The sequence below is a fragment of the Alphaproteobacteria bacterium genome, assembly GCA_041396705.1.
Classification (GTDB): domain Bacteria; phylum Pseudomonadota; class Alphaproteobacteria; order CALKHQ01; family CALKHQ01; genus CALKHQ01.
The window spans coordinates 57672-113686 of the sequence record JAWKYB010000003.1; the positions used below are offsets into that span (position 1 = coordinate 57672).

Below are 56015 nucleotides of genomic sequence, written 5' to 3' on the forward strand. Positions count from 1 at the left end.
TCCAGGGCCGCCAGCGCGTTGCGGCGCCACGCGTATGGCGCGGTCGTCTGGCAGAAGCCGCGCCAACTGCCCGGCGTGCCGAGCATGCCGTGCACGACGTTGGACAGCACCGACCGCCGCCGGACCAGCCCGTGGTGCTGGAACACGAAGCCGGTCTGCCGGCGCAGGCGCGCACGCTGGGCGGATGTCGGCGTCGCGCCGAACCGTTCGCCCAGGGTCTCGACCGTGCCGCGGGAGATCGGCACCAGGCCGATCAGACATTTCAGCAGCGTCGACTTGCCGGACCCGTTCGGCCCGATCAGGGCGACACGTTCGCCTGCGCCGATGGTCAGGCAGACATCGCGCAGCACCGGCGCGACGCGCCCATAGGCCTTGTCGAGGTTTGCGGTGCTGACGATCGCGCGGTCCGTGGCGGTCGGGCCCGGTGCGGGCGGTTCCGCCGGCGTGGACAGGCGCACCTGCCTGCCCACGCCCGGGGGCGCGTTCAGTTGCCGACGAACGCGTCGAAGGTGTCGACGCCGATGGTGCGATACATCGCGCGGACATATTCGTAGTCGGCGTCGTCGATCGCGGTCAGGAAGAAGCCGCCCCGGTACTTGCCGTTGTCCTCGCCGGTCAGCACCGCCTGCATCAGGTCGGCGCCTTCGTTGACGAAGGCGTCGCGCACCGTGGCGACGATCGCCGCGTCCAGATCCGCCCGCGCGACCAGGATGTCGTTGGGCAGGTCGCGGCCGCGGGCGACCACGGTGAACGCCTGGTCGGGGAAGGCCTCGCGGATCGCGGCCAGGTGGGTGAAGTTCATGCCCACAGCGGCGACGTCGCCACGGATCATCGCCTCGACCGCGACGTTGCGGGCGATGATCTGGGCCTCGTAGTCGACGCCGTACATCAGGCCCAGGTCCGCCAGCGCCTGCGCCGGCCCGAGATGCTGCGAGGTGGAGCCGACGGAGCCGAAGGTGACGATCTGGCCGCGCAAGTCGGCGACATCCTTGATCGGGCCATCGGCCATCACCACCACCTGGGCGAAATAGTCGGGCCGCTGCCAGCCGGCCACGATCTGCGCGTCGGTCAGCTGGCGGATGACGACATATTCGGCCGGGCCGGTCAGCACCAGATCGGCCTGGCCCGCGACCATCGCCTCGACCGCTGCCGTGCGCGAGTTGACGGGGTAGAGCTCGATGTCGAGGCCGGTCGCCTTTTCCAGGGCCAGTTCGAACGCGCCGAACTCCTGCTGCAGGACCTCCAGCCCCTCGATGTCGGTCACGGCGAAACTGACCGGCTCGGCCAGGGCCGGGGCGGCGAGCGCCGCCGTTGCGGCGGCGGCGAGAATGGCGCGGAACATGATGCTTCCCCTCTTCTGCGGCTTGTGTATACAGGAACCGTTGCGACCGCCCCTGCATAGCGGGATTCGGTGACAGCGGCGTGACGTTCCCCCAGGGACGGACGGCAGGAGCGGAAGGTGAACTGGATCCTCTCGGGAGGCCGGGTCCTGCGCGGAGACGCGCTGGAGCGCAGCGACCTCCATCTTTGCGACGGGCTGGTGGCCGAGCGGCCGGCCGCGGATGCGCGCCGGTTCGATGCCGGCGGCATGCTGGTCCTGCCTGGCATCGTCGACATCCATGGCGACGGTTTCGAGCGCCAGATCATGCCGCGGCCCAAGGTCAGCTTCGACCTGGAGCTGGCGCTGGCCGAGACCGACCGGCAGCTGGTCGCCAACGGGATCACCACCGCCTTTCATGGCCTGACCGTGTCATGGGAGCCCGGCCTGCGGTGCCTGGACAACGCCCGGACCTTCGTGCCGACGCTGGAGCGGATGCGGCCGGGGCTTGCCTGCGACACTCGCCTGCACCTGCGCTGGGAAACCTTCGCCCTCGATGCGATGGCCGATGTCGAAGGCTGGCTCGACCGCGAACCGGCCCCGATCCTGGCCTTCAACGACCACACAACCAGCAGCGCGCAGAATGGCCGCCTGGCCAGCAAGCTCGGGCATTGGGCCGCGCGCGCCGGCGTCGGCGAGGCGGAGTATGTGGCGCTGGTCGACCGGGTCTGGAGCCGGCGCGACGAGGTACCGGCCGCCATCGAGCGGCTGGCAGGCGTGGCGCGCGATCATGGCGCGATCCTGCTGGCCCACGACGAGGCGACTCCCGACGACAGGCAGCGCTTCCGCGCGCTCGGCGCCCATGCCTCGGAGTTCCCGGTGACGGTCGAGACCGCGCGGGCGGCGCGAGCGGCCGGCGAGGACGTCATTCTCGGCGCGCCCAACGTGGTGCGCGGCGGCAGCCATACCGGTGCCTTGGATGCGACCGCGGCGGTGGCCGACGACCTGTGCTCGGTGCTCGCCTCCGACTACTACTATCCGACGCTGGCCGCCGCGGCGTTCAAGCTGGCCGCCGCCGGGCAGCTGCCGTTCCACGCCGCCTGGGCGCTGGTCTCGGCCAACCCGGCGCGGGCGGCGGGCCTGCCAGATCGCGGCGCGCTGTCGGCGGGCATGCGCGGCGATGTCATCGTGGTCGACGACGGCGGGGCGCAGCCGCGCGTGGTCGCCAGCTTCGTCGCCGGCCGCAAGGTCTATGAGGCCGGCTAGCGTGGATGGACCGGATCTGCTGGCGCGGCTGGCGCTCGCGGGCGGCCCCGCCTTCCGCCCGCGCGGCGAGCGGGCACTGTGGCTGCAGATCTACGACCTGTTGCGCCGGGAACTGACCAGCGGCCGGCTGCGCCCAGGATGCCAGCTGCCGGGCGAGAACCAGCTTGCCGAGGCCTTCGGCGTCACCCGGGTGACGCTGCGCCGGGCATTGCGGCGCTTGCAGCAGGAGGGCGTGCTGGTCGCGCGCAAGGGTGTCGGCGTGTTCCTGCGCAAGCCGCCGAGCGTCTATGTGGTCGCCAGCGACCGCCGTTTCGGCGACGCCCTGGTCGGCGATCACGGCACCGTCGACACGCGGACACTCGGCCTGCGCCGCCGCAAGGCCGGCCGCACGGCCGGCGAACGGCTGTGCCTGCCGGTGGGGGCGCCGACCATCGCGCTTCGCCGGCTGCGCCTGCTCGACGGCCAGCCGGTCTACCTGACCGAGAAGCTGTTCCCGGCGGAGCGTTTCCCCGAGTTCGAGGCGTGCTATCGCGAGCGCCAGTCGGTCGCCGCTGTTTATGCAGGCCACGGCATCGCCCGCTTCAGCCGGGTGGAGACACGGGTCAGCGGCGGCTTCGCCACGGCGGCCGAGGCCGAGGCGCTGGGCCTGACGCCGGCGACACCGGTGCTGCGGACCAGCGCGCTGAATGTCGACGAGGCCGGCATCCCCATCGAGTTCAGCAGCGGCTGCTGGCCGCTGACCATGGTCGAGCTGGTGTTCCGGCAGGGCACCGGCTGAGCGCCGCGGCGGTGCCGCATTGACGCCGGGCCCGCCCTCCGCTTGCATCGCAGGGTGAATCGCACGGGGAGGGCGGATCATGGGCGAATGGAGCGACCCGTTCGGGCGCTGGGGACTGCGGCGGGTGATCAACGCGTCGGGCACGATGACCGTGCTGGGCGCGTCGCGCGTGGCGCCGGAAGTGATCGAGAGCGTCGCCGGCATGCTGCCGCGCTTCGTGATCATGGACGAGCTGCAGGCGCGCGCCTCGCGCGTGATTGCGGAGGCGACCGGGGCCGAGGCGGGCTGCGTCGTCCATTGCACCGCCGCGGGAATCACCCTCGGCGTCGCCGCCGCCATCGCGGGCGACGACCTGGCCGCCATCGAGGCGCTGCCGGACTGCGGCGGGCGCGAGCGCCGGGTCGCCGTCCAGATGGGCCACATGATCACCTACGGCGCCACCGTGCAGCAGGCGATCGCGCTGGCCGGAGCCGAGGTCGTGCCGGTGGGCAGCGCCGCCCTGTGCGAGGTCTATCACCTGCGCCGGGCGCTGGATGCCGGCTGCGCCGCCGCAGTGTACGTGATTTCCCACCACACCGTGCGCGAAGGCGAGCTGCCGCTCGACCTGTTCATCGAGACCTGCGCCGACTACGGCGTGCCGGTGATCGTCGACATGGCGGCCGAATACGACATGCACCGCGCGGCGGCATTGGGCGCCGGCGTGGTCATCCACAGCGGCCACAAGTTCCTCGCCGGGCTGACCAGCGGCGTCGTCGCCGGCAAGCGCGACCTGGTGCGTGCGCTCTATCTGCAGCACCGCGGCATCGGCCGCACGATGAAGGTGCCGAAGGAGGCGATCGTCAGCGTGATGACGGCACTGGAACTGTGGTCGAAGCGCGATGCCGCCAAGGCGCGCGCGGCCGAGGAGACGGTGCTGGCGCTGTGGGAAGGTTATCTTGCCGGCCTGGCCGGCATCGCCATTTCCCGTCACGACGACTGGACCGGCAACCCGGTGACGCGGCTGCGCCTGCACGTCGACGGGCCGGCGGCCGGGCTGCATGCTTGGGAGCTGGCCGGAAGGCTGGCGGCACGCGACCCCGCCATCGTGGTCCGCGACGACCTGGCCGAGCACGGCCTGCTGTTCCTCGATCCGTGCAACCTGGACCAGGGCGAGCCGGCAATGGTCGGCGACGCGATCCTGGAGGAAGTGCGCAAGGCGCGCGAGGCGGGCGACGGCTGTCGGATGAGCTGGAGCGACGTCAAGCGCCGCCGCGCGGTGGCGCCGCTCGACTGGCCCTATGACGGCGGCGGCTGAGGCGTCCTAGGCTGCGGTCGTGGGGAAGCCGGCCGGCCTCGCCCCCACGAGCCGTTGCAGGTCGGCGGAGCATCCGGTGAACGCATGGCCGCTGTGCGGCGGCACGACGAAGCTGTCGCCGGTCGCCAGCGCCTGCGGCGGCGCGCCGTCGACCGCCAGCGTCATGGCGCCCTGCAGCACGAAATGGAACAGGAATTCGGCGTCGTGGCGCACGCGTACGCTGTCTCCGGCGCCGGTCCGGCGCGCGACGCGGGCACCGGCGACGCCGCCGGTGGCGGTTCCGATGCCTGTGTCGCGTGCCGCGAACCCGTCCAGCCGCCATGGATGCCAGGCCGCCTCGGCGGCGACGTGGCGGACGAAGCGCTGGCCGCCGAAGTCGCGGTCGGGCAGGACGGCGCCGGTCGGCAGCGTCAGGTCGTGGTCGACGCAGGTCATGTGCTCGGCCGGGCAGCCAACCTCGATCACTTCCAGCCCGTCGCCGCTTTCCAGCACGCGGTGGCGGATCTGCGGCGGCTGCAGCACGCAGTCGCCGGCCCGCAGCACGAACGGCTCGCCCTGGTCCTCATAAGCCACCCTGACCCAGCCCCGGTAGCAGTAGATCATCTGGAAACGGATCTTGTGGAAGTGGACGTAGTCCGGCACCGGGCCGGGCTCGACGATGCGGATGTGCGAGGCGATGGCGAAGCCGCCCTGGCGGTCGGGCACCAGGTCACGGTAGCGCATGCCGGCGCGGCCGACGCCCCAGCCGGCCTCGTCCTGCATCCGGGTGACGACCAGCGCCGGCGCCACCGGCGGTACCGCCAGCGGCGGCTCCAGCGGCGCCAGCTCGATGCGCGTGCCGTTGGGCGCGGTCAGGGTGCGCGTACCGCCGGCGACCGCGTCCGGGTCGGGGCACAGCAGCCGCAGCGCGCCGGGGTCGCCGGTCGCGTCGCGCTGCAGGCGCAGGTGCACGCCATAGCCGGAGATGTCGGCGATGGCCGGCCGGTCGGCCGGGAAGATCGCGTCGATGCGGAAGCCCAGCGTGTCGGTGAAGAAGGGCAGCGTCGCCTTGAGGTCCGGGCAGGGCAGCACAACCTCCGCCGCCCGCACCTGCTGCCGGTCGATATGGTTCATCGGCTCGCCCCGTCGCTCCGCGCAGCCGCCTGCCGCGCACGCGCCGACAGTAGCCCAGGCCGCCGCGGCCGTCATGCGGACCGGGTGGCTCGCGGCACCATATGCGGCTTCCGGGCACGAAGAGTTGAAGCCGCGTCGCGCGCCGATCGCTCGGCGCTGGCCGCGATTTGGCTATGCTGCGCGCTGGATGCTGCTTTTTGCAGAGGAGGGCGGTCATGCGCTGGCGTTCGTTCCTCGGTCTGGGCCGTCTCGTGGTCGGGCTGGTATCGGCGGTCGTCCTCGGCGGCGGAGCCGCGGCCAAGTGCCTGCCGATCGCGGCAGCGCCGGGCGCCGCCCAGGTCGTCCCGGTCTCCGCGCCGGCCGACGGCGAAATCCGGCTCAGCTTCCTCGGCCATTCCAGCTTCCTGATCGAGACGGCCGGCGGCGCCAGCGCGGTCACCGACTATTTCGGGCTGCCGCTGCCCTTTCCGCCCGATGTGGCGACGATGAACAACGCCCATTCGTCGCACTACACCGACTTCCCGGACCCGAAGATCGGGCAGGTACTGCGCGGCTGGGCGACCGAGGCCGGGATTGCGTCCTACGACGTCACGGTGAAGGACCTGCGGGTCTGGAACGTGCCGACCAACGTGCGCGACTATGGCGGCACCCGTTTCAACGGCAATTCGATCTTCGTGTTCGAGGCCGACGGGATGTGCATCGCCCATCTCGGCCACCTGCACCACACGCTGACCGACCAGCATCTGGCCGACCTGGGTCAGATCGACGTGCTGCTGGTGCCGGCCGATGGCAGCTATACCATTTCGCACAGCCTGCTCGTCGAGGTGATCGAGCAGATCGGCCCGTCGATGATCGTGCCGATGCACTATTTCGGTGCGCTGACGCTGTCCGGCCTGCTCGGCCGATTGGAGGACGACGGCTACGCAATCGACCTGCGCAGCGAGAGCGCGATCACGGTCTCGCGCCTGACCATGCCGCACCGCACGGTGGTGGTGCTCGGCGACGGGTGACGTGCCGGCCGAGCCGAGCGGCCGGCGCATCAGCCCTTCAGCAGCGCCTTCAGCTTGAATCCCGGGTCGCCCAGGGCGGCCGGGTCGGGCACCGCGCGGCGTTCGATCAGCATCTCTGCCAGCCTGATCTCGCGGCCGACCTTGCCGATCGCGCCGAGCGCGCTGGCGGCGACCAGCCGGCCGCCGGCCGCCAGGTGGAACAGCATGACGGCGCCGTCGCCGAGGTCGCGCGCGACCGTCTCGGTGCCCGCGTCGACCAGGCCGGCGATCTGCAGGCACAGCTCGTACTGGTCGGACCAGAACCACGGCACCGCCGAGACCGGCTCTGCCGCGCCCAGCATGTTGCGGGCGGCCAGCGCTCCCTGGTCGTGGCTGTTGCGCCAGGCCTCCAGCCGGATGCGCCGGCCGTCGTACAACGGATGCGGGAACGAGCAGCAGTCGCCGGCGGCCAGGATGTGCGGATCCGCGGTCGCCAGCGTCGCGTCGACCCGGATGCCGTTCTCGACGGCCAGGCCCGCCGCCTCGGCCAGGTCGGTCCGCGGCACGGCGCCGACGCCGGCGATCGCCGCGTCGCATGGCACGACCGCGCCGTCGCCGAGCATCACGGCGTCGCTGCCGACCTCGGCGATCGTCACGCCGGCGCGCAGGTCCACGCCCGCCGCACGGTGGCGTGCAGCCAGCATGTCGGCCAGCGTCTGCGGCACGCCGCGGGTCAGGATGCGCGGCGCGGCCTCCAGCAGCACCACCGCGGCGCCGCGGATGGCGGCGCTGGCCGCCAGCTCCAGCCCGATGAATCCCCCGCCGATCACCGCCACACGGGCGCCGGGCCGCAGCGCGGCGCGGATGGCACGCGAATCCTCGTGCCGGCGCAGATAGAGCACGCGGTCGGCGCCGGCACCGTGCAGCGGCAGGCGCCGGGCCTCGGCGCCGGTGGCCAGCAGCAGGCGGCGATAGCCGACGCCGGTGCCGTCGTCGAGCGCCACCCGCGCGGCGCCGCGGTCGATGGCGACGGCGCGGCGGCCGGCAAGGTGGACGATGCCATGCTCGGCGCATTGCGCCTCGCTCAGCGCCAGCTTCGGTCCGGGATGCCCGTCGGCGGTGATCGCGTCCTTCGACAGCGGCGGCCGTTCGTAGGGAAGGTGCGCCTCTTCGCCGATCAGCGTGACCGGTCCGCGCCAGCCGGCTTCGCGTAGTGTCACGGCTGCGCGCGCGCCGGTCTCGCCGGCGCCGACGATCACCATGCCGTCGTCGCTCATCGCGCCGCGCCGCCTAGATGTCGATATAGACGGTGCCGTCCTCGACCTTGGTCGGATAGGTCTTCAGGTCGATGCAGACGGGCGCGCCCTTGGCCTGGCCGGTCATGTAGTTGAAGCGGCCGTTGTGCTTCGGACATTCGATGATCTCGTCCATGACCAGACCGTCGGCCAGATGCACCTTCTCGTGCGTGCACAGGCCATCGGTGGCGAAATAGCGGTCATCCGGCGACCGGTAGACCGCGAAGGTGCGGCCGCCATGGTCGAAACGGATCACGTCTTCCTCGTCGATCTCGTCTGCGGCGCAGACCTCGACCCAGCTCATCGGCATTCTCCAGGGCGATTGCAGGCAAACGACCGCGCGGCGGATGCGCCGCGCGGCCGCGGTCAGGGTATTCCTTTTGCCTATTCGGCCGGAACCAGTCCAGCGTCGTCCTTGCCCCCCGGCGGGGCCGGCGGCAGCTTGCGGTCGACCCACCAGTCCGGATTGCGGTGCTGGCGGATCAGTGCCGGGAAGATCTCCCGATAGGCCGCCAGGGTGCTGGGATAGGGCGGCGGGCAGTCGGCCTTGATCTCCTCGTGCAGCGCCGGCAGGGCGTGGAACGGCACCATCGGGAACATGTGGTGCTCGATGTGGTAGTTCATGTTCGAATAGAGATAGCGGAACACCGGGTTCATGTAGACCGTGCGGGTGTTCAGCCGGTGGTCGAGCACGTCGTCGGCCAGCCCGATATGCTGGGTCATGCCGAAGAACAGCACCAGCCAGTGGCCGTAGAACTGCGGCAGCAGGAACATCACGATCGGCAGCAGCGACCACGCGATCAGCGCCCAGGCGATGATTGCCGCCCAGATCGCGATCCACACCCGCGCGGTCCAGAACATCCGGTTCCAGTCGGACTCGGGAATGAAATCGCGCTCGTGGTCGCTTACCTTGCCGGCGGCGTGGGCGAACACGCGCATGATGGTCTGGGTGCCGCCCTTCAGATTGAAGATGGTCAGCACCAGGCCGAGAAAGTCGGGCGGGCGCGGGGTGATGATCTCCGGGTCGCGGCCGACAATGATGGTGTCGGTGTGGTGGCGCACATGGCTCCAGCGCCAGACATCGGGCTCGCGGTACAGGAAGAAGCAGGCGAACTGGTAGACGACGTCGTTCAGCCAGTTGGTCTTGAAGCAGGTGCGGTGGCCGCACTCGTGCCAGCGCGAATCGGCCGAACCGGTGATCAGCGTGCCGTAGACCGGCAGCGTCAGCAGCAGCCACCAGGTGCCCCAGGACCAGACCACCAGCGCGCCGGCGGCGAAGACCAGCGCGAACCACAGCCCCTGCCACCACAGGCCCGGCCAATCGCTGCGCTGCATCAGCTCCTTCATCCGCTTGCGCGGTACGTCGCATTTGTACCAGTCGGCCGAGACCAGGCCGCGCTCGAAAGCGCGCACCGTCTCGGCACCGTTCAGGCTGTAGTCGCGTCGCACGGTCATCGCGCACTCTCCCCAGCGTGCGCCTGCCTTCGGCAGGGTCGTCTGTCTAAGTAATAGGCGAAGCCGCCCGCGCAATCAATGCGGCGATGACGGAACCCATCAAATCAATCAGCTCTTGACGGCAGGAACCATCAAAAACCATCAGACCGGGCCGGCGTCACGCATCGTTGGCGCTGCGCCTGCGCTTGTGGGCGACGAGGGCCATCAACTCGCGGTCGCGCCAGCGCGTGCGCGCGGCGATGCGGTCGCGCGGCAGGCTGGCGCTGCGCTCCGCCGCGATCCGTTCGGCCAGGGCGGGGCCCCAGTCGGGCCGGCGCTGCTGCGACGGCCACAGCCGGACATAGATGTCCTGGTAGCGCTCGACGTAGTCGGTCACGCCGCCGGGGGCGTTCAGGTCGATGGTCTCGAACGGGCCCATGAAGGCCCAGCGCAGGCCGAGGCCGTCGCGGATCCCGACATCGACGTCCTCGGCGCTGGCATAGCCGTCGTCGACCAGCCGGAATGCCTCCTGCAGCAACGCGCCCTGCATCCGGTTCATGATGAAGCCGGCGAGTTCCTTCTTCATCACGATCGGCACCTGGCCGATGGCGCGCATCAGGGCCGCGGTGCGCGCGACCGTCTCCTGCGCGGTCCAGGGCGCGGGCACCACCTCGACCGCCGGCACCAGATAGGGCGGGTTGATCGGGTGGGCGACCACGCAGCGCGCACCGCCGGACAACCCCTCGGAAAAGGCCGAGGGCAGGATCGCCGAGGTCGAGCTGGCCAGCACCGTCTCCGGCGCCGCCAGCGCGTCGAGTTGCTGCCACAGCGGCCGCTTGACCTCCAGCCGCTCCGGGGCGTTCTCCTGCACGTGGTCCGCACCGTCCAGCGCGTCCTCCAGGCTGGCGGCGACGGCGATGCGCTGCATCACCTGCGCTTCGGTCTGGCCGTCGAGCAGGTCGGCCGCGGCGAGGTCGGCCAGCATGGCCGGGATCAGCGCCCGCGAGGCCGCGGCGGCGCCGTCGACCGGGTCGTACATCGAAACCGCGCAGCCGCCGCGGGCGAAGCTGATCGCCCATGCCCGCCCGATCAGGCCGGCCCCGACCAGTCCGATTTTCTGCACCATGCACCTCCGCCAAGGGTCTAGATTTGCGGCGCCTCGCCGTCGCCGCGCACCATGCACCGGGCCCCGTTGCCATGACCAGAGCCTCGACCGCACCCACCGCCCAGCGCCTGGCCGCCGCCGCGACCGACGCGATCCGGCGTGCCGACTGGCCCAAGGCGGAGGCGACGTTGCGCCGCCTGGTCAAGCTGCGCGATGCGCCGGCGGAGGCGTCCTACAACCTGGCCCAGGTCCTGCTGCGCGCCGGCAAGCCGGAGCAGGCCGGCAGCTGGCTGCGGCGGGCGGTATCGCTGCGCGCCGACTACGGTATCGCCTGGTTCGAACTCGGCCGGTGGCTGGTGGAACAGGGCGAGCCGGCCGAGGCGCGCGACTGCTTTGCCAGGGCCACGGTGCTGCTGCCCGAGGATACCGATGGCTGGCGCAACCTGGCGCGGCTGGCGGAGCGGCTGGGCGATCCCGCCCAGGCCCGCGACGCCTGGCGCCGGATCGCCGGCGCCGGCTTCGCCGAGGCCAGGGTCGGCCTGATGCGTGCGCTGCTGGAGCTGCGCGACCCCGAAGGCGAGGTCCTGCGCCGCGCGCTGTGGCGCGAGCCGGCGCTGCGGCCGCTGGTTCTGCGCGCGGTCACCCGGTCCACCGCCGGCCGCATCGCGCTGGCGGCAGATGGGCCGTCGGCTCAGTCGCCGGAGCGATAGTCTTTGCGATAGACCCCGCGCTCGTCCTGCAGCCGTTGCTGCAGTTCGCGGGTGGCGGCCTGGTGCGCGGCGTCCATCGTCTCGACCGTCAGAGCGATGCGGTCGCGCGGCAGCGGGATCGCCTGCGCCACCGGCGTGCCGGCCGGGATGGTGCCGACGAAGGCGGGATCGGTCCACAGCGCCGGAAAATGGACGTAGCCATCGGCGTAGCTGTCGCAGTCGACCAGGCCGGTCAGCGTGTGGAACGGCGTCGTCGGCCGGCCGAACGGGTGGGTGAACAGCACCGACCAGCCCGGCGGCGCCTGCAGGGTCCAGAAGTTCATGAACTTGACCACGAAGCGCCCGGTGATGGCGAGCGGCGCGCCGCTGGCCTGTTCCGGCGCGTGCACGCCGATCGGCGCCCGACTGGTCAGCTGGTCCGGCAGCGCCGGCGGATTCCAGTCCCAGGCGATCTCGCCGTCGGCGACGTGCAGGTCGCATGCGAGCGGCATCAGCAGGCCGAGCCCGAGGGCGTCGACCAGCGGCGGGCAGTGCTTCAGCGTGCGCATAGGGATGCCGCCCAGGCTGTCGGCCGGCACCTCCGCCGGCATGTCGCGCAGCCAGTCCGGCCGGGCCTCGCGCGCCGGCACCGGCCGCGGCAGGATCGGCTGCAGCGCCGGGTGGCAACGGGCCGTCAGCGCCACGCTCACGCGCTCAGCCCGTCTTGCGCGCGGCCTCGCGCCGCAATGCGAGGGTGTGGGTCACCGCGGCGGCGACAGTCAGCACCACGATGATGGCGCCGATCGCGTTGATCACCGGCGGGTGGCCGTTCGGGTTGCGCACCATCGCCCCGATCTCGGTGGAGAAGGTGCAGGCGCCGCCCTTGGCGAACATGGTGGTGTTGTAGTTCTCGAACGACGACATGAAGGCGATCACCGCGGCGCTGGCCAGCGCCGGCAGCAGATAGGGCAGGGTGATGCGCCGGAACACCCGCCAGGGCGAGGCGCCGAGGTCGAGCGCCGCTTCCTCGTGCTCCGGCGGCTGGCGCTGCAGGCGGGCCATCACCACCAGCATCGGATAGCCGGCAATGAAGGTGGTCTGGGCGATGATCACCGTGGTCAGCCCGGCGCTGACGCCCATGCCGTTCCACAGGATCATGGTCGACAGCCCGAGCACGATGCCCGGCGCCAGCATCGGCGACAGCAGCACCCACCACAGGAAGCTGTTGAAGCGGGTCTGCCAGCGGGTCAGCATCACCGCGCCCGCCAGCCCCAGCACCAGCGACAGCGGCACGACGAAGGCGGCGACGATCATCGAGTTGCCGAAGCAGTCGTACAGCCGGGGCCGGTCCAGGCTGCGCAGCACCGGGTCGGCGCGGAGCCCGGTCTCGTCCATCCACAGGAAGGCGTACCACTTGCCGGTCAGGCCCTGCCAGTCGGTGACGCTGGGCGGCGAGACGTCGTTGAACGAGGCGACGATCAGCAGCAGCAGCGGCAGGAACATGAACAGCAGGAACAGCCAGGTGTAGCCGCGCAGCAGGCGCGCGCTGAACCGATGCGTCGCGGCGGCGCTCATGCCCGCACGAAGTCCTTCAGCCGCGCGCGCACCGCCCACATGAACACGCCGACAATGGCGAAGCAGATGAACATGTAGGCGAAGGCGTAGGCCGAGCCGAGGTTGCTGTTCTGCGATTCGAAGAACTTGTTGTAGATGGTCTGGCTGAACCATTCGCCCTGCAGGCCGCGCGAGATGATGCGCGGCACCGAGAAGGCGCCCGCCGACAGCATGAAGGTGGCGATGCAGCCGACCGCGATGCCCGGCTTGGCGTGCGGGACGATGATGCGGCGGTGGATGCGCCAGGTGCTGGCGCCGAGGTCGTGGGCCGCCTCGATCTGGTTGCGGTCCAGCGTCGCCATCACGTTGTACAGCGGGAACACCATGAACAGGATGTAGGTGTAGACGATCACCACGAAGACGGTGATCGGGCTGCGCTTGAACGCGATCGCCTCGTCGGCGGCGAGGTCGAGCACGCCGAGCCAGTCGAGGATCTGGTTGAACACGCCGTTGGCGTCGATCAGCGCCACCCAGGCGTAGATCCGCATCAGCTCGACCGTCGCATAGGGGATGATCAGCGCCAGGAACAGCCAGACGGCGCGCTGCGGCGTGGCCACCAGCGCCAGGTTGTAGGCGATCGGATAGCAGGCGATGAGCGCGAGCCCGGTGGCGAGCACCGCGAACAGGATCGTGCGCATCAGGGTGGTCAGCGTGATCCGCTCATAGACCGTGCCGTCGCGCTCGAACCGCAGGCCGATCCATTCCTGCAGCTGGCTGCCGAACTCGGCATCGGCGCGGGCCTTGGCCTCCTCGGTCAGCGGGATCGCCCGCGGCTCGAAGATGAAGGCGAAGTTGGCCAGACCGTGCGAGCTTGCCGAGGCTTCCGCCTGCAGCAGTTGCGCGCGCAGCGCCTCGGCGGCGTCCTGCACCGCCTGCGCCTGGGCGAGTTGGGTTTCGAGGTCGGCGCTGCCGTCGACCGCCAGGGTCGCGATGCCGTATTCGAGATCGAGCCAGGCCTGCTCGCCCTCGTCGCGGGCCAGCATCTGGTGGGTGGTGGCGCGGTCGCACTGGATGATGTAGGGCAGGCCGCTGCCGCCGGGGCTGGGCGCGGCCATGATCGAAGGCGACGGCGACGGCGAGGGGGACGGCGTGATCGAGGGGATCGCCAGCCCGCCGCCGTCCTGGTCTGCGCCCGTATCGTCGCGATAGGATTCGAGGACGGTGCGACAGGTGTGCGCATCCTGCCCGACGGCGTAGGCGATGGAGGAGTCGAGCTGGCGCAGCGGCGTGCGCAGGGCGCTGTCCAGCATGCTGACCTGCGGCAGGATGATCAGCAGTACGCCCCACAGCGCGGTCACCGAGACGAACAGTGCCGTCAGGCCGTGGCCGTAGGCCTGGATCAGCCTACGCATTCTCGGCCATGTCGCGGCCGGTGGCGGCCAGGGCGCCGGCGGGCAGCACGATCGCGTCCTCGCAGGCGAAGCCGATGCGCTGCGGGCCGGCCATGTCGCGCCCGGCGTTGCCGGTATTGGTCAGGTGCATCGTCACCTCGCGCTGCCCGGCGCGTAGCAGCACGTTGACGAACGGACCCTCCAGGTCGCGACGCTCGACCGCGGCATCGAGCTCGTTGCCGTAGCGATCGCCCGGCTGCTGCGCGGCGAGGCCGACATGTTCGGGCCGCACGAACACCATCGCCTCGGCGCCGACCGGCAGGTTGCCCGGATTGCGGCCGAGGAACCGGCCGAGCGGGGTCTCGACATAGGCCATGCCGTCTTCCAGCGCGGCGACGCTGCCCGGAAACACGTTGGTCTCGCCGACGAAGCTGGCGACGAAGGCGGTGGCCGGGTTGCCATAGACCTCGTCCGCCGGACCGACCTGCTCGATCACGCCCTCGCGCATCACCGCGACGCGGTCCGACATGGTCAGGGCCTCGCCCTGGTCGTGGGTGATGTAGATGAAGGTGACGCCGGTCTTGCGCTGGATCGCGCGCAGCTCCGCCCGCATGTGCTGGCGCAGCTTGAGGTCCAGCGCCGACAGCGGCTCGTCCAGCAGCAGCACCGACGGCTCGACCGCCAGCGCCCGCGCGATCGCCACCCGCTGGCGCTGGCCGCCGGACAGCTCGGTCGGCTTCTTCTCGCCCTGACCGGTCAGCGCGACCAGGTCGAGCAGTTCCATCGCCCGCTTGCGGCGGGAACGCCGGTCGACGCCGCGCGCTTCCAAACCGAAGGCGACGTTCTCCCACACCGTCATCAGCGGGAACAGCGCGAGGTTCTGGAAGATCAGCGCCGTCGGCCGCGCGTTCGGGCCGGAGCGGCCCATGTCGACGCCGCCGATCAGGATGCGGCCTGCCGACGGCTGCACGAAACCGGAGACGGCGCGAAGGATGGTGGTCTTGCCGCAGCCGGAGGGGCCGAGGATCGAGAAGAACTCGCCCGCCTCGATGGTCAGCGAGGTCGGCTGGACCGCCGTGAAGCCGTTGGGATAGGTGATCCGGAGCTGGTCCAGGACCACGTCCTTGCCGTGCATGGCCGCTGCACTCGTGGCGCGGGCGCAGGCGGGCCGGCCGCGGGCGACGTGCCCGGCGGCCGGCCCGCAGCGGCCGTCAGGCGTTGGTGATGATCTCGACGAACTCGTCGCGCACCGGCGCGAAGAAAGCCGTGTCGGCCTGCCACCACCACATGTTGTTCAGCACCTCGGCGGTGTAGGTCTCGTTGAACTGGCGCTTGAACTCGTCGGAGGCGAAATCGGCGGCGCCGGCCACGGCGGAGTTGTAGCCGGTGTTGTTGGAGAACATGCCGCCGATCTCCGGCTTCAGCACGAAGTTGATGAAGGCGTAGGCCTGGTCGGCGTTGGCGACCCCCGACGGGATGCCGATCGAATCGAGCCAGGTGATGATGCCGTCCTTCGGCGCCCGGTAGACGAAGTTCGGGTCCTCGCGGTTCAGCAGCAGCCCGGTGGTGTCCCAGGTCTGGCCGATGACGCAGCCCGCGTCCTTGAACGCGCCGGTCGCCTCGGTGGCGTTGTTCCAGAAGGCGCCGAAATTCGCCTTGTGCTCGATGATGAACTGGGTGACCGCGCCCCAGACCCGGCGCGCATCGTCCTCGGACTTGTAGACGTCGAGCATGCGGTTCGACGGCACCTCGCCGGTGGCGTCGAGATAGAGGCCGGTGCCCATGATCGCGGATTTCTGGCGGAACGCCGCCGCGCCCTCGGCCTCCGACCGCCACAGGTCGCCGAACGACAGGTCCGCGTCGCTGATGTTCAGCGCGCCGCGGTTCAGGGTGATGCCCTCGGTGCCCCAGTCGAACGGGATCAGATAGCGCTTGCCGTTATAGGTGGCGCCGAGCTGCACGGAATCGCGCAGGAACGACGGAATCACCGAGTCGAGATTGGCCTTCGCCTCGTCGATCGGTGCCAGCCAGATGCCGTCCGGTGCGTTCGGGTCCTCATAGCCGGCCCGGTTGGTGATCGAGGGCATGATGACGTCGAAGCCCTTGCCGCCGTTGGCGCGCAGGGTCGATTCCGCCTCGTCGTTGGAGCCATAGGTGGTCAGGTTCAGGGTGATGCCGGTCTCGGCCTCGAACGCCTCGGCGATGTTGGGCTGGACGTAGTCCTGCCAGGCGAAGACGTTGACGGAGCCCGACGTGGCGAGCGCGTCATGGGCGCGCAGGACGGCGGGTGCAGCGACGGCCGCGGCCGCGCCCTTGAGGACGGAACGGCGTGAAATGGGCATCGGAAACTCCCTGTGCATTGCTTGCGGTCTTCTTGGGCATCTACCAGCGTCGCATGCCACCCCGATTACGGTTCGATGACGGTCTTGTGACACTCCGGAATCGCGACCGAATCGGGCGCTCTGGCGCCATTCTGGTGACATGGCTGACGGCTAGAGACGCTACGGTAGCGCCGCACGATGCGGCGGGCGAGTCGAAAAAGCGCGGCGAGGGAACGGCGATGAACGTGCTGTTGATCACCTGCGACCAGTGGCGAGGCGACTGCCTGTCGGCGCGCGGCCATCCGGTCGCCCGCACGCCGGCCGCCGATGCGCTGGCGGCGCGCGGCGTGCTGTTCGCCAGGCATTACTGCCAGGCGGCACCGTGCTCGCCGGCACGGGCGTCGCTGCTGACCGGCCTCTACCAGATGAACCACCGGGTCTGCCGCAACGGCACCCCGCTGGACGACCGGCACGACAACATCGCCCGCGCCGCCCGGCGCCTGGGCTACGAGCCGGTGCTGTTCGGCTATACCGACACCGGCATCGACCCGCGCGGGCTCGATCCGGCCGACCCGCGCACCCGCACCTATGAAGGCGTCCTGCCGGGATTCGTCCAGCGCCGCCCGTTGCCGGAGGAATCCGGGCCCTGGCTGCAGTGGCTGCGCCGCCACGGCGTCGCGGTGCCGGATTGCGGCCTCGATGTCTACCTGCCGGCGGAGGGCCCAGCCGACCCGCCGTCGGGCGCGCCGGCGCGCTTTCCGGCCGACCGGTCGGAGGCCGCATTCCTGGCGGAGGGGTTCATCGACTACGCCAGCGAAATGGGCGCGAGCCCCTGGTTCGCCCATGTCAGCTTCCTGCGCCCGCATCCGCCGTTCATCGCCCCGGCGCCCTACAACGCGCTGGTGAAGCCGGAGGCGGTGCCGGACTTCGTGCGCGCGCCCTCGCTGGCGCAGGAGCGGGCAGGGCACCCGTTCCTTGCCTATGCGCTGGCCGGCCAGCGCAAGGGCGATTTCGTCTATGGCGCCGAGGGCCTGGCCACCGACTGGGACGACGCGGCCCGGCGCCGGATCAGGGCGACCTACTACGGCCTGCTGGCCGAGGTCGACGCGCAGGTCGGCCGCATGATCGCGCATCTCGAGCGGATCGGCCGCCTGGACGACACGCTGGTCGTGCTGACCACCGACCATGGCGAGATGCTGGGCGACCATTATCTGTTCGGCAAGCTGGGCTATTTCGACCAGAGCTTCCACATCCCGCTGATCGTCGCCGGTCCCGGTGTGGTCGGCGGCCGCAGGGTCGAGGCCTTCACCGAATCGGTCGACGTGATGCCCACGGTGATCGACCTGCTCGGCGCCGCGGTGCCGCGCGCGGTCGACGGCCGCTCGCTGCGGCCGTTCCTGCAGGGACGGGACGCGGAAGGCTGGCGGGATGCGGCGCATTGGGAGTTCGATTTCCGCGAGGTGGCGACCGGCGCGGCGCAGCGCGCGCTCGGGCTGGATCTGGACGACTGCGCGCTCGGCGTGCTGCGCGACGACGCGTTCAAGTACGTGCACTTCACGGCACTGCCGCCGTTGCTGTTCGACCTCGCCCGCGACCCCGGCGAGCTGTGCAACCGGGCGGAGGATCCGGACTATGCCGCGGTGCGGCTGCGCTATGCCGAGCGCATGCTGGCGTGGCGCGCCCGCCACCTCGACCGCACGCTCAGCGGGATCGAGTTGCACCCGTCCGGCATGGTCGCCGCCGGGCGGGCCGAAACGAACCAATTTGGGCCCAATTGATGGCAATTAATGGATTGAAGCGGCCCGAAATCTGAGGCTAGGTTGCCTCGATGGGAACCAATCGCGGTTACAGCCACATCATCGTCGGTGCCGGTTCCGCCGGCTGCGCGCTGGCCAATCGGCTGTCGGCCGACCCGGCGACGCGGGTGCTGCTGGTCGAGGCCGGCGGCTGGGACCGCGACCCGCTGATCCACGTGCCGCTGGGCTGGGGCAAGATCCTGCAGCGCCGCCTGCACGACTGGATGTACTTCAGCGAGCCGGAGGACTCGGTCGGCGGCCGCCGCATCGAATGCGCGCGCGGCAAAGTGATCGGCGGATCGTCGTCGGTGAACGCGATGGCCTATGTCCGCGGCAACCGCGCCGACTATGACGGTTGGGCCGAGGCCGGGCTCGACCGCTGGTCCTATGCCCATGCGCTGCCCTATTTCCGCCGTCAGGAAAGCTGGGCCGGCGGCGCCGACGCCTATCGCGGCGATTCCGGACCGCTCGCGACCCAACCCTGCCGCTATCAGGACCCGCTGGTCGAGGCCTTCGCCGACGCCGGGCGCGAGGCCGGACACGGCTGGACCGACGACTACAACGGCGCGCAGCAGGAGGGCTTCGCCCGCCTGCAGATGACCATCCGCAACGGCCGGCGCTGCAGTGGCGCCACCGCCTATCTGCGTCCCGTCCTCAAGCGGTCGAACCTCGACGTGATGGTCGGCGCGCAGGCGACGCAGGTGCTGCTCGAGGGCCCGCCGCGCCGTCGGCATCGAGCTGGCGCGCGGCGGAATCCGCGAGGAAATCCGCGCCGACAGCGAAGTGATCCTGGCCGGCGGCGTGATCAACTCGCCACAGCTGCTGCTGTTGTCGGGTATCGGCGATCCGGCGGCGCTGGCGCGGCACGGGATCGCGGTCAAGGCGGCGCTGCCCGGGGTCGGCGCCAACCTGCAGGACCACGTCTCGGTCATCCTGATGTATCAGCGCAAGGAGCCGGGACCGTTCCACCGGCTGATGCGCCTCGACCGCGTCGGCACGGCGATGGCACGGGCCTATCTGACCGGAACCGGGCCCGCGGCCGACGTTCCCGGCGGCATCACCGCCTTCCTGCGCAGCGATGCCGGCCTCGCGCTGCCTGACATCCAATTTCTGTTCACGGCGGCGCCGCTGGGCGCATGGCCCTACCTGCAGCCGTTCAAGGCACCGTTCGCCGACGGATTCGCCAGCCGCATCGTGATGCTGCAGCCGGAAAGCGAAGGCACCGTCGCGCTGGCCGGACCGGACCCGCTGGCCAAGCCGCTGATCCGCTCGAATTTCCTGGCGACCGACGCCGACTGGCGCACGTTGCGCCGCGGCGTCGAAGATGGCCCGCGCGGTCGCCGCGCAGCCGGCGCTGCGTCCGTTCATCGCCAGCGAGATCGCGCCGGGCCTCGACAAGACCACGCCGGACGCAATCGATGCGCATATACGCAGCACGGCGATCACCGTGCATCACCCGCTGGGCACCTGCCGGATGGGCCCGGACGACGACCCGCTGGCGGTGGTGGACCAGGACCTGCGGGTGCGCGGGGTCGACGGGCTGCGGGTGGTCGACGCCTCGGTGATGCCGCGGCTGGTGCGCGGCAACATCAATGCGGCGGTGGTGATGATCGCCGAAAAGGCGTCGGACCTGATCCTGGGCAAGACCCCGCTGGCGCCGGCCGCATCGGTGGCACCGGGCGCGGCCGCCGCCTGAGACTACTCGGCGGCGATGCTCTCCCGCCGAGCGCGATAGCCGGTCGGCAGCGCGTCCGCGAACAGGCTCTGGTGCACGTCGCTCAGATGCTCGTGCATCAACTGCTCGGCACGGGCGCCGTCGCGTGCCGCGATCGCGGCGACGATCGCCTCATGAAAGGCCGCATGGGCCGACTGCCGCTTGAAGCAGTGCCCGCTCTCGCCGAAGCGCGCCATCGCCTCCTCGCGCAGCGCGCCGCTGAACGCGTCGAAGAACATCAGGAACAGCGCGTTGTGCGACAGTTCCGCGATGAAGCGGTGCAGGGCGGTATCGGCGGCCTGGTAGGCGGTATGCTCGGCGGCATCGCGGGTGCGCTGGGCGAGCCTGCGCAGGCGCTGCACATCCTGCTGCGAAGCATAGAGCGCCGCGCGCCGTGCCATGATCGGCTCGATGATCAGCCGCAGCTCGATCATCTCCACCGGGTTGGCGCGCTGCGCCAGCCAGCGCCAGTCGTCCTGTACGGGGACCTCGCCGCGTCGCGGCGCCGGTGCCGCCTTGTCGACGACGAAGGTACCGCGGCCCTGGTGGCGCTGGACGACGCCTTCCTCCTCCAACTCGGCCAGCGCACGACGCAGCACCCGGCGGCCGGTACCGAGCTGTTCGGCCAGCACGCGTTCCGGCGGGACCCGCCCGTCCGATTGCTGCGCCCAGCTGCCGATCATCTGCCGCAGCGACGCCAGCGTGTTCTGATAGCGCTCCATTCCAGCCATCCGAAATCGCCGCGGCCGCCTGCCGTGGCCGCACTTCGCGCGCGCCTGCCTGCACGCCGTCGTTCTGCATACACCAGCCGGAGCGCATTGGTCCACACGCCAGCATGCACGCGGGGCCTGCACGCCGGACGGCGGCGACCGCAGTCGGTTGACAACCGCCGGCGGAGTGGTGTCATCTGATGGCGGAATTGGTGCGCTCGTTGGGTTGGATGCAACCAATTTGGTTCGCATCCGTCTTGCGGGCGCTGCTGGGCTCGGGGGAGGAGCGGCCACCGCCAGTTGTGTCCGCTTTGCTGGCGCGGCCCGTGCACAGGTGTCATTCTGGCGCCTGGGCACGGGCCAACCGGCACGTGATCGACGAAGCAAGGCCTGCGCCCGGCCGCGTCGGCGCGGGCAACAAGGGCGAGGTTGTTCAGGAGGGCGATGATGAAGCATTTCGATCCGAAGTCGACCAAACTGCGTGCGGGCCTGCTGGCGAGCGCGCTGACCGGGGCGATGCTGGCGTTGCAGCCGGCCCTGGCGGCGGACGTGACCAGCATCGCCATCTTGGTGCCGGAGCAGGGCACCGACTATGGCTGGAACCAGCAGGGGGTCGACGCGGCGCGCGCGGTGGCGGAGACCTACGGGCTCGAGTTCCTGCCGGCCGAGGGCCTGGGCTACGGCGACGTCCGGCCGACCCTGCGCGAACTGGCCGAGGAAGGCGCCAGCCTGATGATCGCCCACGCCAGCGGCTACAACACCGCGGCGCCGGAGATCGCGGCGGAGACCGGCGTGCCGGTGGCGATCGTCGACCGGCCCGACGACATCCAGGCCGGCCTGGTCGCCGACTACACGCTGCACGGCCACACCGGCGCCTATCTGGCCGGCGCCATGGCGGCGATGATGACCCGCACCGGCACGGTCGGCGTGGTGGTGTCCGGCGAGCCGCCGTCGTGGAACTCGCAGTCGGCCGGTTTCGCCCAGGGCGTGCGGGCGACCAATGCCAACGTCAAGATCGTCTATGCCGTGATCGGCCCGGCCGCCTACAGCGACGCGGCCGGCGGCCGCCGGGTCACCGAATCGGTGATCGCCGCAGGCGCCGACATCGTGTTCGGCCAGGGCAACGGCTCCAGCTTCGGCATGATCGAGGCGGTGGAGACGACGCCTGCGGTCGATGGCGGTCAGGCCTGGTTCATCGACGTCATCGGCGACAAGTCGGAGCTCGACAAGGGCTTCCTGCTGTCGTCGGTGCTGTGGAACATGGTGCCGGTCTACTCCGCCATGGTCGAGGACCTGCGGGCCGATACCTTCGGCACCAAGAGTTACACCATCCAGCTGGCCGACGATTCGGTGCAGCTGCTGCAGACGGACCATATTCCGGCCGATGTCTGGACCGCGGTGATGCAGATCCGCGACCAGATCATCGACGGCACCGTGACCGTCGACCTGATCACCGATGCCCAGGCCGTGCGCGACCTGATGACGTCGGTGGAGATCGGCGAGGAGTAATCCTCCCGCCGCGCCGCCTGCGGCGGTGCGATCCCAGCCTTGTCCGGGGCTGCGGCCGTCCATGCGACCGGCCGGTTGCAGCCCCGGCGCCATTTCTGCTTTGAATCGGCGACGGCCGGGGCCGGCATGACCGGCAGACGGAACATATGACGATGGACGCGGTGCAGCGCGACGGAACGGCGGCGATCGCCCTTACCGGAATCACCAAGCGTTTTCCCGGCGTGCTGGCCAATGACAACATCTCGCTGCAGTTCAACCGCGGCGAGGTGCACGCGCTGCTCGGCGAGAACGGCGCCGGCAAGTCCACCCTGATCGGCATCATGGCCGGGATGCAGCAGCCCGACGCCGGCCAGATCGCGGTCGAAGGCCACGCGGTCAGGCTCGGCGCACCGCACGACGCGCTGGCGCGCGGCATCGGCACGGTCTACCAGCACGTCCTGCTGATCCCCAGCCTGACCGTGCTCGAGAACCTGATGCTGGGGTCGCCCTGGTACCGGCCCTACAGCCGCGCGCGCACCCTGGCCCGGTTCCGCGAGCTGTGCGCGCTGCTGGCGATCACCCTGGACCCCGACGCACCGGTCGGCCGGCTTTCGCTCGGCGAGCAGCAGCAGGTCGAGATCGTGCGCGCCCTGTGGCACGGCCAACTGGTGCTGATCCTCGACGAGCCGACCTCGATGCTGACGCCGAAGGGGGTCGAGGAGCTGATCACCGTGGTGCGGCGGCTGCGCGACCACGGGCTGGCGGTGGTGTTCATCACCCACAAGCTGCGCGAGGCCTACCAGTTGGCCGACCGCATCAGCGTGCTGCGCCAGGGACGCGTGGTCGGCGAACTGGCTCCGGACCGCCTGCGCGGGATGAGCGAGCACGCGGTCATCGACGCGGTGGTCGCGATGATGTTCGGACGGGCCGAGGCCGACGCCGACCTGGAGGAGGTGCTTGTCGGCGAGGCCCGCGCGCACGAGGCACTGCGGCCGGTCGACCGCACCGGCCCCGCCAAGCTGACCATTGCGGGGCTGTCGACGGTCGGCGAGCGCGGCGAGTGCGCGCTGACCGACGTCGGCTTCGCCGTGTGGCCGGGCGAGATCCTCGGCATCGCCGGCGTCGACGGCAACGGCCAGAAGCATCTGGCCGAGGCGCTGGCCGGCCAGCGTCACGCAACGGCGGGTACGATCCTGCTGAACGATGCCGACATCACCCGGATGGGCGTGCCGCAACGGCGCGAGGCCGGGGTCCGCTATGTCACCGACGAACGGCTGGACGAGGGTACCGCCGGCGGCCACTCCGTGGCGGTCAACCTGATCCTGAAGGACATGGGGCAGGCGCCGTTCTGGCGCGCCGGGCTAACCCGCTGGGGCGCGATCAACGGCCATGCCCGCGCGCAGATCGCGGCACACGACGTGCGTACGCCGTCGGAGCGGACGGCGATCGGCAAGCTGTCGGGCGGCAACATCCAGAAGGTGCTGCTGGCACGGGAGCTCTCGCGCTCGGCCCAGCTGGTGGTGTTCAACAAGCCGACCTACGGCCTCGACCTGCAGACGACGCAACTGGCGCGCAGCCGCATCCGCCAGGGCGCCGGCACCGAGGACGCCGCGCTGGTGGTGATCTCGACCGAGCTGGACGAGCTGTTCGAGGTCTGCCACCGCATCGCCGTGCTCGATCGCGGCCGGCTGGCCGGCATCGTCGACAACCGCGCCGGCGCCGAGACGGAGATCGGCCGCCTGATGACCGGCACGGCCGGCAAGGCGGCGCCGCAATGAGCGAGGCGGCGCTGCAGCGGACGCCGGCAATGGCGGCGCGTCTCGGCGGGCTGGTCCGCATCCTGGTGCCGGTGCTTCTGGCGCTGGTCGCCGGCGGGCTGCTGCTGCTGGCCTGGGACATCGACCCGCTGGCCTACTATGGCTACGTCATCGACCGCGGCCTGTTCAGCGCCACCGGGCTCGAGGGCTCGATCACCCGCACCGCGCCGCTGCTGCTGATCGCGGCCGGCCTGATCGTGGCGTTCCGCGCCGGGCTGTGGAACCTGGGGGTCGACGGCCAGTTCCTGTTGGCCACCGTCTGCGTCGCCGCGCTGGCGCCGGCGCTGGCGCCGCATGTGCCGCTGCTGCTGATGGACCTGATCTGCTTCGCGGTCGCCTTCGCGGTGGCGGCGGCATGGTCGCTGATCCCCGCCTTCCTCAAGGCGGTGCACGGCATCAACGAGATCATCTCGACGCTGATGATGAGCTTCCTCGGCGTCAGCCTGGCCAACATCCTGATCAAGACCGCGTTCAACGACCCGTCGACGACCGTGCCGCAGACCGCCACCCTGGAGGTGGCCGACCGCCTGGGCCGACTCGGCGATTCCACCGTGCACTGGGGCGTGCTGCTGGCGGTGGCGGCGGTGATCGGCGTCCACCTGATGATGGAATACACCGCCTTCGGGCTGCGGCTGCAGGTCGTCGGCGCCAACCCGCGCACCGCGGTGCACGCCGGGCTGAACCTGCGGCTGCTGACCTTTCTGGCCTTCGGCATCAGCGCCGGCCTCGCCGGCATCGGCGGCGCGGTCGACACCGTCGGCGTGCTCGGCACCATCCGGGCCGACTGGAACCCGGCCTACGGCATCCTGGTGATCCCGCTGGTGTTCCTCGCCCGCTTCAACGGCTTCGGTGTCATCGCCTTCGTGTTTTTCTTCGCGGTGCTGATGATCGGCGGCGAGAGCGCGGCCCGGCGGCTGGGCGTGCCGAACTTCTTCGTCCTGGTGCTGGTGGCGCTGCTGCTGCTGTTCCTGGCCGTGGTCGAGTATCTCGACCAGGAATGGCGCCGGCGCAGGATGGCCTGAGCGATGGACGCGCTGCTGACCGAGGTGTTCATCGGCTCGCTGCTGTTCGGCGCGGTGACGGCGGCGGTGCCGCTGCTGCTGGCCGGCCTGGGCGAGCAGGTCTCCGAGAAGGCCGGGGTACTCAACATCGGCATCGAGGGCATGATGCTGCTCGGCGCCTTCGTCGGCTTCGCGGTGACCTACAAGGAGGATTCCTTCTGGCTGGGCTTCCTGGCCGGCGGTGCCGCCGGAATGGCCGCTGCCGCGCTGATGGTGGTTTTCTGCGTCTTCGCCGGGATGAACCAGATCGTCGTCGGCATCGCCATCACCCTGGGTGCGGAGGGGCTGACCGCACTGCTGCACCATTTCGAGTTCAGCCGCAGCTATCCGCGCCTGCCCAAGACCGAGACGTTGCCGATCCCGGGCCTCAGCGATCTGCCGGCTGTCGGTACGGCGTTCTTCGACCGCAACCCGATCGTCTATCTGGCGGTGCTGCTGGCCTTCTTCCTGGTCTGGTTGTTCCGCAAGACCCATATCGGGCTGAACCTACAGGCGGCGGGCGACAAGCCGGCGGCGCTGGACGCGGCCGGCGTCAGCGTCCGCACCACCCGCGCGGCCGCCGTACTGACCACCGGCTTCCTCGCCGGCGTCGGCGGCGCCTTCCTGTCGTCGGTGGGCGGCGGGCTGTTCCTGCCGTTCATGACCGGCGGCGCCGGCTTCATCGCCATCGTCCTGGCCATGCTGGCCCGCGGCAAGCCGACCTGGGTGCTGATCGGCGCGTTCCTGTTCGGCATCAGCCTGTCGCTGACCACCGCGATGCAGGTCGCCGGCATCAACGTGCCGACCGACCTGATCCAGATGCTGCCTTTCGCGATGGTGATCCTCGTGCTGGTGGCATTCGGCCGCAACAGCCGGCTGCCGCCCGCGCTGGGCTTGCCCTATCGCCGCGGCGCGCGTTGAATGCCCTGAAACGACGGAGAGAGCCCATGGCCGAGACCAAGGTCTATTTGCTGGACGGCGGCACGCTGGTGATCGACGGCTTCCACGCCTTCTGGAACCGCGGGCCGGGCGGCGAGCTGCGCTTTCCCTGCTATTCCGTCCTGGTCGAGCATGCCGACGGCCTCTACATCTTCGACACCGGCTACGACTTCGACCACGTGATGAAGGTGCTGCCGTTCGAGAAGCCGATCCAGGACCCGGCGCAGACCATTCCCGGCGCGCTGGCCGCGATCGGCAAGAAGCCGGAAGACATCAACTACGTCATCAACTCGCACTACCACTTCGACCATTGCGGCGGGAACAAGCACCTGACCGCCGCCTGCACGGTCTGCCACGCCAAGGAGCTGGAGGCCTGCAGCTGCCACCAGCCGTTCGAGCACCTGGGCTACTCCGACCTCAGCTTCGCGCCGGAGCTGGCGGCGAAGAAGGCCGGCACCGAGCCGGCGCTCGACATCTACACGCCGAAGTTCGAGACCGTGACCGGCGACCAGGAGATCGCCAAGGGCCTGTGGCTGTTCGAGACGCCGGGCCACACCGCCGGCCACTATTCGATGATGGTGGAGCTGGCGAACCGGCGGCCGATGCTGTTCACCGCCGATGCCTGCTACTCCAAGAAGAACATGGACATGATGTGCATCTCCAGCTTCCACCTCGACCCGACCGCGAGCCTGCGCTCGATGGTGCGGCTGAAGGAACTGGCCGAGAAGCACGATGCCGAGCTGTTCTACTCCCACGACCCCGACAGCTTCGGCGACTACATCAAGGCGCCCGGCTACTATTCCTGACCGCCCCCGGCACGCGCCGCCGTGCGTCCTTCGAGACGCCGCCCTGCGGGCGGCTCCTCAGGATGAGGGGCGGGGGTGTTTGGCAGCGACGATTGGAACGCGGCGGCGATTGCGCTCGCTCGCGCGAAATGTGCGTGCGCCGATCGGCGCAAGACCGATGGAGCCGCACCGCCCTTCCTCATCCTGAGGAGGCGCGCAGAGCGCGCCGTCTCGAAGGACGCACCCTGTTCGCTATCCGGCCGCGTCGATCACGGCCATCGCAGCCGCCACGCCTGCGGGCACGTCGGCGCGGAAGCCGAGGCGGTTGAGGGCGCCGCCGAGGGCGGCGATGGCGACGACGGCGTAGATCGGTTCGGCGGTCGGGCCCATGTGGCCGATGCGGATCAGCTTGCCGAGGGTCTCGCCGCGGCCGACCGACAGCATCACGCCATAGCCGTTGCGGGCGGCAGCGATGATGTCGCCGTCGCGCAGACCCTCGGGCACCGCGACCGCGGTGGTGGTCGGCGAGGCAATGGCCTCGTCGGCGGCCCACAGCCGGCAGCCCATCGCCTTGACGCCGGCACGGCACGCGGCAGCGGTCAGCGCGTGGCGGCGCCAGACATTCTCCGGGCCTTCGGCCAGATAGACGTCGATCGCGGCCGACAGGCCGGCGATCTCCGAAACCGACGGCGTGAACGGGAACGGTGAGTCCTTGCTCCAGGCGTGCTGCCAGTCCCGCAGGCTGAGGATCGAGGCGGTGGGGCAGTCGGGGTTGGCCGCCATCTGCGCCCACGCCGCCTGGCTGACCGCGATGACGGTCACGCCCGGCGTGCCGCCCAGGCACTTGCCCGGCCCGGTGATGAACACGTCGGCATGGCAGTCGGCCGGGTGCACGTCCATGCCGCCGAACGACGACACCGCGTCGACCAGCAGCAACGCACCGTGATCGTGGACGATGCGGCCGATCTCGTTCAGCGGGTTGACGGTGCCGGACGGGGTGTCGTGATGGACGACGGAGACGATCCTGATGTCCGGCCGCTGCTTGAACGCGCGGGCGACGTCGGCCGGGTCGATCGCCGCGTTGTACGGCACCTCGATTTCGACCATGTCGCCGTGATAGCGCGCCGACCAGTATCCGAAGCCCTTGCCGTAGACGCCTGAGGCGAGGTTGAGCACGGTATCGTTGCGGCCGATCAGCGAGGCCGCGGCGGCCTCGATCGCCACCGCCGGCTCGGCCTGGATGATCAGCGCCGGGTCCGGCCAGCGCATCGCCTCGGCGCAGCGGCGCGCCACCTGCTCATAGAAGTGCAGGAAGCTGGGGTCGTAGTCGTAGCCGAGCGGCCGGGCCATCGCGAGCAGCACCTCGGGATAGCCCTGCACCGGGCCGGAGGTCAGCGTGATCACCGCCTTCTTGATCGGTGCGTCGCTCATCGTCTTCTCCCTATTGGTCCCGCCGCGCGGAACCATGATAGGGTCCGATCATGAACGACGCCACGGGGAAGCGCAGGCAGCGCCGATGACGCAGGGCCGCACCGCGTATGATTTCGTCGTGGTCGGGGCCGGCACCGCCGGCTGTGTGCTGGCCGCGCGGCTGAGCGAGGATCGGCACGCCAGGGTGGCCCTGGTCGAGGCTGGGCGCGCGGCCAGCGACCCCGCCATCGCCGACCCGCTGGCTTGGCCGGCCCTGCAGGGCTCCGCCGTCGACTGGGGCTATGCGACCGTGCCGCAGGCGGCGGGGCGGCGGCACGCGTGGCCGCGCGGGCGCGTGCTCGGCGGGTCCTCGGCGATCAACGCGATGGCGCATGTGCGCGGCCACCCCGACGACTTCGACCGGTGGGCGGCGGCCGGTTGCCGCGGCTGGGGCTATGCCGACCTGATGCCCTACTTCCGGCGCAGCGAGGATTCGCCGCTGGCGCCGTCGCCCTACCATGCCGCCGGCGGACCGATCCGGCTGATGCGGCCGGAGGCGCCGCATCCGATCACCGAGGCCTATCGGGCGGCCGGTGCGGAACGTGGGCTGGCGCCGACAGCGGACCATAATGGTTCGCAGATGGCCGGGCCGACGCTGAACACGCTGACCATCGACCGCGGCCGCCGGCAAACGGTGGCCGACGCCTATCTGACCGAGGCCGTGCGCGCGCGGCCGAACCTGGCGCTGCTGACCGGCCTGCTGGTCGACCGGCTGGCGCTGGAGCCGGACGGCCGGTGCACAGGGATCGCCGTCGTCGACCAGTCCGGCACGCGCACGATCCGCGCCGACCGCGCGGTGGTGCTGGCCGCCGGCGCGATCGGCTCGCCGGCCATCCTGCTGCGTTCCGGCATCGGCCCGGCCGACGAACTGGCGGCGCTGGGCATCCGGCCGCTGGTGCCGCTGGCCGGCGTCGGCGCCAACCTGCACGATCATCTGCTGTCGGGCGGCAATGTCTATCGCGCGCGCCGGCCGGTGCCGCCGTCGCGCTACCAGCATTCCGAGTCGCTGATGTACATCGCGGGCGAGGGTGCCGACCCGGCGCCGCAGCTGGTGCTGGCCTGCGTGATTGCACCGGTGACGACCGAGGCCTTCACGGCGCCGGAAGCCGGCAGCGCCTACACCGTCATGTTCGGCTTCACCCATCCGCGCAGCCGCGGCACGCTGCGGCTGGCTTCGGCCGACCCGCTGGCGCAGCCGCTGCTCGATCCGGCCTATCTGTCCGATCCGGCCGACCGCGCCCGTTATGCCGAGGCGCTGGACTGGGCGCGGGCGGTGGGCGGCGCGCAGGCGCTGGACGACTGGCGGGCCGACGAGCTGCTGCCGACGCCGGCCGATCTGGCCGACGAGGCCGCGCGTCAGACATTCCTGGCCCGGGCCGCCTATACCCACCACCACCCGGTCGGCACGTGCCGCATGGGCACCGGCGCGGATGCGGTGGTTGGCCCGGACCTGGCGGTGCGCGGTTGCGAGGGCCTGTATGTGGCCGACGCGGCGGTGATGCCCTCGATCACCACCGGCCCGGTCAACGCGGCCATCCTGGCGATCGCCGAGCGCGCCAGCGACCTGATCGCGGGACGCGATCCGCTTCCGCCCTACGATCCGCGGACGGTGGTGCAGCCGTGAAGCACGCGCTTGCCGTTGCCGGCGTGCTGGTCCTGGCCGGCTGCACCGCCGGCGGTTCGCCGCCGACCGCGGCTCCGCCCGCCACCGTTACGATCGCGATCGACAACCGCAGCGGCGCGACCCTGTTCTGCACCGCCGTGCTGGCGCACTTCATCACGCGCGATACCGGGCCGATCCCTTCCGGCGCGCGTGTCGCGCTCGAGTTCGACCGGCCCGACGACCGCGGCACGCTTGCCTACGGCACCCACAACGGCGCGCCGATGTACGTCGAGAACCTGCTGTGCGGCCGGGAAGGGGCGTGGGACGCGACCCGGGTCGACATCGACCTGCGCCCGGCGCGCAGCGGCACGGCGGAGCGCTATGCGTTGCGTTGTACGGACGGCGAACCGCTCGCCTGCGCGCTCGAACCGCAACCCTGAGCGGCCCGCGCCGGCTCAGCCCGCCTTGCGTCCGTGCAGCACCATGTTGAAGGCGGAGGCGGTGGCCAGCGAGAGATCGTCGAACCCGGCCCGCTGTGCGACGACCCGCAGCCGCGCCGGCCCCGCCTGCGCGCCCAGCGCCGCGCCGACCTCCTGGCTCATCGACGCCGGGGTGCAGACGCAGGTCGAGCCGGAATAGTAGAGCCGGCCGACCGGCGTCAGGTTGTCGGCCAACCGGTCGTTGGCGAAGGGCTCGACCAGCATGACGATGCCGCCGGGCTTCAGCGCGGCATGGGCGTGGGCCATGGCGCCGACCGGGTCGCCCATGTCGTGCAGGCAGTCGAAGAAGGCGATCACGTCGAAATCGCGCTCGGCATAGCCCTTTGCCGCGGCCACCTCGAAGCGTGTGTTGTGCAGACCCGCCTCCGCCGCTGTCTCGCGGGCGCGGTCGATCGAGGGGCCGTGGAAGTCGTAGCCGACGAAGTTCGCATTCGGGAACGCCTCGGCCATCAGCGCGGTCGAGATGCCGTAGCCGCAGCCGACGTCCGCCACCTTGGCGCCGGCACGCAGCCGCTCGGCCAGCCCGACCACCGCCGGGATCCAGTGCTCGACCAGGTTGGCGATGTAGGCCGGGCGGAAGAACCGCTCGGTGCCGCAGAACAGGCAGCTGTGGCGGTCGCCCCAGGGCACGCCTCTGCCGGAATGGAAGGCCTCGGCGATGCGGTCGAGGTCGTGGATCATCGACGCGGTCGACAGGAAGAAGCCCTGCAGGTTGTCGGGGCTGTCGTCGTCGGCGAACACCAGCGCCTGCTCCGGCGTCAGCGTGAAGCTCGGGATCGCCGGGTCGCAGTCGATCCAACCGGCCGCGGCCAGCGCGTTCAGCCATTCGCGCACCATCCGCTCGGCACAGCCGGTGCGCGCGGCCAGCTCGGCGGAGGTCAGCGGCCCGGCGCCCGCCATCGCCTTGAACAGCCCGGTCTTGTCGCCGAGCATGGCGACCACCATCGACGCCGCCCCGCCCAGCTCGGGCATCAGCCGCGCCTTGAAGGCCTCGAGTTTCGCCGGATCCGCTGCGGTCGCCATCGCCTTCCTCCCCAGAAGCGCAGTGGCGGCAGCTTACGCCGGGACGGCCCTCAGATCGATCCCGCCTCGACCATGTAGTTGTTGGCGGTGCACATCGCGCCGTCGTCGGAGGCGAGGAACAGCACCATGCGTGCGAGATAGACCGGCTCGATCAGGTCGGGCAGGCACTGGTTCTGCCGATGGCGCTCCAGCGCCTCGGGCGTGGCCCACAGCGTCTTCTGCCGCTCGGTCATCACCCAGCCGGGCACCACGGTGTTCACCCGGATGCGATGCTTGCCGAGGTCGCGCGCCATGCCGCGGGTCAGGCCGTGCACGGCCGCCTTGGCTGTGGTGTAGACCGGCATGCCGCTGGCCTTCTCCCACCAGCTGTTCGAGCCGAAGTTGACGATCGCGCCCTTGCCGGCCCGGATCATCCCCGGCGCCACCGCCTGGATGGCGAAGAACATGTGGCGCAGATTTGTGGCGATCCGCTCGTCGTAATATTCGGGCGTCACGTCCTCCCAGCCGTGCCGGTCGTCGCGCGCCGCGTTGTTGACCAGCACGCCGGCCGGCCCGAGCGCCGCCTCCATGCCGGCAAAGGCGCGCTTCAGCGCCTCGATGTCGCGCAGATCGGCCGCCTCGAAATGCACCTTGGTGCCCCCGGCCTTCAGATCGTCGGCCAGCGCGGTGCCGCGGGCCGCGTCCATGTCGACAAACCCGATGTGCGAGCCCTGGCCGGCGAATGCGCGAACGATCTCCTCACCGATGCCGGAAGCGCCGCCGGTGACGAAGACGACGACGTCCTTCAGGCTCGGATAGTTTGCGAAGCTCATCGCGCGTTCCCCTCGTTGCTGCCGGCGGTGGCATGGGTGTTGAGCATTCGCGGGCCGCCGTCAAGGCTTCACCGTCCGTCCCGCGATGCTATGGTGCCGGCCGATTCGATGGAGCGAAGGGGGAAGCGGTGAGCGATCATCCGGCACTGGCGGCGGGCAACGTCGCGGTCATCACCGGGGCGGCAAGCGGCATCGGCCTGGCCGCCGCCGAGCGCTTCGCGTCACGCGGCATGCAGGTGTGCCTGGCCGACGTGACCGCCGACGCGCTGGCCGCCGCGTCGGCCAAGGTTGCCGGCTTGGCCCGCGATCCGGCGGACGTCATGCACATGGTCACCGACGTCGCCAACGAGACCGCCCTGCAGCGGCTTAAGGATGCGGCCTATGCCCGTTTCGGCGCCGTCCACGTGCTGATGGCCAATGCCGGTGTCGAGCCGGTCGGCCGTGCGCTGGAGGCCGGCGCGGCCTGGACCCGCATCATCGAGATCAACCTGTGGGGCGTGATCCGCACGGTCCAGACATTCGCCCCGGCGATGATCGGGCAGGGCAGCGCCGGCGCGATCGTCAGCACCGGCTCGAAGCAGGGCATCACCACGCCGCCCGGCAACACCGCCTACAATGTCGCCAAGGCCGGGGTGAAGGTGTTCACCGAGGCGGTGGCGCACGAGCTGCGCGAGCAGCCGGGCTGCCGGATCACCGCGCACCTGTTGGTGCCGGGCTTCACCTTCACCGGCTTCACCCGCGCGCGCACCCAGACCAAGCCGGCCGGCGCCTGGATGCCGGAGCAGGTGATCGATTTCATGATGGCGCGGATGGCGGAAGGCGACTTCTACATCCTCTGCCCCGACAACGACGTCACGCGCGAGATGGACAACAAGCGGATGCTGTGGGCCGCCCAGGACCTGATCGAGAACCGGCCGGCGCTGTCGCGCTGGCATCCCGACTGGAAGGACGCCTTCGCCCGCTTCATGCAGTCATAGGGTCGCCGGTCAGGCGGTGCCGAAGAAGGCCGCCATCTCGTCGATCAGCTGGCGGTGGAACTGCCGCACGCGCTCGCGCGGCTGCTGGTATGCCAGCCGCGGGCCGAGCGGATCCGGCGCCTCGATGGCGGAGCCGGCCATCGCCGCGATCACCGCATGGCCGCAGAACGGGACATGCACCTCGGCATAGCCGCCCTCGTGGGCCATCGCCAGCCGGCCGTCGCAGATCTCGTCGCAGAGCGCAAGCAGGCGCCGCGTCATCGCGCCGAACGTCTCCGCCGACGCCAGCGTGCGCGACAGCGGATCGACGCCGGAGGCATCGAAGCCGCAGGCGACGACGACGCAGTCGGGCCGGAACCGACGCAAGGCGGGCTCGACGATCCGTTCGAAGGCGTGGAGATAGGCATCGTGGCCAGCGCCAGGCGGCAGCGGCACATTGATGTTGCAGCCTGCGCCGGCGCCGCTGCCGCGCACCTCCGCCCCGCCGCTGTCTGGCGGATAGTTGTTGTCCTGGTGCAGCGAGACGGTCAGCACGTCGCCGCGCTCCAGGAAGATCGCCTCGGTGCCGTTGCCGTGATGCACGTCCCAATCGACCACCGCCACGCGCTCGGCCTTGCCGGCGGCGCGCGCCGCCTCGACCGCGATGGCGATGTTCGCCAGCAGGCAGAAGCCCATCGGCGTCGCCGGCAGGCAGTGGTGGCCCGGCGGGCGGCTGAGGGCATAGGCGTTGCGGACCCGGCCATCCAGCACGTCGAACAGGGCGGCCTTGACCAGGCCTGCAGACAGCGCGGCGATCTCGAAGCCGCCGGGCCCGAAGGGCGTGCGCTGGCCCAACTCGCCGCCCTGCGCGTCACTGAGCGCCTTGAAGCGTGCGATGTAGTCGCGGTCGTGGACGCGCAGCAGGTCCTCGTCGGTGGCCGGCTCGGCCGAGCGCATGTCGAGCGCTGCGGCCAGGCCGGTCACCTCGATCAGATTCTTCAGCCGGCGCTTTCCCTCCGGGTGCTCGGGCAGGCCCGGGCCGGCCAGCGGCTGCACCAGTCCGCCGACCGGGGCGAGGAACGCATAGCGGTCGGCCGAGTGCCAGAAGCAGCGTTCGTCAGAGAAAAAAGCCGTTCGTGCCATGAATTACCGAGGCCTCGCAAAGGGGACAACAGGCTGGCCATAGACCACCCCTTGACGTAACATTGCAACCGCAAAGCGGTCGCAGGCCGCCGCGCCAAGTGGGGAAAGAAAAACTGTGGCAGGTATGGTGTTCCGGGCTGACCATGTTGGCAGCCTGTTGCGTCCCACGCAACTAGTGGCGGCGCGCCGGGATCATCGCGCGGGCCGTGTCGACCGCGACGACCTCAGACGCATCGAGAATGACTGCATCGCGCAGGCAGTACGCCGGCAGGAGCAGGTCGGCCTGGCCGTGGTGACCGACGGCGACTTCCGGCGCGAGAACTGGTGGATCGATTTCGTCCGCAAGATTCCCGGCGTCGCGATCGGGCGGTCCGACGGAAACGCCGCATTCGCCGGCCATTCCCACGTCCCGCTGCACGTTGCGGTCAACGGTCGCATCGGCTGGGACGGGTCGATCCTGGCCGACGATGCGGCGCGTCTGCTGGCGATGACGGCCGCGACCGCCAAGGTGACGCTGCCGTCGCCGACGCGGATCCACTTCCACGGCGGCGACGCCGCGGTCGCGCAGGAGGCCTATGCCGACATCGCCGCCTTCTGGGACGATGTCGCCGCCTTCTATCGCCGGGAGATCGCGGCGCTTGAGACGGTCGGCTGCCGCTACATCCAGATCGACGACCCGATGATGAGCTATTTCGTCGACGACTTTCATCGGGCCAACATGCTGGCGCGCGGCCTGGATCCTGATAGCACGCTGGCGCGTTATGTCAGTGTGATCAACGCGTGCGTCGCGGCACGCGGGCCCGACACCAGGCTGGCACTGCACATCTGCCGCGGCAACGCCCGCAGTTCGTGGGTGGCGACCGGCGTCTACGCCCGCATCGCCGACATCGTCTTTCCGGAGCTCGACGTCGACGCGCTGCTGCTGGAATACGACGACGACCGGTCGGGAGACTTCGCGCCGCTCAAGCTGGTTCCGGACCGGGTCTCGGTCGTGCTCGGCCTGCTGTCCAGCAAGCACCCCACGCTCGAGCACGTCGACACCATACTGCACCGGATCGACCAGGCGACCCGCTTCGTCCCGCTCGACCGCCTGGCGCTCAGCCCGCAATGCGGCTTTGCCAGCACGGAGGAGGGCAACCTGCTGAACGAGGACGACCAGTGGCGCAAGCTCGCCCTGGTCGTCGAGATCGCGTCGCGGGTCTGGGGATAGCGACCGGCGCTACCAGCGGACCATGCCGGCGTCGACATTCAGCGTCTGGCCGGTGATCCAGTGCGCCTCCTCGGAGGCCAGGAAGGCGATGGCGGGCACGATGTCGGGCGGTGTGCCGCGACCCTTGATCGCCTGCAGCATCTCGACGAACTCGAAGGCGTTGCGGTGCTCGGTCTGCTGCACGCCCTCGGTGTCGGTCAGGCCGGGGCAGACGCAGTTGACCGTGATCCTGTCGCCGCCCAGCTCGGTCGCCAGCGCGCGGCTGAAGGTCAGCACGCCGCCCTTCGATGCCACATAGTGCGCCATGTTCGGGGTGCCGGCGAACACGGTGTTGGAGCAGACCGAGACGATCCGGCCGTAGCCGCCCTTGCGCATCGCCTCCGAGGAGGCGCGGCACATCAGGTAGAGGCCGTCCAGATTGACGCGCATGACCCGGCGCCATTCCTCGAAGGTGAGGTCGTTCCACGGCACGAACGGCACGATCGCCGCGGCATTGACCAGCACATCGATGCGCCCGCAGCGATCCAGCACGGTCTTGTGCAGCGCGGCCACCGAATCCGGGTCGCCGATGTCGCAGCCGACCGCGAATGCCGTGCCGCCGGCCGCGGCGGCCTTGGCCTCGGCACCGGCCTGGTTGATGTCGACGAAGGCCACCGTGGCCCCTTCGTCGGCCAGGCGCCTGGCGGTTTCAGCGCCGATGCCCTGGGCGGCACCGGTGACGATCGCGACACGGCCCTCGAACCGGTTCATTGCGGCATCTCCTTGATCGCATTGGATTCCAGCGCGCGGCGCACCGCCACGAAGGCACGCGCCCGCGCGGCACGCAGGGCGGCCACATCGGTCGCGCCATAGTCGAACATGCCGGCCCCGGACTTGATGCCGAGCTTGCCGTCGGCGGTGCGGTCGGTGATGGCGGGGCTGACGTCGCTGCGGGTCGAAAGCGTTTCGTTCAGGTAGGAGGCCACCGACTGGTAGATGTCGAGGCCGGCCATGTCGAGCAGGGCCATCGGGCCGATCACCGCCAGCTTGTAGCCGATGCCCCACGACACGCAGGTGTCCAGGTCCTCCGCCCCGATCACGCCGCTGTCGACCAGGTCCAGCGCCTCGCGCATGATCGCATAGAGGATGCGGTTCTCCACGAAGCCCGGCACGTCGCGCGCCACCCGCACCGGCAGCAGGCCGAGGCCGCGGATGAAGGCCATCATCCATTCCGCCGTCTCGGGCGCGGTCCGCGCGCCGGCGATCACCTCGATCATCGGAATGATGTGCGGCGGGTTCGACCAGTGCATGCCGACCATGCGCCGCGGATGGCGAACCGCGGACTGGAGCTTGGTGATCGGGATGCCCGAGGTGTCGGAGGCGAGGATGCAGTCGGCGCCGACCAGCGCGTCGATCTGCTTGAAGACTTCCAGCTTGAGCTCCAGCTTCTCCGGCACGTTCTCCAGCACCATGTCGGCGCCGGCCACCGTCTCCGCCAGGGTACGGCAGAGGGTGACGGACGTGGCGTCGCCCTTGACCGGCATGCCGAGGGCGTCGAGCACGCCGGCGATCGCCGGCAGGTCGCTGCGGGCCTTGTCGCAGGCCTCGGGCCGGACATCGGTCGCGCGCACGGTCACGCCGGCGCGCGCCATCGTCGCCGCGATCCCGGCGCCCATGGTGCCGAGCCCGATGACCGCGACCGTGGTCACGCGGTTCTCCGGTCTGCCGGGGCGCCCGCTGCCGCCACGGTCAGCCGACCACCTTCTGGAACGCGGGCCGCGCCGCCAGCCGGGCGTGCCAGGCGCGCACGTTCGCCAGCTCGGGCAGGGCGATCGGGAAGCCCAGGCAGCGATGCACGATCGGCGCCAGGCAGATGTCGGCGATCGTCATGGCGTCGCCGGCCAGCCACTGCTTGCCGGCAAGCTCGCGGTCCATCATCGAGAGCGCATCGGCAAGCGTCGCCGCGACCGCGTCGGGCACGGTCTCGCCCGCTTTCGAAGCCTTGAAGCCGGCGACGTAGGCGTCGTTCACGCTGGCCAGCAGCCAGTCCATCCAGCGCTCGACCCGGGTGCGGGCGGCCGGGTCGGTCGGGTACAGCGCCGATCCGGCCTTGGCTGCGATGTAGCGCAGGATCGTGTTCGATTCCCAGATGGTCAGGTCGCCGTCGACCAGGGTCGGCACCTTGCCGGTCGGGTTCATCGCCAGATAGGCGGCGTCGCCGGTGTTGCCGAACTGGCGGCCATAGTCCTCGCGGGTATAGGCGGCGCCGAGTTCCTCCAGCAGGAACAGGACCTTCTGGACGTTGCCGGATGTACTGCGGCCCAGGACTTTCATGCGGATGCTCCTCCGATCGTCGGTTTGCGCGGCGCCAGGCTCAGCCCTGTAGCGGCTTGTAGGCGACCGCGTCCATCTCGATTTTCGTGTCGATCACGGCGCGGGCCTCGACCGTTGTGCGCGACACGTTCCCTTCCGGGAAAAATTCAGCGAACACGCGGTTATAGCGGCCGAAGTTGCGGGCATCCTCAAGGTAGGTCGTCACCTTGACCACGTCGCACAGGTCGGCGCCGGCCGTCTGCAGCACGCGGCGGATCGCCTCCAGCGTCTGCCGGGTCTGCTCCTCGATCGGCCCGTTACCCATGTTGCCGGCCTCGTCCTTGGCAACCTGGCCGGAGACGAAGATGAAGTCGCCGGCGCGCACCGCGGGGTGGAACGGCAGGTTCGGGTTCTTCTTGCCGATCGGGACGATGGCGGGGTTGGACTGGCTCATCCTGCGGGCTCCGCTGTTCAGAAGGCGGTGGTTTCGATGATGTCGACGCCGTTCTGGCGGTCGATCAGGTAGATCAGCCCGCGCGCATCCAGCGTGACGTCGTTCGACGACGACCGCTCGAAGCCGGCCGGCGGGTCGGGTTCGTAGCAGCCGACCTCGCGCGGGGCGAACGGGTCGGCGAAGTCGACCAGCCGCAGGCCCTGTGCGAACCAGGCGAACGGCACCACCGTGGTGCCAGACAGCACCTCGGACGGCTGGTGGCAGCCGGTCATCGCCGGCTGCGGGCTGCCGTCCGCATCGAGGCCCGGCACCTGGAAGGTGGCGATCGAGATCGGGTCGAGCTCGTTGGTGATGTCGTAGACCCAGGTGAACGCCGGGGCCGACGGGTAGAGCTTGGCGACGTCCTCGTCGGCCACCAACATGATGTCGCGGCCCTTCAGCGGCATCGGCATCTTCAGGCAGGTGTGGGTGGGGTGGGGGAACGAGCCGCTGGTGTTGCGCGCCGCGATCGCGCGCGGCCGGGCCATGTCCTCGATGTCGAGGATGAAGAAGCCGTGGTGCCAGTAGCTGACATACAGCCGGTTGCCGACCCGCAGCGGGTGATGGCAGCGCGGCGGGACCCAGTCGTGCCAGGGATAGGCCTCGCCGCCGGCCTCCCACTGGCCCGGGATCCACCAGCGGCCGACCTCTTCCGGCCGCGCCGGATCGGCGAGGTCCAGGATCATGGCGATGTTGCCGACATAGCCCTCGACCGTCGGCGAGATGTAGGCATAGCGGCCGTCGAAGTCGTAGCGATGCACGCCCTTGCCGGCCGTCATCCACTTGGTGATCGGCTTCGGTTCCGCCGGATTGGCGACGTCGTAGATGGCGAGCCCGCCGCCGAATTCGGCGTTGGCCTGGCCCAGGCGCTCGTGATTGACCACCATGACGCCGTCCTTGACCCGCACCTTGTGCGAGTGCCAGCCCTCGGGCAGTTCGATCCGGCTCAGCAGTCGCGGACGGGCGGGGTCGGACACGTCGTAGACCGACGTCCCGCTCGGGTGGCGCATGTGGCCGACATAGAGGATGGAGCCGTCGACCCAGACCTGGCCGCCGCCGGGACAGTCGATATGCCCGACCAGCCGGGTCGCCTGCGCCTTGCTCATTCCCCGCTGCCGCCGCTCAGACCAGACGCACGACGGCGCCTTCCGGCGTCTTGCCCCACTGCCGGAAGTGGCCGAGCTTGCGCAGCGCCGGCTCGTCGCTGGCGACGAACAGCACGATCGGCTCGGCGGTGTCGTTGACATGCTCGCACCACGCCCCGCCGGGCACCGCCAGCGTGTCGAACCGCGCCCAGTCGAAGCGCTTGCCGTCGACGATCGAGTGGCCGGCCGGGCCCTCGAACGGCGCGACCAGCAGGCTGGCGGTCTGCTTCAGCGGCCGGGTGCGCTCGCCGGGGCGCAGCATCTGCGCGAAGAAGGTCATGGTGCGGAACACCGGCAGGCCGGTGGTCGGGTCGACATACTCGGCCTTCAGCGCCTCATAGGGGTCGCCGTCGTGGTCGCGATGCTCCTCCAGCAGCGCGCGCATCGCGTCCCAGCGATAGACGTACATCGGCGATGTGCCGCGCACGCCGCGGTCGTGGCGCACGAACCGGGGCATGATGCCGCCGCGGCTGTAGGTCTTGCGCGAATAGTCCGGGTCGAAGCGGGCGGTCTGCTCCTTCTTCCGCACCAGCTTGCCGTTCTCCTCCTCGACATAGTCGTGGTCGAAATGGATCGCGTTCAGCACCTCGACCAGCGGCAGGTCGAGCACAGACAGGTTGACCGCCGGCTCGTCGCCCTTGTTGCCGTGGTTGTGCCAGGTGTCGACCGGCGTCAGCACCATGTCGCCCGGGCCGAATTCGATGTCCTCGCCGGCGACGCCGGTGAAGTTGCGGTTGCCGGTCAGCCCGAAGCGGATGGCGTTGGGCGAATGGGCGTGCGGCGGCATCACCTCGTGCGGGTCGTTCAGGCGATAGGCGGTGTACATGGTGGTGACCGTGGCGCGGCGCGGCGACAGGCCGGGGTTGACCAGGATCAGCGAGCGACGCTCGGAATCCTGCAGGCTGATCAGGTCGGCCGCCCGCTCCAGCAGCGGGCCGATCTCGCGGTCGTAACTCCAGACGAACGGCACCGCCTTCTGCGTGGCCATCAACTGGCGCACCTCGTCGTGCGCGACCTCGGTGGTGGTCGCCCAGAAGGGAAACATGTGGCCGCGGGCAACGTCGCCGTAGAGCTGGTCCAACGCCGCCTTGATGTTGCTTTCCGCGCCCATGCTCTTCCCCTCGCGCTCCCATGCCCTGCTGCCGGACCATTGCGAACCAATCATGCGATTGGTCTCGGCAAAGGCGAACCATCGCGGCATCCTAGGCGCGCCGGCCGCGGAGTGTCAAAACCTTGCTCGTGCCCGGATGCCGCAGCCGGCAGGTGCGACGGACGCGGGTTCCTGGCATCGTTGCGGCAGCAACAGCACGCCGGATTCCGCCTGGCGGACGGCCCCCGTCACACATGAGGCGCGCAGCGGAAGGACCATGGCCATACCCCGATCCCAGCTCGACCACATCGTCGTGACCGCGCCGACGCTGGCGGCCGGCTCCGCATATGTGCGGCGGTGCCTCGGCATCGAGCCGGAGCCCGGCGGCAAGCACCCGCGGATGGGCACCCACAACCGCTTCGTCAACCTGGGCGACGGGCGCTATCTGGAGGTGATCGCCGTCGACCCGTCGGCGCCGCCGCCCGGCCGGCCGCGCTGGTTCGCGCTCGACCGGGTCGGCCCCGCGACCGCGCCGCGCCTGGCCGCCTGGGTCGCGCGCACCGACGATATCGAGGCCGCGGCGGCGGCCGTGCATCTGGGCGCGATCGAGCCGATGACCCGCGGGGCGCTGCACTGGCGGATCACCATCCCCGCCGACGGCAGCCTGCCTTGCGACGGCATGGTGCCGACCCTGATCCAGTGGCCGTCGGGCATGCACCCCACCGCGACGATGGCGGACGCGGGCTGCCGGCTGGTCGGCCTGTCCTGCTTCCATCCGGCACCGGACCAGGTGGCGGCGATGCTGCGGGCGCTCGGCCTGGCCGACGACGTGACCATTCAGCCGCTACCGCCCGGCGCGGATCCCCATCTGGTCGCGCGGATCGAGACGCCGCGCGGGCACCGCCGGCTCGGCGGACCCGCCTGAGGCGGTCACTCCGCCGCGACCGCGGCCTTCTCCGCCTGCCAGGCGTCGAGCTGCGCCCGCGCCTCGTTGATGGCCGGATCGACGGCCTGGTCGTGGTTCGGCCGCTTCGCGGTCAGCTCGATGACATAGCCGTTCGGGTCGCGGAAGTAGATCGAATCGATGAAGCCGTGGTCGGAGATGCCGCGGGTCTCGATGCCCGCGGCCTTGCCCTTGGCCATCATCGGCTCCAGCACGTCGTGCGCCACCTCCAGCGCGATATGCAGGTCGAAGTCGTGCTGGTCCTTGAAGGCGAACGGCATGTCCGGCGCCTCGAAGAAGGCCAGGAACGAGCCGTCGTCCAGCCGGTAGAAGGTGTGCAGCGTGTCGGTCTTGCGGCCGCTCTTCGTCGTCTTCAGCCACAGCGTGGCGGCCAGCGGCAGCCCGAGGAAATCCTCGTAGAAGTGGCGCGTCTCCTCCGAATCGCGGCAGCGATAGGCGTTGTGGTGCAGGCCCTTGATCATCGTGCGGCCTCCTTCCGGCAGCGGCGTCAGACCGTCTCGAACTGCTGGTCCTTGATCGCCTCGGCATAGCCGTAGAGCGCCTCGTTCACCGGCGCCCAGTTCTTCAGCTTCTTCATGTTGGCCAGCCAGCGGGCGACGTTCGGGTATTTCGAGAAGTCGTTGCGGATCAGCTCGCCGAGCGTCAGCAGGCAGGCGCCGAAATAGTCGGCGATGGTGATCTGGTCGCCGAGCAGATAGGCCTTGTTCGGCCCGATCCAGTAGTCGTTCAGCAGCTGCAGCCAGTTGCGAGCCCGCTCCTGGCCCCAGGCGATGGTGTCCTTGTGGGTCTGGTCGGACTGACGCTTGTGGTGCGGGAACAGCTGCGGATAGATGCAGCCATAGGCGTAGTCGCGATAGAAGTTCGTGTTGAACCAATCCATTATCTCATTGACCTTCGCGCGTTGCTTCAGGTCCTTGGGATAGGTCGGCGAGTTGATCCTGTCGGCGAGATATTTGAGGATGGCGGAGCTCTCGGTCAGCTTCAGATCGCCGTCCTCCAGCACCGGCACCATGCGGTTCGGATTGTAGGACGAGAACGGCTCCTGATAGTGGGCGCCGGAGAGCAGGTCGACCACCTCCTCCTCGACGTCGATTCCGTTCTCCGCGATGAACAGCCGGACCGGGCGGCTCGTCATCGAAACCGGGTGCATGTAGAGCTTCATTCGGCGCGTCCTCCCGTGCGGTTTTCGCGCGGTGGGCGCGGCCGCTGGCTTCGTGTGTGGCGGCCCATCACATACGCCCGCCCGCAGCCGGCGACAAGGCCGGCGCATGTGCGCCGACGGCCGGTCCGCTCACGGTCTCGCGAGGACGCGGGCCTCTCCGGCCCGGCGCATCAGAACGGCGGCAGAGGGCGGTTCGCGCTGCCACCCGCCGGCTGCCGGCCGCTGCCGACGGCCCAGATCGCGGCCTGGGTCCGGTTGCTGAACTGCAGCTTGCGCAGCAGGCTCTTCACGTGGGACTTCACGGTCGCTTCGCTGATGTCGAGTTCGCGCGCGATCACCTTGTTGGCGTGACCGGCGACGATATGGCTGAGGATCTCCTCCTCCCGCGCCGACAGATCGATCGTGCGGTCCGCCTCGCCGCCTGCTGCAGCGGGCCGCACCGCGGCTGCTGCGGGGGCGGGAGCGGCCACCGGCGGCCGGGCGAGCGGCCGCAGCGGCGTGACCACCGACGCGGTGCGCGCCGCGGACGCCTCGAGGCTGCGCGGCGGGTGCCCCGGCGCCGGTGCATAGCCGTTGACGGCCGCCGCTGCGGCCACCGCGGGCTTCGGCTCCGCCGCGGCCGTCTGCCGGGTCTGCGCCGCCAGGCTGAGCATGCGTTCGCGCAGTTCGCGCGGAAAGGCGAGCTGGCCGTGCATCACCGCGTCCAGGATGGCGCGGATCGCCTCAGACGACATGTCCTTTTCGACATAGCCCATTGCGCCGCAGCGCAAAGCCTCCTCGATCTTGCCGCTATCGGCCGACTTGTTGGTCAGGATCACGATCCTCGCCGCCGGATAGAGCGCCTGCAGCCGTGCCAGCCAGTCGGCCATCGCGCAGGACGGGTGCGGCAGCTCGGTCAGCACAAGCTCGGCGTCGCGTCCGTCGGCCGCATTCCGTTCCGCCGTATCGATATCGGGCTGCGGGATCACGGCGAAGCCGCATTCGCCGAGCACGCGGCCTATCCCTTCCCGCAGGAGCCTGACCGGCTCCAGCAACACAAGACGACGCATATCGCGCCTCCCCCCAAGGCATGAACGATCAGTAACCAAACCACCCAAGAATTGTGACCAGATTACGCTCGGTCGGTTCCCGACTGGCCCGCGGATGCCCCCCGGCGTTCCGCGTTTCCCCGGCAATCCGCGACGCTCGCCAGACACCGGAAATAACGGTGCTGCGATGCCAGGCCACCCGGGGAATCAGGGGGCGCGGCGCTCAAGCGTCAATCGACAGAAATCTCGCAGAGACCCCGCTCGTGAAGTGATAATTCCCCACGATAACCGTTTCGTGATCTTCCGGTAACGGTTTCGGCTTGTTCATTACATGAAATTCACCTGTGGGACACGCCCGACCCTGCGGCCGGCGCGGCCTCAGGCCGATATCCGGCGCGGCCTCAGTCCGGTATGCGGTAGAAGCGCATCGCGTTCTCGCGGAAGAACTTGCGGCGCTCTTCCTCGGTGCAGGCGGCCGTCAGCCGGTCGAGCATGTCGACCCAGTGGGCATAGGCGTGGGTAAGCTCCGAAACCGGCCAGTCGCTGCCGAACATGATGCGATCGAACCCGAACACATCGATGATGCGGCAGAGGTAAGCGGTGATCTGCTCCGGCCGCCAGCGGTCGTGGTCCGCCTCGGTGACGACGCCGGAGATCTTGCACATCACGTTTGGCATTTCCGCCAGCTGCCTGATCTGCGACCACCAGGGCTCGATCAGGTCATGGCGGATGCCGGGCTTGCCGATATGGTCCAGCACCATCGGCACGTCGGGGCACTGCCGCACGAAAGCCAGCGTGTTGTGCAGCTGCCAGTGCTTGATGCAGATGTCGAAGCTGAAGCCGTAGTCCGGCAGCAGGCGGACGCCTTCGATGAATTTGGGCTGCAGGCAGAATCCGATGTCGGGCTGCGCCTCGATCAGCCGGCGCACGCCGCGGGTCAGCTTGAACTCGGCCAGCCGCTCGAGCGTCGGGATGATCGCATCGCCCTTCTCCAGCGCCGCGGCGGCGACCATGGCCTGGATCCGCGGCTCGGTCTCGGCCAGCTCTGTGATGAAAGCCGCCTCGTCGAGATGCTGGTGATCGGCCACCGCCACCTCGGCGAACACGATCTTCTCGACCGCGACGCCGCCGCGCAGCCGGTCGAAATCGGCAGGCAGGAAGCTCTTGTTGATCTTCGGCACGCTCTCCAGCCACGGATAGCTCAGCCGTGCCGTGTCGAACAGGTGGACGTGCGCGTCGACGATCGGAAATGGGATCATGGCTGCTCCTCCCGCATTGTGCCGAGCTTATTGGACCGCGGCCGCGGCCCGTCTGTGGCAAATCTCATCTGTGGCAAATCTCATGCTGTCGGCTGGCCCGGCCGGTCAGGCGCCGGCATCGTCCAGCGCCGCCAGCTGCTCGTTCATGTCATAGACCTTGGGCATCGGTGTCCACCAGTCGTTCGGGCCCGCGCTCGGCACCCGCTGCTGGAATCCGCGCATCAGCCGGTCCCACTCCGGCGCCCGGTCCGTGTGCGCCATGTAGCTGGCCCACTGCCGGTCCCAGTCGAAGTCGTCGTCGACCTCGACCAGCATGAACAGGCGGTTGCCGGTGCGGAATATCCGCTGGCTGCGGATGCCGACCGCGCGCATGCCGCGCAACAGTTCGGGCCAGACGGCGGCGTGATAGGCGTCGTACGCGGCGATGACCGCGGGATCCTCCCGCAGGTCCAGCGCGAATGCGAGTTGCTTCATGCGTCTCCCCCGTTCCGGTCCGCGGCGTGCGGGCGCGGACCCCCGGGCCGATTGTGAATCCGGCCGGCTGCGAGTAGACAGGGGCTCCCGGCGCTTTTCAACGCGCGTTCCCGCCGCGCCAAGGCGCCGGCCCAGCCCAGGACCGATCCATGGCCGCCCGCATCGTACCCGTTCCCCCGTTCGACCTCGTGGTTTTCGGCGGCACCGGCGACCTCGCCCGGCGCAAGCTGCTGCCCGGCCTGTACCATCGCCAGCGCGCCGGCCAGATGCCGCTCGACTCGCTCGTTCTTGCTCTGGGCCGGACGGAGCTCGGCGACGACGAGTATCGCGCCCAGGCGCGGGCCGCGCTTGAGGCGCATGTGGGCTGGGAGGAGCTGGACGCCGACGCGGTGGAGCGCTTTCTCGGCTGCCTCAGCTATCGCCGCATCGATGCCGGCTCGGACGAGGGCTGGGCGGAACTGGCGGCGGCGCTGGCGCCGCGGGGCGACCGGGTGCGGGCCTTCTACCTCGCCGTCGATCCGCGCTTCTTCAGCCCGATCTGCGAGCGCATCGCCGCCTATGGGCTGCACAGCGCGGGCGCGCGCCTGGTGGTGGAAAAGCCCCTCGGGCACGACCTGGCCAGCGCCCGCGCGCTGAACCGCCAGCTGGCGGCGGTTTTCGACGAAAGCGACCTCTACCGGATCGACCATTATCTGGGGAAGGAGGCGGTGCAGAACCTGATGGCCCTGCGCTTCGCCAACGCCCTGTTCGAGCCGGTGTGGAACGCGCGGCACGTCGACCACGTCCAGATCACCGTCGCCGAACGGGTGGGCGTGGAGGGGCGGGGGGCCTATTACGACCGCTCCGGCGCAATGCGCGACATGGTGCAGAACCACCTGCTGCAGCTGCTGTGCCTGACGGCGATGGAGCCGCCGTTCCGCTTCGAGCCCGATGCGGTGCGCGACGAGAAGCTGAAGGTGCTGCGGGCGCTGGAGCCGATCGATGCCTCCAACGTCGACCGGAGGGCGGTGCGCGGCCAGTACCGCGCGCGCGACGGCATGTCCGGCTATGGCGAGGACGTGGGCGACGCCGGCTCGACCACCGAGAGCTTCGTGGCGCTGAAGGCGGGCATCGCCAACTGGCGCTGGTCGGGCACCCCGTTCTACCTGCGCACCGGCAAGCGGCTGCAGGCGCGGCTGTCGGAGATCGCGGTCGTGTTCAAGGAGGCGCCGCATTCGATCTTCCCGCCGCAGGCCGGCGCCGCGCGCAGCAACGCGCTGGTCATCCGGCTGCAGCCCGACGAGGCCATCACCCTGCGGCTGACCATCAAGGACCCGGGGCCCGGCGGCATGCGGCTGATCGAGGTGCCGCTCAACATGACCTTCGCGAGCTCGCTCGGCGTTTCCGGCCATCAGCTGCCGGATGCCTACGAGCGGCTGGTCATGGACGTGATCCGCGGCGACCAGACGCTGTTCATGCGATCGGACGAGGTGGAGGCGGCCTGGTCCTGGGTCGACCCGATCATCGAGGCGTGGGCGCAGGCGGGCACGCGGCCGCAGGCCTATACCGCCGGCGGAACCGGGCCGGAGGACGCGCTGATGCTGATCCACCGCGACGGCCGGCGCTGGCGCGAGATCGAGGCCTGAGCGGCCGCGCAACCACCGCAAGGGAGGCGACCATGACGCTGGATCGGGCCTGGGCGGATGTTCACGCGGCGGCGCAGCGGTTGCGCGCGACCACGCTGCGCGCGCTGTTCGCGGCCGATGCGCGCCGCTTCGAGACGTTCAGCCGGCAGCTCGACGACATGACGGTCGATTTCTCGAAGAGAAGATCGACACCGGCGCCCTCGATGCCCTGTTCGCCCTGGCGCGCGCCGCCGACGTCGAGGGCCGCCGCGACGCCATGCTGGCCGGTGCGCCGATCAACCTGACAGAGGGCAGGGCGGTGCTGCACACCGCACTGCGCGCGCCGGCCGCCTCGGCCGTGGCGGTCGACGGGCGCCCGGTGGCGGGCGAGATCCACGCGGTGCTCGACCGCTTCTGCGCCTTCGCCGAGGCGGTGCGCAGCGGCGCCTATGCGCCACCGGGCGGCGGGCGTTTCACCGATGTGGTCAATATCGGGATCGGCGGATCCGATCTCGGCCCGGCGATGGCGACGCGTGCGCTGGCCCCGTTCGCCGACGGTCCGCGGCTGCACTTCGTCGCCAACGTGGACGGTGCCGACCTGACCGACACGCTGGCCGGGCTCGACCCCGCCACGACGCTCTTCATCGTCGCCTCGAAGACTTTCACCACGCTGGAGACCATGGCCAACGCCCGCTCGGCGCGGGCCTGGCTGGCGGCGGGCCTGCCGCCGGCAGCGGTCGGCGCCCACCTGGCCGCCGTCTCGACAAATCTCGATGCGACCGCCGCATTCGGTATCGACCCGGCGCGGGTGTTCGGCTTCTGGGACTGGGTCGGCGGCCGCTATTCGGTCTGGTCTGCGATCGGCCTGCCGCTGGCGATCGCCGTCGGTGCGGCCAACTTCCGCGCTTTCCTGGCCGGGGCGCAGGCGATGGATGCGCATTTCGCCGCGGCGCCGCTCGACAGGAACCTGCCGGTGCTGCTGGCGCTGGTCGGCCTGTGGCGGCGCAATGCCATGGGATGGCCGACCGTCGCGCTGATTCCCTACGACCAGCGCCTGGCCCGTTTCCCGGCCTATGTGCAGCAGCTGGACATGGAGTCCAACGGCAAGCGGGTCACCCGCCAGGGCACGCCGGTTGCCACCGCGACCGGGCCGGTGATCTGGGGCGAGCCGGGCACCAACGCCCAGCACAGCTTCTTCCAGCTGATCCACCAGGGCAGCGACGTGATCCCGGTCGACTTCATCGTCGCCGCGCAGCCGAACGAGCGGCTGGGCGACCACCACGCCATGCTGCTGGCCAACTGCCTGGCCCAGGCGGAGGCGCTGGCGTTCGGCAAGACCGAGGCCGAGGTGCGTGCCGAGATGGCCGCGGCCGGCGCCGCACCCGCGCGCATCGACGCGCTTGCCGCGCACCGCACCTTCCCCGGCGACCGGCCGTCGACCACCGTGCTCCACCGCCGGCTCGACCCGTTCGCGCTCGGCCGGCTGATCGCGCTTTACGAGCACAAGGTGTTCGTGCAGGGCGCGATCTGGGACGTGAATTCGTTCGACCAGTGGGGCGTGGAGCTGGGCAAGCAGCTGGCCGGCGCACTGCTGCCGATGGTCAAGGGCGAGGCGGCGGACACGGGCAAGGATGGCTCGACCCGCGGGCTGCTGGCCCGCATCCGCGCGCTCAGTGACTGACCTGGTGCGCCTGGAACAGCTTGCCCCGTTCGGTCAGCAGCACCGAGATCAGCGTCAGCACGCTGAGCACCGTGAAGCCGATCATCAGCGGGCGGATGCCGCCGTCGAACGACTGGCTGACCACGGCACCGAGCACCGCGCCGGCGATGGTCGTGTAGAAGCCGATGAACGATGAGCCGATGCCGGCCATGTGGCCGAGCGGCTCCATCGCCAGCGAATTGAAGTTGGGCATCACCAGGCCGAAGCAGTAGAACAGCACCACCAGGAACCCGATGAACACGGCCAGCGGCGGGTGGTCCGGAAAGCCGATCGCGGCGAACACCGCGCAGGCGACCACCAGCGCCACGCTGGCGGCGTGCGAGATCCGCCGCATGCCGACCCGCTCGACGAAGCGGACGTTGGTGATGCTGGCCAGGATCATGGTCGCGGCGATCGAGCCGAACACCAGCGGGAAGTCGCTGCCCAGCGCATAGGCGTCGACGAACACCTGCTCGGCGCTGCTGATATAGGCGATCAGGCAGCCGAAGATGAAGCCGGTGGCGACGGTGTAGCCCAGGGTCTGGCGGTCCGCGACCAGCAGCTTCACCGCGCTGGCCAGGGCCACCCACGACAGCGGCCGCCGATTCTCCGGCGCCAGCGTCTCCGGCAGCCGCAGCCAGGTCCAGCCGACCAGCACCACGGCGCCGATCAGCAGCGAGAGGAAAACCCAGCGCCAGTCGCCGACCGTCAGGATCGCGCTGCCCAGCGACGGCGCCACGATCGGCACGATCATGAACACCATCATGACGAACGACATCACCCGCGACATGCCGCGGCCGACGAACAGGTCGCGGGTGATGGCGACACCGATCACCCGCGCCGAAGCCGAGCCGAATCCTTGCAGGCCGCGCGCCAGCAGCATCACCGCATAGCCCGGCGCCAGCACCGCGGCGACGGTGCCGAGGATGAACAGGCCCATGCCGAAGTACAGCACCGGCTTGCGCCCGAAGCGGTCGGACAGCGGCCCGTAGAGCGGCTGGCCGAGCGCGAAGCCGATCATGTAGGCGACGATCACATATTGCTGGGCGTTCGGGTCGGTCAGCGCATACCAGGCACCGATCTCCGGCAGCGCCACCAGCATGATGTCGATGGACAGCGCCGTCATCGCCATCATCAGCGCGACGAGGGCAACAAACTCCGTGAAGCGGGGGGCGGCCCGCTGGGCAATTGCGACCGGTTCGTGCATGGCACGCACAGTTTCACGACCGTGTCCGGCGGGCAAGCGCGGGCAGAGCGGCGGTGTGCAACGCAGCATTGCGCATCGCGCATGGCAGGTCGGCGATTGACGCGGGGCAGAACTGTGCGGATGAATGGCGCCGGCCGCGCTGACGGCCGCTGCACGCCAAAGGACGGGGGAGAGACCGCAATGCGCAACACGTTGGCCGCAACGACGGCTGCCATGGCCCTGCTGATCGCCGCAGGCGGCCCCGCCGCCGCGGCCGGCGAGCGAATCGCGGTCGTGACCCCCTATCTCTCGGCAGTGGCGACGGCGGAGATGGTGGAGACCTTTTCGGCGGAGGCCGAGGCGCGCGGCTGGCAGATCGACCTGGTCGACACCGCCGGCGACCTCGCAGCGATGGCCAGCCGGATCGAGGACGTCACTGCCTCCGGCGTCGACGCCATCGTGGTGGTGTCGATCGATCCGGCCCAGATGCAGGACCAGATCGACGCCGCCGCCGCCGCGGGCATCCCGGTGGTCGCCATCGACGGGGCGGCCAATCCCGCAGTCGCGCTGAACGTCACCTCCGACAACTACGTGCTCGGCCAGACGATGACGGCCTACCTGTTCGACGCCATCGGCGGCGCGGGCCAGATCGTCCGGTTCTTCCACTCGGCGCATCCAGGCGTGCGCCAGCGCGAGATCGCACTGGACGACGCGCTGGCGGCCAACCCCGACGTGACCGAGGTCGCCAGCCACTACGTCCAGGTGCCCGGTCAGATCGACGACAGCCGCAATGCGATGGATTCGATCCTGCTGGCACATCCGGGCGAGGGCGACATCGACGCGGTGTGGGCCGCCTGGGACGAGCCCGGCATCGGCGCCCAGCTCGCCATCGAGGCAGCCGGGCGCTCCGGCATCGTCATCGCCGGGATCGACGGCAACCCGCAGGCAATCGAGCTGATCAAGGCCTGCTCCCCGTTCATCGCCACCGTGCGCCAGGGCTTCGGCGACATGGCGCGGATCGCCGCCGAGCAGTTGGAGGCCGTGTTCGGCGGTGCGGCGGTGGAGGCCGGCGAGATGTATGCGCCGGTGGAACTGATCACGCGAGACAGCCTCGGTGTCTCCTGCGGGTGAGCCCCTGCTGGCGCTGGCGGGCATCGGCCACAGCTTCGGCCGCACCCGGGCGCTCGATGCCGTCGATTTCACCGTCCGGGCCGGCGAGGTGCACGGGCTGATCGGCCACAATGGCGCCGGGAAATCCACGCTTATCAAAGTGATGGCGGGTGTTCTTCACCCGGATTCCGGCACTGTGACGGTGGCGGGCCGGCGCATCGCCACGGGCGTTCCGGCGGCGAGCCATGCGGCCGGCCTGCGCTTCATCCACCAGAATGCGCCGCTGGTGCCGATCTTCGATGCGGTCGAGAACTGCTTCCTGGGGCGGCGCTATCCGCGCCGACGCGGCATGATCGACCGGCAGGCGATGCGCGCCGAGGTCGCCGCGATCGCGGCGCGGCTGGCGCCCGAGCTGCCGCTGGATGTACCGGCGGCCAGGCTCTCGGCCGGCATGCGCCAGTTGGTCCTGATCGTGCGGGCGATGGCCGATCGCGGCCGGGTGCTGGTGCTGGACGAGCCGACCGCGGCCCTGTCGGCGGCGGAGACCGACAGGCTGCTGCGCGCGCTCTGCGACCTGCGTGCCGAGGGCATCGGGATGGTTTTCGTCAGCCATCGCCTCGACGAGGTCTTGGCGGTGTGCGACCGGGTGACCAGCCTGCATGACGGCCGGCGCGGCGGTTCCTGCGCGACCGGCGAGGCCACCGTTGCCGACCTGGTGCGGCTGATGGGCTTCGAGGCTCCGGCCGACCGGCAACGCCATGGCGCCGGCGGCGACCGAACGCCGGTGCTGCGGCTGGCCGGCATGCGGCTGGTCCCCGGCGGCCCGTCGTTCGACCTCGACGTTGGCGGCGGCGAGGTGGTCGCGCTCTACGGCCGCAACGGCGCCGGCCGGTCGCGCCTGCTGCGCGCGATCTGGGGCGAAGGGGCGGTTTCCGGCGCCATGCAGCTGGACGGAAGCGACTTCCGGCCGCGCGGCCCGCGCCAGGCCATCGCCCGCGGTGTCGCCTATGTGCCCGACGACCGGCGGCGCAACGGGCTGCTGGCCGACCGGCCGCTGGTCGAGAACCTGACCCTGCCGCGGCTCGCGCGCTTCCGCGCGCATGCAGGCCTGCCGGTCCCCGATCGCCGGCGGGAAGCGGCCGCATTCGCCGACGCAGCCAGCCGCCTGCGCCTGGTCTTCGGCAGCCCGCGCCAGCCGGCCGCCACCCTCTCCGGCGGCAACCAGCAGAAGCTGATGTTCGGGCGCTGGCTGCAGGAGCGCCCGCGCCTGCTGCTGCTCGACGAGCCGAGCGAGGGCGTCGACATTGCCGCCAAGGCGGAGATCCACCGCCTGGTCCGTGACATGGCGGCGCAGGGCTGCGCTGTGCTGCTCGCAACCTCGGACCGCGACGAGGCGCTCGCCCTCGGCGACCGGATCGCGGTCATGCGCGGCGGCGCTCTGGCTGCGGTCGTCGACGGCTCGGCGGCCGACGGCCACGCGCTCGACGTCGCCGCGCAGGCCGCGGAAGCGGCATGAGCCTGGCCGCGCTGCAGCGCTGGGGCACGGCGGTCGCTTTCGTCCTGCTTTGCGCCGGTTTTGCCGCGGCGGCGCCGGACGCCTTTGCCAGCTGGGCCAACCTCGCCAACCTGCTGCAGCAGGTGGCGACGCTCGCCATCGTCGCCGCCGCGGCGACGCTGGTCATGGTGATCGGCGAGTTCGACCTGTCCATCGGCTTCATCGCCTCGCTGTCCGCGGTGCTGTGCGTCGCGCTGTTCGGCGAGCAGCTCGGCGTCGTGCCGGCGCTGGCGGCGGGGATGGTCGCCGCGCTGGCCGGCGGCGCGATCAACGGCGTGCTGGTCGCGGCCTTCGCGGTGCCGTCCTTCGTCGCCACCCTGGCCAACGGCACCATCCTCGGCGGCATCGCCTACTGGGCCTCCGGCGGCGCCAGCCTGTTCCAGGGCGTGCCCGACGGCTTCAAGGCGCTGGCGCGCGGCGATGTCGCCGGCATCCCCACCCTGGCCTGGTGGATGGCCGCGGTGCTGCTGGCCGTCGCCTTCCTGTTGGCGCGGACCGAGTTCGGGCGCCGCCTGCACGCGATCGGCAGCAACCGCGAGGCGGCCCGGCTCGCCGGCCTGCCGATCGTGCAGGACCGCATCCTCGCCTTCGTCCTGTCCGGCGGGCTGGCCGGGCTGGCCGGGCTGCTGTTGGCCGCACGGCTGGGCAGCGTGCAGCACACCATGGGCGACCCGCTGCTGCTGCCGGCCTATGCCGCCGTGTTCCTCGGCACCACCGCGTCGCCGACCGGGACCCCGACCGTCGCCGGCACATTCCTCGGCGTCGCCATCGCCGGCGTGCTCGCCAACGGGCTGACCATCGTCGGCGTGGAGCCGTTCGTGCAGAAGATGCTGACCGGGGCGATCATCATCGCGGCGGTGCTGGTGCGCCGGCTGGGGCGGCCGTCGTGAGCGGCAGCGGCGGTCCCGTGCTGGTGCTCGACGCCGGCACCTCGGCGCTGAAGGCGGCGCTGGTCGACGCCGAGGGCCGTATCGCGGCCGCCGCGGAGGCGGGCTATGGCGCCGAGCCGGCGCCCTATCGGCAGCGGCCGGAGGCCTGGTGGCAGGCGGCCTGCACGGCAGTGGCCGGCCTCGGGCCGGTCGCGCCGCGGGCAATTGCGTTGACCGGGACCATGGAGAATCTCGTGCCGGTGTCGGCGCAGGGCAGGGCGGTCGCCGACGCCATCCTCTATGCCGATTCCTGCGGCGAGGCCTGGCTGGCGCGGCATGGGCCCGCCCTGGCCGCCGCCGATGCCGCAACCGTCCTCGGCAATGCGCCGGAGCCGCTGATGTCGGCCTTCAAGGCGCTGTGGCTGGCCGAGGATGCGCCCGACGTGCTGGCCGCAGCGCGCTGGCTGCTGCTGTCGCCGAAGGACTTCCTCATCCTGCGCATGACCGGGCGCGCCGTGTCGGACCCGACCACGGCCACCACCAGCGGCTTGATGGCACTGGCAACCCGGCGCTGGAGCGCACCGCTGCTCGACCTGCTCGGGATCGAGGCGCAGCGGCTGCCCGCGCTCGTGGCGGCGGATACCGTGGTGGGGACGCTGGGCGCGGCGGCGGCGCGTTCGCTCGGCCTCGCCGAAGGCCTGCCGGTCCATGCGGGCTGCGGCGATGCCGGCGCCGCCACGGTCGGCTCCGGCTGTGTCGCGCCGGGGGATGTCAGCGTCCATCTCGGCACCACCGGTTGGGTCGCACGGGTCGTGTCCGACGACACGCTGGGCCGGCCGCGGCCCTGCTACCGCCTGGCGCATCCGCGGCCCGGGCTGGTGATCGAGGTGCTGCCGCTGCTGTCGGCCGGCGGTGCTGCAGCCTGGGCCCGGCGCGTGTTCGGCCTTGAGCCGGCGGCGGCGGAGCAGGCGGCGCGCGAGGCGGACCGCGATGCCCCGGACATCCTGTTCCTGCCCTACCTCAACGGCGAGCGTTCGCCATTCCTCGACCTCGACGTGCGCGGCGCGTTCCTCGGCCTGGACGCGGCGCACGGGCCGGGCGCGCTCTACCGCGCCGTGCTCGAAGGTGTGGCGCTGGCGCTGCGCGCCAGTCTGCGTGCGCTGTGCGGCGACTCGGTTCCGTCCCGCGTCGGCCTGTGCGGCGGCGGTGCGCGCAGCGCGTTGTGGGCGGCGCTGATTGCCGACTGCCTCGATACGCCGGTGCATGTCGCGGCGGAACCGGAGACCGTAACGGCGGTCGGCGCCGCCGTCGCCTGCGGCCTGGTCCGGGCCGCCGACATTGGCGCGGGGCCGCCGGTGCGGCCGCGGCCCGACCGGCAGGCGCGGACGGCGCGGCTCGCGCGTCTCTACGACGAGGCAACTGCGTTCGCCCGGGCCTCGGCCGGCCTGTTGCGCGGCAACGGCGCCTGACGGCACGACGGATGCCGGTTACGCCGAAAGGCGCGGATTCGCTGAAATGTTATCGATAACGCGGTTCACGCTGGCCAACCGCCGAGCGATGCCGCTATGGTCGGCACACAAGCAAGAAATCATCGCATGATCGGGAGGAACGACCGATGAAGACTGGTATCCGCACATTGTACGCCTCCGCCGCGGCGGCCGCCCTGGCCCTCGCGACGACGGCTGCGTCCGCCGAGACCTATACGCTGATCGGCGCCGTGCAGTTCGACGACAACCACGCCTTCACCAAGCTGATGGTCAAGTTCGAAGAGTTGGTGCACGAGTACTACACCGGACCGGACGAGGTAGTGTTCGAGCTGCACAAGAACAGCGAGCTCGGGCTCGAGAAGGACTATTTCGAGTACATGAGCCAGGGCATCTCGGTCGACTATGCGGTGGTGTCGCCGTCGCACATGTCGACCTTCTCGCCAATGGCGCCGCTGATGGACATGCCGTTCCTGTTCCGCGACCTCGACCACTGGGACGCGGTGCTGCGCAGCGACGCGTTCCAACCGATCGTCGACGACGTCTACAACAACGGCGACGTGATGCTGATCGGCTATGGCGGCGGCGGCACCCGCAACCTGATCGTCAATCGCCCGGTCACCAACATGGCCGAGCTGGAAGGCCTGCCGATGCGTGTGATGGGCGCGCCGATCCAGACCATGATCTTCGAGGCGGTTCGCGCCGCACCGTCGGTGATCGCCTATGACGAGGTCTACAACGCGATCCAGACCGGCGTGATCGATGCCGCGGAGAACGAGGCGGCCGGCATCGAGCAGATGCACTTCTACGAGGTCGGGCCGTTCATCTCGCTGACCCAGCATGCGATCACGGTGCGCCCGCTGTGCTTTGCCGGCGCCACCTTCCGCCGGCTGCCGGAAGACCTGCAGCAGGCCATCCTGCGCGCGGGCCAGGAAGCCGGCGAGTACGGCCGCCAACTGGAATCGAGCCAGGACAGCGAGAAGCTGGCGGCGATGGAGGCGGCCGGCCTGCTGCAGACGGTGGTGTTCACCGAGCGCGACCAGCTGCT

General features: G+C 70.4%; 52 protein-coding genes and 2 pseudogenes (2 of these 54 cut by a window edge). 25 read left to right on the top strand and 29 right to left on the bottom strand.

Going from position 1 to position 56015, the window contains the following annotated elements:
- On the bottom strand, positions 1–470 hold the 5' portion of the coding sequence (locus R3F55_03595; protein MEZ5666516.1) for an ATP-binding cassette domain-containing protein. 343 nt of this gene lie to the left of the window's left edge; the window shows 470 of its 813 coding nt (coding positions 1–470); it begins with the start codon at positions 468–470; its stop codon lies beyond the left edge, outside the window.
- 14 nt (positions 471–484) lie between these two features.
- On the bottom strand, positions 485–1342 hold the full coding sequence (locus R3F55_03600) for a PhnD/SsuA/transferrin family substrate-binding protein (GenBank protein MEZ5666517.1): 858 nt from the start codon (positions 1340–1342) through the stop codon (positions 485–487).
- Positions 1343–1459: 117 nt separating this feature from the next.
- On the opposite strand from R3F55_03600, the gene R3F55_03605 reads away from it, so the two are divergent.
- From R3F55_03605 to R3F55_03615, 3 genes are all read left to right on the top strand, one after another.
- A complete protein-coding gene (locus R3F55_03605; protein MEZ5666518.1) occupies positions 1460–2584 on the top strand; it encodes an alpha-D-ribose 1-methylphosphonate 5-triphosphate diphosphatase in 1125 nt (374 codons plus the stop codon).
- A 1-nt stretch (position 2585) separates the two neighbouring features.
- Positions 2586–3362, top strand: coding sequence for a phosphonate metabolism transcriptional regulator PhnF (phnF, locus tag R3F55_03610; GenBank protein MEZ5666519.1), 777 nt, complete (start codon positions 2586–2588; stop codon positions 3360–3362).
- Between the two features lie 79 nt (positions 3363–3441).
- Positions 3442–4656, top strand: coding sequence for a hypothetical protein (locus R3F55_03615; GenBank protein MEZ5666520.1), 1215 nt, complete (start codon positions 3442–3444; stop codon positions 4654–4656).
- Positions 4657–4662: 6 nt separating this feature from the next.
- On the opposite strand, the gene R3F55_03620 is transcribed toward R3F55_03615, so the two are convergent.
- Positions 4663–5769: a cupin domain-containing protein gene (locus R3F55_03620; GenBank protein ID MEZ5666521.1), complete on the bottom strand. Its 1107-nt coding sequence runs from the start codon at positions 5767–5769 to the stop codon at positions 4663–4665.
- Positions 5770–5984: 215 nt separating this feature from the next.
- On the opposite strand from R3F55_03620, the gene R3F55_03625 reads away from it, so the two are divergent.
- The gene (locus R3F55_03625; GenBank protein MEZ5666522.1) at positions 5985–6779 is read left to right on the top strand and encodes an MBL fold metallo-hydrolase; all 795 of its coding nucleotides are present in this window, start codon (positions 5985–5987) and stop codon (positions 6777–6779) included.
- A 29-nt stretch (positions 6780–6808) separates the two neighbouring features.
- Here the strand turns inward: R3F55_03625 and R3F55_03630 are convergent, their stop codons facing one another.
- The 4 genes from R3F55_03630 to R3F55_03645 all read right to left on the bottom strand — a co-directional run bounded on the left by R3F55_03630 (position 6809) and on the right by R3F55_03645 (position 10610).
- Positions 6809–8035: an FAD-dependent oxidoreductase gene (locus tag R3F55_03630; GenBank protein MEZ5666523.1), complete on the bottom strand. Its 1227-nt coding sequence runs from the start codon at positions 8033–8035 to the stop codon at positions 6809–6811.
- A gap of 13 nt (positions 8036–8048) precedes the next feature.
- Complete coding sequence (locus tag R3F55_03635; protein MEZ5666524.1) at positions 8049–8363, bottom strand: MocE family 2Fe-2S type ferredoxin; 315 nt, start codon at positions 8361–8363, stop codon at positions 8049–8051.
- Between the two features lie 74 nt (positions 8364–8437).
- Entirely contained in the window at positions 8438–9508 is a 1071-nt protein-coding gene (locus R3F55_03640; GenBank protein ID MEZ5666525.1) for a fatty acid desaturase family protein, read from the bottom strand.
- 157 nt (positions 9509–9665) lie between these two features.
- The gene (locus R3F55_03645) at positions 9666–10610 is read right to left on the bottom strand and encodes a 3-hydroxyacyl-CoA dehydrogenase (protein ID MEZ5666526.1); all 945 of its coding nucleotides are present in this window, start codon (positions 10608–10610) and stop codon (positions 9666–9668) included.
- 74 nt (positions 10611–10684) lie between these two features.
- Between R3F55_03645 and R3F55_03650 the strand changes: the two genes are divergently transcribed.
- On the top strand, positions 10685–11302 hold the full coding sequence (locus tag R3F55_03650) for a tetratricopeptide repeat protein (GenBank protein MEZ5666527.1): 618 nt from the start codon (positions 10685–10687) through the stop codon (positions 11300–11302).
- Here R3F55_03650 and R3F55_03655 read toward each other — a convergent pair.
- From R3F55_03655 to R3F55_03675, 5 genes are all read right to left on the bottom strand, one after another.
- The gene (locus R3F55_03655) at positions 11284–11991 is read right to left on the bottom strand and encodes a hypothetical protein (protein MEZ5666528.1); all 708 of its coding nucleotides are present in this window, start codon (positions 11989–11991) and stop codon (positions 11284–11286) included. The genes R3F55_03650 and R3F55_03655 overlap by 19 nt on opposite strands.
- Before the next feature lie 4 nt (positions 11992–11995).
- Positions 11996–12856 (bottom strand): ABC transporter permease, encoded by an 861-nt coding sequence (locus R3F55_03660; protein MEZ5666529.1) that lies wholly within the window; start codon positions 12854–12856, stop codon positions 11996–11998.
- Positions 12853–14247: an ABC transporter permease gene (locus R3F55_03665; protein ID MEZ5666530.1), complete on the bottom strand. Its 1395-nt coding sequence runs from the start codon at positions 14245–14247 to the stop codon at positions 12853–12855. The genes R3F55_03660 and R3F55_03665 overlap by 4 nt, the downstream gene beginning before the upstream one ends.
- Positions 14240–15361, bottom strand: coding sequence for an ABC transporter ATP-binding protein (locus tag R3F55_03670; GenBank protein ID MEZ5666531.1), 1122 nt, complete (start codon positions 15359–15361; stop codon positions 14240–14242). The genes R3F55_03665 and R3F55_03670 overlap by 8 nt, the downstream gene beginning before the upstream one ends.
- Positions 15362–15437: 76 nt before the next feature.
- The gene (locus R3F55_03675; GenBank protein ID MEZ5666532.1) at positions 15438–16568 is read right to left on the bottom strand and encodes an extracellular solute-binding protein; all 1131 of its coding nucleotides are present in this window, start codon (positions 16566–16568) and stop codon (positions 15438–15440) included.
- Between the two features lie 218 nt (positions 16569–16786).
- Between R3F55_03675 and R3F55_03680 the strand changes: the two genes are divergently transcribed.
- The 3 genes and pseudogenes from R3F55_03680 to R3F55_03690 all read left to right on the top strand — a co-directional run bounded on the left by R3F55_03680 (position 16787) and on the right by R3F55_03690 (position 20039).
- The gene (locus R3F55_03680; protein ID MEZ5666533.1) at positions 16787–18325 is read left to right on the top strand and encodes an alkaline phosphatase family protein; all 1539 of its coding nucleotides are present in this window, start codon (positions 16787–16789) and stop codon (positions 18323–18325) included.
- Positions 18326–18375: 50 nt separating this feature from the next.
- A pseudogene (locus R3F55_03685) lies at positions 18376–19599 on the top strand (GMC family oxidoreductase N-terminal domain-containing protein).
- A 68-nt stretch (positions 19600–19667) separates the two neighbouring features.
- Entirely contained in the window at positions 19668–20039 is a 372-nt protein-coding gene (locus R3F55_03690; GenBank protein ID MEZ5666534.1) for a GMC oxidoreductase, read from the top strand.
- Between the two features lie 2 nt (positions 20040–20041).
- Here R3F55_03690 and R3F55_03695 read toward each other — a convergent pair whose 3' ends face one another.
- A complete protein-coding gene (locus R3F55_03695) occupies positions 20042–20779 on the bottom strand; it encodes an FCD domain-containing protein (protein ID MEZ5666535.1) in 738 nt (245 codons plus the stop codon).
- A 504-nt stretch (positions 20780–21283) separates the two neighbouring features.
- Here R3F55_03695 and R3F55_03700 point away from each other — a divergent pair.
- The 5 genes from R3F55_03700 (at position 21284) to R3F55_03720 (ending at position 26857) form a co-directional block, all read left to right on the top strand.
- Positions 21284–22276, top strand: a complete 993-nt coding sequence (locus tag R3F55_03700; protein MEZ5666536.1) for a BMP family protein — start codon at positions 21284–21286, stop codon at positions 22274–22276.
- A gap of 152 nt (positions 22277–22428) precedes the next feature.
- Positions 22429–24033 carry an ABC transporter ATP-binding protein gene (locus R3F55_03705; GenBank protein MEZ5666537.1) on the top strand — a complete coding sequence of 535 codons (1605 nt, stop codon included), beginning with the start codon at positions 22429–22431 and terminating at the stop codon, positions 24031–24033.
- Positions 24030–25094 carry an ABC transporter permease gene (locus R3F55_03710; protein MEZ5666538.1) on the top strand — a complete coding sequence of 355 codons (1065 nt, stop codon included), beginning with the start codon at positions 24030–24032 and terminating at the stop codon, positions 25092–25094. The genes R3F55_03705 and R3F55_03710 overlap by 4 nt, the downstream gene beginning before the upstream one ends.
- Before the next feature lie 3 nt (positions 25095–25097).
- Complete coding sequence (locus tag R3F55_03715; GenBank protein MEZ5666539.1) at positions 25098–26033, top strand: ABC transporter permease; 936 nt, start codon at positions 25098–25100, stop codon at positions 26031–26033.
- 26 nt (positions 26034–26059) lie between these two features.
- Positions 26060–26857: an N-acyl homoserine lactonase family protein gene (locus tag R3F55_03720; GenBank protein ID MEZ5666540.1), complete on the top strand. Its 798-nt coding sequence runs from the start codon at positions 26060–26062 to the stop codon at positions 26855–26857.
- Positions 26858–27088: 231 nt separating this feature from the next.
- Here the strand turns inward: R3F55_03720 and R3F55_03725 are convergent, their stop codons facing one another.
- Positions 27089–28267 carry an alanine--glyoxylate aminotransferase family protein gene (locus R3F55_03725; GenBank protein ID MEZ5666541.1) on the bottom strand — a complete coding sequence of 393 codons (1179 nt, stop codon included), beginning with the start codon at positions 28265–28267 and terminating at the stop codon, positions 27089–27091.
- 85 nt (positions 28268–28352) lie between these two features.
- On the opposite strand from R3F55_03725, the gene R3F55_03730 reads away from it, so the two are divergent.
- Positions 28353–29930, top strand: coding sequence for a GMC family oxidoreductase N-terminal domain-containing protein (locus tag R3F55_03730; GenBank protein MEZ5666542.1), 1578 nt, complete (start codon positions 28353–28355; stop codon positions 29928–29930).
- On the top strand, positions 29927–30349 hold the full coding sequence (locus R3F55_03735; protein MEZ5666543.1) for a hypothetical protein: 423 nt from the start codon (positions 29927–29929) through the stop codon (positions 30347–30349). Before R3F55_03730 ends, R3F55_03735 begins: the two co-directional genes overlap by 4 nt.
- A gap of 15 nt (positions 30350–30364) precedes the next feature.
- On the opposite strand, the gene R3F55_03740 is transcribed toward R3F55_03735, so the two are convergent.
- Together R3F55_03740 and R3F55_03745 are read right to left on the bottom strand one after the other, a co-directional pair.
- Positions 30365–31432 carry a class I SAM-dependent methyltransferase gene (locus tag R3F55_03740; protein MEZ5666544.1) on the bottom strand — a complete coding sequence of 356 codons (1068 nt, stop codon included), beginning with the start codon at positions 31430–31432 and terminating at the stop codon, positions 30365–30367.
- Positions 31433–31482: 50 nt separating this feature from the next.
- Entirely contained in the window at positions 31483–32244 is a 762-nt protein-coding gene (locus R3F55_03745; protein MEZ5666545.1) for an SDR family oxidoreductase, read from the bottom strand.
- 128 nt (positions 32245–32372) lie between these two features.
- On the opposite strand from R3F55_03745, the gene R3F55_03750 reads away from it, so the two are divergent.
- A complete protein-coding gene (locus R3F55_03750; GenBank protein MEZ5666546.1) occupies positions 32373–33221 on the top strand; it encodes an SDR family NAD(P)-dependent oxidoreductase in 849 nt (282 codons plus the stop codon).
- A gap of 9 nt (positions 33222–33230) precedes the next feature.
- Here the strand turns inward: R3F55_03750 and R3F55_03755 are convergent, their stop codons facing one another.
- Positions 33231–34343: a class II histone deacetylase gene (locus tag R3F55_03755; GenBank protein MEZ5666547.1), complete on the bottom strand. Its 1113-nt coding sequence runs from the start codon at positions 34341–34343 to the stop codon at positions 33231–33233.
- A 124-nt stretch (positions 34344–34467) separates the two neighbouring features.
- On the opposite strand from R3F55_03755, the gene R3F55_03760 reads away from it, so the two are divergent.
- Complete coding sequence (locus R3F55_03760) at positions 34468–35553, top strand: 5-methyltetrahydropteroyltriglutamate--homocysteine S-methyltransferase (GenBank protein MEZ5666548.1); 1086 nt, start codon at positions 34468–34470, stop codon at positions 35551–35553.
- A 9-nt stretch (positions 35554–35562) separates the two neighbouring features.
- Here the strand turns inward: R3F55_03760 and R3F55_03765 are convergent, their stop codons facing one another.
- The 6 genes from R3F55_03765 to R3F55_03790 are packed head-to-tail and all read right to left on the bottom strand — an operon-like array spanning position 35563 to position 40594.
- Complete coding sequence (locus R3F55_03765; protein ID MEZ5666549.1) at positions 35563–36303, bottom strand: SDR family oxidoreductase; 741 nt, start codon at positions 36301–36303, stop codon at positions 35563–35565.
- Positions 36300–37241, bottom strand: a complete 942-nt coding sequence (locus R3F55_03770) for a 3-hydroxyacyl-CoA dehydrogenase NAD-binding domain-containing protein (GenBank protein MEZ5666550.1) — start codon at positions 37239–37241, stop codon at positions 36300–36302. The genes R3F55_03765 and R3F55_03770 overlap by 4 nt, the downstream gene beginning before the upstream one ends.
- A 40-nt stretch (positions 37242–37281) precedes the next feature.
- Positions 37282–37866, bottom strand: a complete 585-nt coding sequence (locus R3F55_03775; GenBank protein MEZ5666551.1) for a glutathione S-transferase family protein — start codon at positions 37864–37866, stop codon at positions 37282–37284.
- A gap of 40 nt (positions 37867–37906) precedes the next feature.
- Complete coding sequence (locus R3F55_03780; GenBank protein MEZ5666552.1) at positions 37907–38299, bottom strand: RidA family protein; 393 nt, start codon at positions 38297–38299, stop codon at positions 37907–37909.
- Positions 38300–38316: 17 nt separating this feature from the next.
- On the bottom strand, positions 38317–39444 hold the full coding sequence (locus tag R3F55_03785) for a hypothetical protein (GenBank protein ID MEZ5666553.1): 1128 nt from the start codon (positions 39442–39444) through the stop codon (positions 38317–38319).
- A gap of 16 nt (positions 39445–39460) precedes the next feature.
- Complete coding sequence (locus R3F55_03790) at positions 39461–40594, bottom strand: cupin domain-containing protein (GenBank protein MEZ5666554.1); 1134 nt, start codon at positions 40592–40594, stop codon at positions 39461–39463.
- 256 nt (positions 40595–40850) lie between these two features.
- Between R3F55_03790 and R3F55_03795 the strand changes: the two genes are divergently transcribed.
- Positions 40851–41498: a VOC family protein gene (locus R3F55_03795; GenBank protein MEZ5666555.1), complete on the top strand. Its 648-nt coding sequence runs from the start codon at positions 40851–40853 to the stop codon at positions 41496–41498.
- Between the two features lie 5 nt (positions 41499–41503).
- Here R3F55_03795 and R3F55_03800 read toward each other — a convergent pair whose 3' ends face one another.
- From R3F55_03800 to R3F55_03820, 5 genes are all read right to left on the bottom strand, one after another.
- Positions 41504–41998 (bottom strand): VOC family protein, encoded by a 495-nt coding sequence (locus R3F55_03800; protein ID MEZ5666556.1) that lies wholly within the window; start codon positions 41996–41998, stop codon positions 41504–41506.
- Positions 41999–42024: 26 nt separating this feature from the next.
- Positions 42025–42699 carry a glutathione S-transferase family protein gene (locus R3F55_03805; protein MEZ5666557.1) on the bottom strand — a complete coding sequence of 225 codons (675 nt, stop codon included), beginning with the start codon at positions 42697–42699 and terminating at the stop codon, positions 42025–42027.
- A 170-nt stretch (positions 42700–42869) separates the two neighbouring features.
- Positions 42870–43874 carry a response regulator transcription factor gene (locus R3F55_03810; GenBank protein ID MEZ5666558.1) on the bottom strand — a complete coding sequence of 335 codons (1005 nt, stop codon included), beginning with the start codon at positions 43872–43874 and terminating at the stop codon, positions 42870–42872.
- Between the two features lie 254 nt (positions 43875–44128).
- The gene (locus R3F55_03815; GenBank protein ID MEZ5666559.1) at positions 44129–44986 is read right to left on the bottom strand and encodes an amidohydrolase family protein; all 858 of its coding nucleotides are present in this window, start codon (positions 44984–44986) and stop codon (positions 44129–44131) included.
- A 105-nt stretch (positions 44987–45091) separates the two neighbouring features.
- A complete protein-coding gene (locus tag R3F55_03820) occupies positions 45092–45460 on the bottom strand; it encodes an L-rhamnose mutarotase (protein ID MEZ5666560.1) in 369 nt (122 codons plus the stop codon).
- A 149-nt stretch (positions 45461–45609) separates the two neighbouring features.
- Between R3F55_03820 and zwf the strand changes: the two genes are divergently transcribed.
- Together zwf and pgi are read left to right on the top strand one after the other, a co-directional pair.
- Positions 45610–47085: a glucose-6-phosphate dehydrogenase gene (zwf, locus tag R3F55_03825; protein MEZ5666561.1), complete on the top strand. Its 1476-nt coding sequence runs from the start codon at positions 45610–45612 to the stop codon at positions 47083–47085.
- 32 nt (positions 47086–47117) lie between these two features.
- Positions 47118–48745 (top strand): annotated as a pseudogene (gene pgi, locus R3F55_03830) (glucose-6-phosphate isomerase).
- Here the strand turns inward: pgi and R3F55_03835 are convergent.
- Entirely contained in the window at positions 48735–49970 is a 1236-nt protein-coding gene (locus tag R3F55_03835; protein ID MEZ5666562.1) for a multidrug effflux MFS transporter, read from the bottom strand. The pseudogene pgi and the gene R3F55_03835 sit on opposite strands and share 11 nt — an antisense overlap.
- 180 nt (positions 49971–50150) lie before the next feature.
- On the opposite strand from R3F55_03835, the gene R3F55_03840 reads away from it, so the two are divergent.
- From R3F55_03840 to R3F55_03860, 5 genes are all read left to right on the top strand, one after another.
- Positions 50151–51080, top strand: coding sequence for a substrate-binding domain-containing protein (locus R3F55_03840; GenBank protein ID MEZ5666563.1), 930 nt, complete (start codon positions 50151–50153; stop codon positions 51078–51080).
- The gene (locus R3F55_03845; GenBank protein MEZ5666564.1) at positions 51064–52575 is read left to right on the top strand and encodes a sugar ABC transporter ATP-binding protein; all 1512 of its coding nucleotides are present in this window, start codon (positions 51064–51066) and stop codon (positions 52573–52575) included. The genes R3F55_03840 and R3F55_03845 overlap by 17 nt, the downstream gene beginning before the upstream one ends.
- On the top strand, positions 52572–53504 hold the full coding sequence (locus tag R3F55_03850; protein MEZ5666565.1) for an ABC transporter permease: 933 nt from the start codon (positions 52572–52574) through the stop codon (positions 53502–53504). The genes R3F55_03845 and R3F55_03850 overlap by 4 nt, the downstream gene beginning before the upstream one ends.
- A complete protein-coding gene (locus R3F55_03855; GenBank protein MEZ5666566.1) occupies positions 53501–54952 on the top strand; it encodes an FGGY family carbohydrate kinase in 1452 nt (483 codons plus the stop codon). The genes R3F55_03850 and R3F55_03855 overlap by 4 nt, the downstream gene beginning before the upstream one ends.
- 146 nt (positions 54953–55098) lie before the next feature.
- Positions 55099–56015: the 5' portion of a TRAP transporter substrate-binding protein gene (locus tag R3F55_03860; GenBank protein MEZ5666567.1), read on the top strand. The gene runs 91 nt beyond the window's last position; 917 of the gene's 1008 nt are visible here — the first part of the coding sequence; its start codon is at positions 55099–55101; its stop codon lies off the right edge, out of view.

Excerpts from the sequence above, each read along its gene's own strand:
- R3F55_03600 (MEZ5666517.1), bottom strand. The coding sequence starts at position 1,342 with ATGTTCCGCGCCATTCTCGCCGCCGCCGCAACGGCGGCGCTCGCCGCC.
- R3F55_03615 (MEZ5666520.1), top strand. The coding sequence starts at position 3,442 with ATGGGCGAATGGAGCGACCCGTTCGGGCGCTGGGGACTGCGGCGGGTG.
- R3F55_03620 (MEZ5666521.1), bottom strand. The coding sequence starts at position 5,769 with ATGAACCATATCGACCGGCAGCAGGTGCGGGCGGCGGAGGTTGTGCTG.
- R3F55_03625 (MEZ5666522.1), top strand. The coding sequence starts at position 5,985 with ATGCGCTGGCGTTCGTTCCTCGGTCTGGGCCGTCTCGTGGTCGGGCTG.
- R3F55_03630 (MEZ5666523.1), bottom strand. The coding sequence starts at position 8,035 with ATGAGCGACGACGGCATGGTGATCGTCGGCGCCGGCGAGACCGGCGCG.
- R3F55_03635 (MEZ5666524.1), bottom strand. The coding sequence starts at position 8,363 with ATGCCGATGAGCTGGGTCGAGGTCTGCGCCGCAGACGAGATCGACGAG.
- R3F55_03640 (MEZ5666525.1), bottom strand. The coding sequence starts at position 9,508 with ATGACCGTGCGACGCGACTACAGCCTGAACGGTGCCGAGACGGTGCGC.
- R3F55_03650 (MEZ5666527.1), top strand. The coding sequence starts at position 10,685 with ATGACCAGAGCCTCGACCGCACCCACCGCCCAGCGCCTGGCCGCCGCC.
- R3F55_03660 (MEZ5666529.1), bottom strand. The coding sequence starts at position 12,856 with ATGAGCGCCGCCGCGACGCATCGGTTCAGCGCGCGCCTGCTGCGCGGC.
- R3F55_03665 (MEZ5666530.1), bottom strand. The coding sequence starts at position 14,247 with ATGCGTAGGCTGATCCAGGCCTACGGCCACGGCCTGACGGCACTGTTC.
- R3F55_03670 (MEZ5666531.1), bottom strand. The coding sequence starts at position 15,361 with ATGCACGGCAAGGACGTGGTCCTGGACCAGCTCCGGATCACCTATCCC.
- R3F55_03675 (MEZ5666532.1), bottom strand. The coding sequence starts at position 16,568 with ATGCCCATTTCACGCCGTTCCGTCCTCAAGGGCGCGGCCGCGGCCGTC.
- R3F55_03680 (MEZ5666533.1), top strand. The coding sequence starts at position 16,787 with ATGAACGTGCTGTTGATCACCTGCGACCAGTGGCGAGGCGACTGCCTG.
- R3F55_03690 (MEZ5666534.1), top strand. The coding sequence starts at position 19,668 with ATGGCCCGCGCGGTCGCCGCGCAGCCGGCGCTGCGTCCGTTCATCGCC.
- R3F55_03695 (MEZ5666535.1), bottom strand. The coding sequence starts at position 20,779 with ATGGAGCGCTATCAGAACACGCTGGCGTCGCTGCGGCAGATGATCGGC.
- R3F55_03700 (MEZ5666536.1), top strand. The coding sequence starts at position 21,284 with ATGCTGGCGTTGCAGCCGGCCCTGGCGGCGGACGTGACCAGCATCGCC.
- R3F55_03705 (MEZ5666537.1), top strand. The coding sequence starts at position 22,429 with ATGGACGCGGTGCAGCGCGACGGAACGGCGGCGATCGCCCTTACCGGA.
- R3F55_03710 (MEZ5666538.1), top strand. The coding sequence starts at position 24,030 with ATGAGCGAGGCGGCGCTGCAGCGGACGCCGGCAATGGCGGCGCGTCTC.
- R3F55_03715 (MEZ5666539.1), top strand. The coding sequence starts at position 25,098 with ATGGACGCGCTGCTGACCGAGGTGTTCATCGGCTCGCTGCTGTTCGGC.
- R3F55_03720 (MEZ5666540.1), top strand. The coding sequence starts at position 26,060 with ATGGCCGAGACCAAGGTCTATTTGCTGGACGGCGGCACGCTGGTGATC.
- R3F55_03725 (MEZ5666541.1), bottom strand. The coding sequence starts at position 28,267 with ATGAGCGACGCACCGATCAAGAAGGCGGTGATCACGCTGACCTCCGGC.
- R3F55_03730 (MEZ5666542.1), top strand. The coding sequence starts at position 28,353 with ATGACGCAGGGCCGCACCGCGTATGATTTCGTCGTGGTCGGGGCCGGC.
- R3F55_03740 (MEZ5666544.1), bottom strand. The coding sequence starts at position 31,432 with ATGGCGACCGCAGCGGATCCGGCGAAACTCGAGGCCTTCAAGGCGCGG.
- R3F55_03745 (MEZ5666545.1), bottom strand. The coding sequence starts at position 32,244 with ATGAGCTTCGCAAACTATCCGAGCCTGAAGGACGTCGTCGTCTTCGTC.
- R3F55_03755 (MEZ5666547.1), bottom strand. The coding sequence starts at position 34,343 with ATGGCACGAACGGCTTTTTTCTCTGACGAACGCTGCTTCTGGCACTCG.
- R3F55_03760 (MEZ5666548.1), top strand. The coding sequence starts at position 34,468 with ATGGTGTTCCGGGCTGACCATGTTGGCAGCCTGTTGCGTCCCACGCAA.
- R3F55_03765 (MEZ5666549.1), bottom strand. The coding sequence starts at position 36,303 with ATGAACCGGTTCGAGGGCCGTGTCGCGATCGTCACCGGTGCCGCCCAG.
- R3F55_03775 (MEZ5666551.1), bottom strand. The coding sequence starts at position 37,866 with ATGAAAGTCCTGGGCCGCAGTACATCCGGCAACGTCCAGAAGGTCCTG.
- R3F55_03780 (MEZ5666552.1), bottom strand. The coding sequence starts at position 38,299 with ATGAGCCAGTCCAACCCCGCCATCGTCCCGATCGGCAAGAAGAACCCG.
- R3F55_03785 (MEZ5666553.1), bottom strand. The coding sequence starts at position 39,444 with ATGAGCAAGGCGCAGGCGACCCGGCTGGTCGGGCATATCGACTGTCCC.
- R3F55_03790 (MEZ5666554.1), bottom strand. The coding sequence starts at position 40,594 with ATGGGCGCGGAAAGCAACATCAAGGCGGCGTTGGACCAGCTCTACGGC.
- R3F55_03795 (MEZ5666555.1), top strand. The coding sequence starts at position 40,851 with ATGGCCATACCCCGATCCCAGCTCGACCACATCGTCGTGACCGCGCCG.
- R3F55_03800 (MEZ5666556.1), bottom strand. The coding sequence starts at position 41,998 with ATGATCAAGGGCCTGCACCACAACGCCTATCGCTGCCGCGATTCGGAG.
- R3F55_03805 (MEZ5666557.1), bottom strand. The coding sequence starts at position 42,699 with ATGAAGCTCTACATGCACCCGGTTTCGATGACGAGCCGCCCGGTCCGG.
- R3F55_03815 (MEZ5666559.1), bottom strand. The coding sequence starts at position 44,986 with ATGATCCCATTTCCGATCGTCGACGCGCACGTCCACCTGTTCGACACG.
- R3F55_03820 (MEZ5666560.1), bottom strand. The coding sequence starts at position 45,460 with ATGAAGCAACTCGCATTCGCGCTGGACCTGCGGGAGGATCCCGCGGTC.
- zwf (MEZ5666561.1), top strand. The coding sequence starts at position 45,610 with ATGGCCGCCCGCATCGTACCCGTTCCCCCGTTCGACCTCGTGGTTTTC.
- R3F55_03835 (MEZ5666562.1), bottom strand. The coding sequence starts at position 49,970 with ATGCACGAACCGGTCGCAATTGCCCAGCGGGCCGCCCCCCGCTTCACG.
- R3F55_03840 (MEZ5666563.1), top strand. The coding sequence starts at position 50,151 with ATGCGCAACACGTTGGCCGCAACGACGGCTGCCATGGCCCTGCTGATC.
- R3F55_03850 (MEZ5666565.1), top strand. The coding sequence starts at position 52,572 with ATGAGCCTGGCCGCGCTGCAGCGCTGGGGCACGGCGGTCGCTTTCGTC.